Annotated in this window: 50 protein-coding genes (1 of these 50 cut by a window edge); 26 read left to right on the top strand and 24 right to left on the bottom strand. The window is 71.7% G+C overall.

From position 1 onward, the window contains the following. The first annotated feature begins 90 nt into the window (after positions 1–90). Positions 91–945: a DarT ssDNA thymidine ADP-ribosyltransferase family protein gene (locus tag ACFVHK_RS03995; RefSeq protein WP_376927708.1), complete on the top strand. Its 855-nt coding sequence runs from the start codon at positions 91–93 to the stop codon at positions 943–945. On the opposite strand, the gene ACFVHK_RS04000 is transcribed toward ACFVHK_RS03995, so the two are convergent. Further along, positions 912–1,523, bottom strand: coding sequence for a GtrA family protein (locus tag ACFVHK_RS04000; RefSeq protein WP_376927709.1), 612 nt, complete (start codon positions 1,521–1,523; stop codon positions 912–914). The genes ACFVHK_RS03995 and ACFVHK_RS04000 overlap by 34 nt on opposite strands. A 36-nt stretch (positions 1,524–1,559) precedes the next feature. Between ACFVHK_RS04000 and ACFVHK_RS04005 the strand changes: the two genes are divergently transcribed. The 3 genes from ACFVHK_RS04005 (at position 1,560) to ACFVHK_RS04015 (ending at position 4,687) form a co-directional block, all read left to right on the top strand. Further along, positions 1,560–2,732 carry a 5-(carboxyamino)imidazole ribonucleotide synthase gene (locus tag ACFVHK_RS04005; RefSeq protein ID WP_376927710.1) on the top strand — a complete coding sequence of 391 codons (1,173 nt, stop codon included), beginning with the start codon at positions 1,560–1,562 and terminating at the stop codon, positions 2,730–2,732. A gap of 114 nt (positions 2,733–2,846) precedes the next feature. Beyond that, positions 2,847–3,314: a 5-(carboxyamino)imidazole ribonucleotide mutase gene (gene purE / locus ACFVHK_RS04010; protein WP_376927993.1), complete on the top strand. Its 468-nt coding sequence runs from the start codon at positions 2,847–2,849 to the stop codon at positions 3,312–3,314. Then, on the top strand, positions 3,311–4,687 hold the full coding sequence (locus ACFVHK_RS04015; RefSeq protein ID WP_376927711.1) for an LCP family protein: 1,377 nt from the start codon (positions 3,311–3,313) through the stop codon (positions 4,685–4,687). Before purE ends, ACFVHK_RS04015 begins: the two co-directional genes overlap by 4 nt. 304 nt (positions 4,688–4,991) lie before the next feature. On the opposite strand, the gene ACFVHK_RS04020 is transcribed toward ACFVHK_RS04015, so the two are convergent. Beyond that, the gene (locus ACFVHK_RS04020) at positions 4,992–6,131 is read right to left on the bottom strand and encodes a glycosyltransferase (RefSeq protein WP_376927712.1); all 1,140 of its coding nucleotides are present in this window, start codon (positions 6,129–6,131) and stop codon (positions 4,992–4,994) included. Positions 6,132–6,272: 141 nt separating this feature from the next. Here ACFVHK_RS04020 and ACFVHK_RS04025 point away from each other — a divergent pair, with 141 nt between their 5' ends. Genes ACFVHK_RS04025 through galE (ACFVHK_RS04035) form a run of 3 tightly spaced genes read left to right on the top strand, consistent with a single transcriptional unit; the run spans position 6,273 to position 9,048 of the window. Then, positions 6,273–7,223: a glycosyltransferase gene (locus ACFVHK_RS04025; RefSeq protein WP_376927713.1), complete on the top strand. Its 951-nt coding sequence runs from the start codon at positions 6,273–6,275 to the stop codon at positions 7,221–7,223. Then, the gene (locus ACFVHK_RS04030) at positions 7,220–8,068 is read left to right on the top strand and encodes a glycosyltransferase (protein ID WP_376927714.1); all 849 of its coding nucleotides are present in this window, start codon (positions 7,220–7,222) and stop codon (positions 8,066–8,068) included. The genes ACFVHK_RS04025 and ACFVHK_RS04030 overlap by 4 nt, the downstream gene beginning before the upstream one ends. Further along, on the top strand, positions 8,065–9,048 hold the full coding sequence (gene galE, locus ACFVHK_RS04035; protein ID WP_376927715.1) for a UDP-glucose 4-epimerase GalE: 984 nt from the start codon (positions 8,065–8,067) through the stop codon (positions 9,046–9,048). Before ACFVHK_RS04030 ends, galE (ACFVHK_RS04035) begins: the two co-directional genes overlap by 4 nt. Positions 9,049–9,117: 69 nt before the next feature. On the opposite strand, the gene ACFVHK_RS04040 is transcribed toward galE (ACFVHK_RS04035), so the two are convergent. The 5 genes from ACFVHK_RS04040 to glf form a co-directional block, all read right to left on the bottom strand. Then, positions 9,118–11,046 carry a glycosyltransferase gene (locus tag ACFVHK_RS04040; protein ID WP_376927716.1) on the bottom strand — a complete coding sequence of 643 codons (1,929 nt, stop codon included), beginning with the start codon at positions 11,044–11,046 and terminating at the stop codon, positions 9,118–9,120. 62 nt (positions 11,047–11,108) lie between these two features. Then, positions 11,109–12,227: a glycosyltransferase gene (locus tag ACFVHK_RS04045; protein ID WP_376927717.1), complete on the bottom strand. Its 1,119-nt coding sequence runs from the start codon at positions 12,225–12,227 to the stop codon at positions 11,109–11,111. Position 12,228: 1 nt separating this feature from the next. Next, complete coding sequence (locus ACFVHK_RS04050) at positions 12,229–13,518, bottom strand: nucleotide sugar dehydrogenase (protein ID WP_376927718.1); 1,290 nt, start codon at positions 13,516–13,518, stop codon at positions 12,229–12,231. A 31-nt stretch (positions 13,519–13,549) separates the two neighbouring features. Continuing rightward, on the bottom strand, positions 13,550–15,520 hold the full coding sequence (locus ACFVHK_RS04055) for a DUF6541 family protein (RefSeq protein WP_376927719.1): 1,971 nt from the start codon (positions 15,518–15,520) through the stop codon (positions 13,550–13,552). A 43-nt stretch (positions 15,521–15,563) separates the two neighbouring features. Further along, a complete protein-coding gene (gene glf / locus ACFVHK_RS04060; protein WP_376927720.1) occupies positions 15,564–16,751 on the bottom strand; it encodes a UDP-galactopyranose mutase in 1,188 nt (395 codons plus the stop codon). A gap of 131 nt (positions 16,752–16,882) precedes the next feature. On the opposite strand from glf, the gene ACFVHK_RS04065 reads away from it, so the two are divergent. Further along, positions 16,883–18,046 carry a glycosyltransferase family 4 protein gene (locus tag ACFVHK_RS04065; protein ID WP_376927721.1) on the top strand — a complete coding sequence of 388 codons (1,164 nt, stop codon included), beginning with the start codon at positions 16,883–16,885 and terminating at the stop codon, positions 18,044–18,046. A 49-nt stretch (positions 18,047–18,095) separates the two neighbouring features. Here ACFVHK_RS04065 and ACFVHK_RS04070 read toward each other — a convergent pair whose 3' ends face one another. The 5 genes from ACFVHK_RS04070 to ACFVHK_RS04090 are packed head-to-tail and all read right to left on the bottom strand — an operon-like array spanning position 18,096 to position 23,414. Continuing rightward, entirely contained in the window at positions 18,096–19,250 is a 1,155-nt protein-coding gene (locus ACFVHK_RS04070) for a glycosyltransferase (RefSeq protein ID WP_376927722.1), read from the bottom strand. Further along, the gene (locus ACFVHK_RS04075; protein WP_376927994.1) at positions 19,247–20,242 is read right to left on the bottom strand and encodes a Gfo/Idh/MocA family oxidoreductase; all 996 of its coding nucleotides are present in this window, start codon (positions 20,240–20,242) and stop codon (positions 19,247–19,249) included. The genes ACFVHK_RS04070 and ACFVHK_RS04075 overlap by 4 nt, the downstream gene beginning before the upstream one ends. Next, complete coding sequence (locus ACFVHK_RS04080; protein WP_376927723.1) at positions 20,242–21,333, bottom strand: DegT/DnrJ/EryC1/StrS family aminotransferase; 1,092 nt, start codon at positions 21,331–21,333, stop codon at positions 20,242–20,244. Before ACFVHK_RS04080 ends, ACFVHK_RS04075 begins: the two co-directional genes overlap by 1 nt. Beyond that, complete coding sequence (locus ACFVHK_RS04085) at positions 21,330–21,917, bottom strand: acyltransferase (RefSeq protein WP_376927995.1); 588 nt, start codon at positions 21,915–21,917, stop codon at positions 21,330–21,332. The genes ACFVHK_RS04080 and ACFVHK_RS04085 overlap by 4 nt, the downstream gene beginning before the upstream one ends. Before the next feature lie 15 nt (positions 21,918–21,932). After that, positions 21,933–23,414 carry a lipopolysaccharide biosynthesis protein gene (locus ACFVHK_RS04090; protein ID WP_376927724.1) on the bottom strand — a complete coding sequence of 494 codons (1,482 nt, stop codon included), beginning with the start codon at positions 23,412–23,414 and terminating at the stop codon, positions 21,933–21,935. A gap of 72 nt (positions 23,415–23,486) precedes the next feature. On the opposite strand from ACFVHK_RS04090, the gene ACFVHK_RS04095 reads away from it, so the two are divergent. The 3 genes from ACFVHK_RS04095 to ACFVHK_RS04105 all read left to right on the top strand — a co-directional run bounded on the left by ACFVHK_RS04095 (position 23,487) and on the right by ACFVHK_RS04105 (position 26,587). Next, entirely contained in the window at positions 23,487–24,152 is a 666-nt protein-coding gene (locus tag ACFVHK_RS04095) for a glycosyltransferase family 2 protein (protein ID WP_376927725.1), read from the top strand. 10 nt (positions 24,153–24,162) lie between these two features. Next, on the top strand, positions 24,163–24,525 hold the full coding sequence (locus ACFVHK_RS04100) for a DUF2304 domain-containing protein (RefSeq protein ID WP_376927726.1): 363 nt from the start codon (positions 24,163–24,165) through the stop codon (positions 24,523–24,525). An 85-nt stretch (positions 24,526–24,610) separates the two neighbouring features. Next, complete coding sequence (locus ACFVHK_RS04105) at positions 24,611–26,587, top strand: cell wall-binding repeat-containing protein (RefSeq protein WP_376927727.1); 1,977 nt, start codon at positions 24,611–24,613, stop codon at positions 26,585–26,587. Between the two features lie 15 nt (positions 26,588–26,602). On the opposite strand, the gene ACFVHK_RS04110 is transcribed toward ACFVHK_RS04105, so the two are convergent. Genes ACFVHK_RS04110 through rfbA form a run of 3 tightly spaced genes read right to left on the bottom strand, consistent with a single transcriptional unit; the run spans position 26,603 to position 29,882 of the window. After that, complete coding sequence (locus ACFVHK_RS04110) at positions 26,603–28,003, bottom strand: sugar nucleotide-binding protein (RefSeq protein WP_376927728.1); 1,401 nt, start codon at positions 28,001–28,003, stop codon at positions 26,603–26,605. After that, on the bottom strand, positions 28,000–29,010 hold the full coding sequence (gene rfbB / locus ACFVHK_RS04115) for a dTDP-glucose 4,6-dehydratase (RefSeq protein WP_376927729.1): 1,011 nt from the start codon (positions 29,008–29,010) through the stop codon (positions 28,000–28,002). The genes ACFVHK_RS04110 and rfbB overlap by 4 nt, the downstream gene beginning before the upstream one ends. Next, entirely contained in the window at positions 29,007–29,882 is an 876-nt protein-coding gene (gene rfbA, locus ACFVHK_RS04120; protein ID WP_376927730.1) for a glucose-1-phosphate thymidylyltransferase RfbA, read from the bottom strand. Before rfbA ends, rfbB begins: the two co-directional genes overlap by 4 nt. Before the next feature lie 125 nt (positions 29,883–30,007). Here rfbA and ACFVHK_RS04125 point away from each other — a divergent pair, with 125 nt between their 5' ends. From ACFVHK_RS04125 to ACFVHK_RS04140, 4 genes are read left to right on the top strand one after another with little or no spacing between them, the layout of a single operon-like run. Then, positions 30,008–30,877: an ABC transporter permease gene (locus ACFVHK_RS04125; protein WP_376927731.1), complete on the top strand. Its 870-nt coding sequence runs from the start codon at positions 30,008–30,010 to the stop codon at positions 30,875–30,877. Continuing rightward, positions 30,874–31,620: an ABC transporter ATP-binding protein gene (locus ACFVHK_RS04130; protein ID WP_376927732.1), complete on the top strand. Its 747-nt coding sequence runs from the start codon at positions 30,874–30,876 to the stop codon at positions 31,618–31,620. Before ACFVHK_RS04125 ends, ACFVHK_RS04130 begins: the two co-directional genes overlap by 4 nt. After that, positions 31,617–33,161, top strand: coding sequence for a class I SAM-dependent methyltransferase (locus tag ACFVHK_RS04135; RefSeq protein ID WP_376927733.1), 1,545 nt, complete (start codon positions 31,617–31,619; stop codon positions 33,159–33,161). Before ACFVHK_RS04130 ends, ACFVHK_RS04135 begins: the two co-directional genes overlap by 4 nt. Continuing rightward, entirely contained in the window at positions 33,158–33,436 is a 279-nt protein-coding gene (locus tag ACFVHK_RS04140) for a hypothetical protein (RefSeq protein WP_376927734.1), read from the top strand. The genes ACFVHK_RS04135 and ACFVHK_RS04140 overlap by 4 nt, the downstream gene beginning before the upstream one ends. 21 nt (positions 33,437–33,457) lie before the next feature. On the opposite strand, the gene ACFVHK_RS04145 is transcribed toward ACFVHK_RS04140, so the two are convergent. From ACFVHK_RS04145 to ACFVHK_RS04170, 6 genes are all read right to left on the bottom strand, one after another. Then, positions 33,458–34,939, bottom strand: a complete 1,482-nt coding sequence (locus ACFVHK_RS04145) for a glycosyltransferase family 2 protein (RefSeq protein ID WP_376927735.1) — start codon at positions 34,937–34,939, stop codon at positions 33,458–33,460. 28 nt (positions 34,940–34,967) lie between these two features. Further along, positions 34,968–36,875, bottom strand: coding sequence for a glycosyltransferase family 2 protein (locus tag ACFVHK_RS04150; RefSeq protein ID WP_376927736.1), 1,908 nt, complete (start codon positions 36,873–36,875; stop codon positions 34,968–34,970). Beyond that, entirely contained in the window at positions 36,872–37,564 is a 693-nt protein-coding gene (locus tag ACFVHK_RS04155) for an IspD/TarI family cytidylyltransferase (RefSeq protein ID WP_376927737.1), read from the bottom strand. Before ACFVHK_RS04155 ends, ACFVHK_RS04150 begins: the two co-directional genes overlap by 4 nt. After that, on the bottom strand, positions 37,564–38,316 hold the full coding sequence (locus ACFVHK_RS04160; protein WP_376927738.1) for an NAD-dependent epimerase/dehydratase family protein: 753 nt from the start codon (positions 38,314–38,316) through the stop codon (positions 37,564–37,566). The genes ACFVHK_RS04155 and ACFVHK_RS04160 overlap by 1 nt, the downstream gene beginning before the upstream one ends. Positions 38,317–38,412: 96 nt before the next feature. After that, on the bottom strand, positions 38,413–39,669 hold the full coding sequence (locus ACFVHK_RS04165; RefSeq protein WP_376927739.1) for an O-antigen ligase family protein: 1,257 nt from the start codon (positions 39,667–39,669) through the stop codon (positions 38,413–38,415). Then, the gene (locus ACFVHK_RS04170) at positions 39,666–41,024 is read right to left on the bottom strand and encodes an O-antigen ligase family protein (RefSeq protein ID WP_376927740.1); all 1,359 of its coding nucleotides are present in this window, start codon (positions 41,022–41,024) and stop codon (positions 39,666–39,668) included. The genes ACFVHK_RS04165 and ACFVHK_RS04170 overlap by 4 nt, the downstream gene beginning before the upstream one ends. 98 nt (positions 41,025–41,122) lie before the next feature. On the opposite strand from ACFVHK_RS04170, the gene ACFVHK_RS04175 reads away from it, so the two are divergent. Beyond that, positions 41,123–42,424: a UDP-glucose dehydrogenase family protein gene (locus ACFVHK_RS04175; RefSeq protein WP_376927741.1), complete on the top strand. Its 1,302-nt coding sequence runs from the start codon at positions 41,123–41,125 to the stop codon at positions 42,422–42,424. Between the two features lie 11 nt (positions 42,425–42,435). On the opposite strand, the gene ACFVHK_RS04180 is transcribed toward ACFVHK_RS04175, so the two are convergent. Beyond that, entirely contained in the window at positions 42,436–43,614 is a 1,179-nt protein-coding gene (locus tag ACFVHK_RS04180) for an acyl-CoA dehydrogenase family protein (protein WP_376927742.1), read from the bottom strand. 104 nt (positions 43,615–43,718) lie between these two features. Here ACFVHK_RS04180 and manA point away from each other — a divergent pair, with 104 nt between their 5' ends. Both manA and ACFVHK_RS04190 read left to right on the top strand, forming a co-directional pair. Next, a complete protein-coding gene (gene manA, locus ACFVHK_RS04185; protein ID WP_376927743.1) occupies positions 43,719–44,963 on the top strand; it encodes a mannose-6-phosphate isomerase, class I in 1,245 nt (414 codons plus the stop codon). A gap of 109 nt (positions 44,964–45,072) precedes the next feature. Then, the gene (locus ACFVHK_RS04190) at positions 45,073–46,041 is read left to right on the top strand and encodes an acyltransferase family protein (protein ID WP_376927744.1); all 969 of its coding nucleotides are present in this window, start codon (positions 45,073–45,075) and stop codon (positions 46,039–46,041) included. 65 nt (positions 46,042–46,106) lie between these two features. Here the strand turns inward: ACFVHK_RS04190 and ACFVHK_RS04195 are convergent, their stop codons facing one another. After that, positions 46,107–47,063 (bottom strand): GlxA family transcriptional regulator, encoded by a 957-nt coding sequence (locus ACFVHK_RS04195; RefSeq protein WP_129234299.1) that lies wholly within the window; start codon positions 47,061–47,063, stop codon positions 46,107–46,109. Between the two features lie 98 nt (positions 47,064–47,161). Here ACFVHK_RS04195 and ACFVHK_RS04200 point away from each other — a divergent pair, with 98 nt between their 5' ends. The 5 genes from ACFVHK_RS04200 to ACFVHK_RS04220 all read left to right on the top strand — a co-directional run bounded on the left by ACFVHK_RS04200 (position 47,162) and on the right by ACFVHK_RS04220 (position 53,264). Then, entirely contained in the window at positions 47,162–47,311 is a 150-nt protein-coding gene (locus ACFVHK_RS04200) for a hypothetical protein (protein WP_155051933.1), read from the top strand. A gap of 55 nt (positions 47,312–47,366) precedes the next feature. Further along, positions 47,367–48,335 (top strand): UDP-glucose 4-epimerase GalE, encoded by a 969-nt coding sequence (gene galE / locus ACFVHK_RS04205; RefSeq protein ID WP_376927745.1) that lies wholly within the window; start codon positions 47,367–47,369, stop codon positions 48,333–48,335. Positions 48,336–48,499: 164 nt separating this feature from the next. After that, positions 48,500–48,820, top strand: coding sequence for a WhiB family transcriptional regulator (locus ACFVHK_RS04210; RefSeq protein ID WP_129234301.1), 321 nt, complete (start codon positions 48,500–48,502; stop codon positions 48,818–48,820). Between the two features lie 87 nt (positions 48,821–48,907). Further along, on the top strand, positions 48,908–51,841 hold the full coding sequence (locus ACFVHK_RS04215) for a glycosyltransferase family 2 protein (protein ID WP_376927746.1): 2,934 nt from the start codon (positions 48,908–48,910) through the stop codon (positions 51,839–51,841). Between the two features lies 1 nt (position 51,842). Beyond that, entirely contained in the window at positions 51,843–53,264 is a 1,422-nt protein-coding gene (locus ACFVHK_RS04220; protein WP_376927747.1) for a DUF5719 family protein, read from the top strand. A 50-nt stretch (positions 53,265–53,314) separates the two neighbouring features. Here ACFVHK_RS04220 and ACFVHK_RS04225 read toward each other — a convergent pair whose 3' ends face one another. Then, positions 53,315–53,758, bottom strand: coding sequence for a hypothetical protein (locus tag ACFVHK_RS04225; RefSeq protein WP_129234590.1), 444 nt, complete (start codon positions 53,756–53,758; stop codon positions 53,315–53,317). 45 nt (positions 53,759–53,803) lie between these two features. On the opposite strand from ACFVHK_RS04225, the gene ACFVHK_RS04230 reads away from it, so the two are divergent. The 3 genes in view from ACFVHK_RS04230 to ahcY are tightly spaced (at most 51 nt apart) and all read left to right on the top strand, a layout consistent with a single transcriptional unit that may run on beyond the window. Further along, on the top strand, positions 53,804–54,019 hold the full coding sequence (locus ACFVHK_RS04230; protein ID WP_129234589.1) for a DUF3499 family protein: 216 nt from the start codon (positions 53,804–53,806) through the stop codon (positions 54,017–54,019). Then, positions 54,016–55,449, top strand: coding sequence for a phosphomannomutase/phosphoglucomutase (locus ACFVHK_RS04235; protein ID WP_376927748.1), 1,434 nt, complete (start codon positions 54,016–54,018; stop codon positions 55,447–55,449). Before ACFVHK_RS04230 ends, ACFVHK_RS04235 begins: the two co-directional genes overlap by 4 nt. A gap of 51 nt (positions 55,450–55,500) precedes the next feature. Next, a protein-coding gene (gene ahcY, locus ACFVHK_RS04240) for an adenosylhomocysteinase (protein ID WP_449224248.1) crosses the window boundary here: on the top strand, positions 55,501–56,504 show its 5' portion. 484 nt of this gene lie beyond the right edge of the window; only the first 1,004 of its 1,488 coding nucleotides appear in the window; its start codon is at positions 55,501–55,503; its stop codon lies beyond the right edge, outside the window.

Below are 56,504 nucleotides of genomic sequence, written 5' to 3' on the forward strand. Positions count from 1 at the left end.
TCCCGTGCAGCCCGCGCCGAGTCGGAGCGCGTACTGTAGTCCGCGGCCCGAGCACGGTGACGGGCCGATCGGAACGAAGGGCGACACCACTTGGGCGAGGAATGCATCCACGGATTCGACGAGGGCCTCTGCGCGATCTGCTCGCCCCCGCCCGAGCCCGCGGCCGCGCCGAAGCCCGCACGTGCGACGCGGCCGACGACGCGGCGCAGCGCTCCGCGTGAGCGCGCCGCCGTCCGGGGTGCGGGGCCCGCGGCATCCGCCCGCCCCGCCCGTGCGGCGAGCAGCGCGGCGGCCGCACCCGTCGACGCCGGCGCCACGCGCATCTACCACGTGACGCACGTCGACAACCTGGGACGCATCCTCGGCGCCGGCTCCCTCCTCGCCGACGCGGGGGACCCGGCGGCGACGCCCGCGGTCGACCTCGCCGCGCCCGCCGCGCGCGCGTACCGCCGGACCGCGAGCGTCCCCGGCGCGGACGCGACCGTCGCCGAGTACGTTCCGTTCCTGCTCAGCACCGACGCGCACCTGTGGGACGCGATCCGGACCGGCACGCCCGACCCGCGGCTCACGGCCGAGGCCGTCGAGCGTGCCGCGGCCGACCACGTCATCCTCGTCTCGTCCGTCGCGGCCGCAGCCGGGGCGCGTCGTGAGATCGACGGCGAGGTCGTCGTGAGCGCGACGGATGCCGCGGTCGGCGGGGCCGAGCTCGCCGCCGACTGGACGGCGGTCTCGCGCGCGATCGTGCGGCTGACGCTCGCCGACGAGGGGGAGGGCCTGCGGACGGGCGAGCTGCTCGTCCGCGGCAGCGTGCCGCTCGAGCGGATCGCGCTCATCGCGGTGTCCAACGATCGCGTGCGCGATCGGGTGCGTGCCGCGCTGAAGGCGGTCGGCGCGAAGACGCGCGTGGCGGTCTACCCGCCCTGGTTCCTCGGCTCCGGCGACTGAGCCGGTTCGGCGCCGGCCCGGTCGCGGTCGATCTCGGGCCCGGTCCGCTCCAGCGGCGGCTGCTCGAAGAGCGCTCGCTGCGCCTCCTCGACGCGGGCGAGGTTCGACAGCCCGTCGCCGCGGTGGTGACCGTAGACCCAGTACCGGTAGAGCACGAACCGGAACGCCGTCCCCAGGCCGAGGCCGATCACGTTGGACGAGATGTTGTCGGCGAGCAGGCTCGTGAAGCCGAGCAGGTGGTGGCTCACCCAGAGGCAGATCAACGAGATGGCCATGCCGCCGAGCGAGACGACGAGGTACTCGACGAACTCCCGCAGCACGTGCCGGCGTCGATGCCGCCGGAAGGTCCAGTAGCGGTTGCCGAGCCAGTTGAAGACGATCGCGACGCTCGTCGAGATCGTCTTCGCCCCGATCGCCGACTGGGCCCATGTGTCCGTGCCGAACACGCCGACCCGCAGCGCGTTGAAGAGCAGTACGTCGATCACCAGTCCGATGAGACCGACGACGCCGAACTTCAGCAGGTAGGCGAGGAATCCGTGCCACGCCCGTGACGCAAGCGATCGGAGGGTCTCGGGCACCCCCCGATCCTAGAGGAGCGGTCGCCCTAGACTTGGATGTCGCGGCGATCGGCGTCGCGGGAACGGATGGTGCGTCACGTGCGAGTCGGAGTGATCGGCGCAGGGCAGCTCGCCCGCATGATGATCCCCGCGGCGATCGAGCTCGGGGTCGAGCTCAAGGTGCTCGCGGAGGCCGACGGCATGGCGGCCGGACTCGCGGCCGACCGCGTCGGCGACTACACCGACATCGAGACCGTGCTGCCGTTCGCGCGCGAGGTCGACGTCGTCACGTTCGACCATGAGCACGTCCCGCAGGACGTGCTGCGCGCGCTCGTCGACGCCGGCATCCGGGTGCACCCCGGTCCCGACGCCCTGCGCTACGCGCAGGACAAGCTCCTCATGCGGGAGCGGCTGTCCGACCTCGGCCTCCCCGTCCCCGCGTGGGCGCGCGTGTCGACCCCCGAGGAGCTCGACGCCTTCATCGCCGAGCACGGCGGCTCGGCCGTCGTGAAGACGCCTCGCGGCGGCTACGACGGCAAGGGCGTGCGCGTGGTGCGCACGGCGGCCGAGGTCGCGGAGTGGTTCGCCGCGATCGCCGAGGACGGCCGCGACGGGGCCCTGCTCGTCGAGGAACTCGTCGACTTCCGCCGCGAGCTGGCGCAGCTCGTCGCCCGCCGCCCGTCGGGCGAGGTCGTCGCGTGGCCGCTCGTCGAGACCGTGCAGGTCGGCGGAGTCTGCAGCGAGGTCATCGCCCCCGCTCCGCACTCGGCGGGCCGGCTCGCCGACGTCGCCGCCGACGTCGCCGTCGCCATCGCCGAGGGGCTCGGCGTGACCGGCGTGCTCGCGGTCGAGATGTTCGAGACGACCGATGACCGCGTGCTCGTGAACGAACTGGCCATGCGACCCCACAACTCCGGGCACTGGAGCATGGACGGCGCGACCACCGGGCAGTTCGAGCAGCACCTGCGCGCCGTGCTCGACCTGCCCCTGGGCGGCACCGGATGCCACGCCGAATGGGCGGTCATGGTGAACCTCCTCGGCGGCCCCGCCGAGGGCACGCTCGCCGAACGGTACGCAGACGCGTTGGCGTCGCATCCGACCGTGAAGATCCACAACTACGGCAAGGACCCGCGCCCGGGCCGGAAGGTCGGCCACGTGACCGCGATCGGCGACGACCTCGACGATGCCGTCTACGAGGCGCGCGCGGCGGCCGCCGCGTTGCAGGACTGAAACCCGGCGACGAGCGTCCCGGCGGAGCGCCGCTGCGGGGAACACGCAGCAGACGGCCCTAATATCGTTCGAGTGATCGCAGGCAACCCCACCACCCCCCTCGTCGGCGTCGTCATGGGCTCGGACTCCGACTGGTCCGTGATGAAGGATGCGTCGGACCTCCTCGAGGAGTTCGGCGTCGCGCACGAGGTCGAGGTGGTCTCGGCGCACCGCACCCCCGAGAAGATGATCGCCTACGGCAAGGAGGCCGCCGGCCGCGGCATCCGCGTCATCATCGCCGGCGCCGGCGGCGCGGCCCACCTGCCGGGCATGCTCGCATCCGTGACCACGCTCCCCGTGGTCGGCGTCCCCGTGCCGCTCTCTCGGCTCGACGGACTCGACTCGCTGCTGTCGATCGTGCAGATGCCGGCGGGCGTCCCGGTCGCGACCGTGTCGATCGGCGGCGCGAAGAACGCCGGCCTCATCGCGGTGAAGATCCTGGCCACCGCCGACGACGCGTTGCGCGATGCGCTCGCCGAGTACGCCGACTCGCTCGCGGCGCTCGTCGAGGAGAAGAACGAACGGCTGAAGTCGAACCGATGAACCTCGCCGACAGCCCGATCCGCTACCCGGACACCGGGTCGCGCCAGGTCATGACGCGGCGCGGTTGGTGGCTCGTCGGCCTCAACATCCTGGTCCCGGGGTCCGCGCAGTCGCTCGCCGGCAACCACCGGCTCGGACGGCTCGGCCTCGGCGCGACGCTCGCGCTGTGGGCGCTCGCGATCGTGGCGATCGTGCTCCGCTTCGTCGCACCGACGGTGCTCTTCACGCTCGTCTCCAACAGCGTGTTCCTCTGGGTCATCGCGCTCGCCCTCGTGTTCTACGGCGTGCTCTGGGTGGTCCTGACGCTCGACACCCTGCGGCTCGTGCGCCTCGTGAAGACCGAACCGTCCGCGCGGGCATGGATCGCCCTGTTCGCGGCGGCCGTCATGGTCCTCGTCTCCGGGGGCGCAGCCTACGGCGCCTACGTGGCGACCACCGCGAGCGGGTTCCTGTCGTCGGTCTTCGTCGCGGGTCCGAGCGAACCCCCGGTCGACGGCCGATACAACATCCTGCTGCTCGGCGGGGACTCCGGGCCCGACCGAGAGGGCATGCGGCCCGATTCGATGACCGTCGCCTCGATCGACGCGACGACCGGACAGGCCGTGCTCATCGGACTGCCTCGCGACCTCGAGGACATCCCCTTCCCGTCCGACTCACCGCTCGCCGCCGTCTACCCGGAGGGGTACGGCTCGATCGACGGGTGCGAGGTGGATGTCTGCCTCCTGAACTCGATCTACACCGAGGTCGAGCTGAAGAGCCCCGAGATGTACCCCGACGCGGCCGCGCAGGGTAGCCAACCCGGCATCGAGGGGATGCGCGACGCCGCGGAGGGCGTCACCGGACTCACGATCCAGTACTACGTGCTGATCGACATGCAGGGCTTCGAGGCGCTGATCGACGCGCTCGGCGGCGTCGACATCACGGTCGAGGAGCGGCTCCCGATCGGCGGCGATGAGAACCTCGAGAACGTCGACGGCTGGGTCGAAGCCGGCCCGCAGCACATGAACGGCTACACGGCGCTCTGGTACGCCCGTGCCCGCCACGGTACGAGTGACTACGACCGGATGGAACGCCAGCGTGTGCTGCAGGAGGCGATCCTCGTGCAGTTCACCCCCGCGAACGTGCTGACGAAGTTCCAGGCGGTGGCAGAAGCCGGTGCCGAAACCGTGAAGACCGACATCCCCCAGTCGATGCTCGGCTACTTCGCCGATCTCGCCGGCAAGACCCGGGAGCTTCCCGTGCAGACGCTCGAGTTGACGCCGGTGAGCGGCATCGACCCGGCCGAGCCGGACTGGGACATGATCCATGCGATGGTGCAGGAGGCCCTGGTGTCCGCGACCGCGGAGCCGACGGAGGCGTCGACAGGGGGGTGATCCACGCGCGTCCCGAGCGAGTCATGCGACCGGCATACCCCGACTCGTCCGTTCGGACCCGACACTCCCTCGAAGGACGTCGATACACCCCGGCGTGCACCTGGTCGAACTCGGCGCCGCGATCTGCCCCGACGGCCGTTGCCCGGCGGCGGTGGGCGACGTCGCGGCCCGCCTCGACGACGACCATCTGACCCCCTCGTACGCGCGATACTCGGCACCGGTCCTCGAGCCGCAGCTCAGGGCGTTCGCGGGCGCCATCGACCGACGCCGCAGCTCGGCAGAGTCGGCCGGTCGGTCGTGCCGCCTACAGGTCTGCGTGCAACTGCCACACCAGCTCGGCCGAGTCGCGCCAGTCGAACGCATTGGCGCGGTCGCCGCCGGAGACCGACAGGCGCTCGGCGAGGTGGCGCTGCTCGATCACGGCCGTCACCGCGGCCGCGAGGCGCTCGCCGTAGCCGCGGCCCCCGCCGACCGGGACGGCGAGTCCGGCGTCGGCGGCGACCTCGATGTAGGCGGGCGCGTCGGAGTGGATGACCGGAACGCCGAGGCTGAAGGCCTCGATGAGCTCGGTGCCGTCGCCCTCATCGTGGCTCGGCGCGACAAACGCGGTGGCGCCGGCGAGGACGACCGCGAGTTGTTCGGCGCCCGCCGGCACGACGGCGTGGACGCGCGCCGCCGCGACGCCCGCCTCCTCGGCGACCGCCGCGAGGTGCTGCTCGCCGTAGGACTCGGGACCGACGACGACGAGTGGGATCTCGGGCACGCCCGGCCGACCCAGCGCCTGCAGCAGGTCGACCACGCCCTTGCGCGGCTCGAGCGAACCCTCGACGACGAGGTACTCGGCGGGCAGGCCGAGCTCGAGCGCGATCGCGTCGCCGTCGGCGGGGACGACGAGCCCCGGCCGAGGCGCGGTGCCGATGACCCGGACGCGGTCGCCGAGGTCGACGATCGACGCGAGTCGCTCCGCGAGCGCGTGCGTGGGCACCACGACCGCGTCGGCGTGGCGTCGCGCGCGCTTGAGCATCGCCTTCTGCCATGCGACGGACGTCGTCGTGAGGGACCCGGGGTGGGTCCACGCGAGGACGTCGTGCACCGTGACGACGACCTGCTCTCCCGGGACCGTGCGGTCGTGGCGGCGGAGCGGGGCGAAGAGGCTGGGCGCGTGGATCATGCCTCCGCCGGGAGAGGTGGTCACGCCGAACTGCCAGGCCGCGGCGAGCTCTCGGCGGGCCAGGCTCGACTTGTAGAGGCCGGCGAGGCCGGGCAACGCCGCCAGCACGCGATCGTAGTCGGCGGGCAGCGAGCTGGAGACGATGCCCTCCACGGCGCAGCCCGCGGGCGCGGTCTCGATCAGCGCTCGCGTGAGCGCCTGGCCGTAGCGGCCGATCGCCCCGGGGACGGGGGCGATGAGCTGGTCGACGATCACGCGCAGCGTGGTGGGCATGCGCCTCCTTCGAGGGGTCGGTCGCGTCAACTGTACCCGCGTCCGCCTGCCGGGAAGCCGGGCGCGGAGCGGCTGTGGACAGCCGAGTGCGCTCGGACAGGGCAAGATGGATGGACCCCCTCCGATCGAATCCGAGAGCCGATGCCTTCCAGTCCTGCCCCCCCGCGCGTCGTCGCCGTGGTCGTCGCATACAACCGCCGCGACCTGCTCGCCGAAGTGCTCGAGGCGCTCGCCGCGCAGACCGAGCGCGTCGCCCGCGTCGTCGTCGTCGACAACGCCTCCACCGACGACTCCGCGGAGGTCGCCCGCGCCGCGGGCGAACTGGTCGACCTCATCCGGCTGCCGCGCAACACCGGGGGCGCCGGCGGGTTCGCGGCGGGCATGGCCGTGGCCCTCGCGGACCACGCGCCCGACTGGCTCTGGCTCATGGACGACGACACGGTCCCCACCCCGACCGCGCTCGCGGAACTCGTCGGCGCGGTCGCCGGCACCGAGGTCGTGGTGGCCGGGTCGCGCGTGGAGTGGTTCGACGGCACCGAGCATCCGATGAACACGCCCCGGCCGAAGCCGTTCGCCGGCTCCTCCGAGCGGGCGGCCGCCCAGGCGCGGGGCGGGATGCCGATCCGCAGCACGTCGTTCGTGTCGATGCTCGTCCGGGCCGACGTGGTTCGCGCGATCGGCCTGCCCATCGCGGACTACTTCATCTGGAACGACGACTTCGAGTACTCGGCGCGCGCGCTGCGCGGCCGCCGCGGGCTGCATGTGCCGTCCTCGGTCGTCCTGCACAAGACGCGCGTGCTGGGCTCGACCGACGCCGACCCCGGCCACCGCTTCTACTACGAGGTGCGCAACAAGCTCTGGATGTTCCGTCGCTCGGCGAGTCTCGCCCCCTGGGAGAAGCTGCTGTACGGCGGCTCGAGCGTCCTGCGATGGCTCCGCACCGGCATCCGCTCGCAGGACCGCGCCACGCTCGCCGACGGCTGGCGGCGCGGCTGGCGGGACGGCACCCGGTACCGGCCCCGACCGAACGCCGACGCGCTCGCGGGCCTCGGGCGAGCCAGTGACGCCGTCGCGGCGGTGGAGGGCTCGTGACGGAGCCGTTCAGCCTGCTCATGGCCGTCTACGGGGGCGACCACCCGGTGCACTTCGCGAAGGCCTTCGCGTCGAGCGTCGGCGGCCAGTCGCGTCGGCCGGGGCAGGTGGTCCTCGTGCAGGATGGACCGGTCTCGCCGGGACTCGAGGGCGCGATCGAGTCGGCGATCGCGGACTCGCCCGTGCCGGTGGTGCATCGCCGGATCGACGAGAACGTCGGGCTCGCGGGGGCGCTCGACGAGGGCCTCGCCCTCAGCGAGTACGACGTCGTCGCCCGCATGGACGCCGACGACATCTCGCTTCCCGAGCGCTTCGCTGCCCAGCTGCCCCTGATCGAGGACGGCCTCGACCTCGTCGGGACCGGCATGCTCGAGTTCCTCGACGACGACGGGTCGATCGTCGGCCGGCGCGTGCCTCGTACGGGCGAGGACGAGATCCGGAACTACGCGCGGTTCCACGACCCGTTCAGCCACCCGACCGTGGTCTACCGCCGCTCAGCGGTCGAACGGGCGGGCGGCTACCAGCCGCTCGGCCTCATGGAGGACTACTGGCTGTTCGCGCGGATGATCCACGCGGGCGCGCGCGTCGGGAACCTGGCCGATCCCCTCGTCATGTACCGGGTCGGTGCGGGTGCATACGCGCGTCGCGGCGGCACGGCCCAGTGGCGCAGCGAGATGGCGCTCCAGCGGGCGTTCCGGCGCATCGGCTTCACGACACGGGGCGAGTACCTGCGCAACGTGGTCGTCCGCGGCGGATACCGCTTCGTGCCCGAGCCCGTGCGCCGGCTCGCGTACCGACGCTTCATCGCGCGGGGCGGAGCCGCAGAGGGGAGGGACCTCGCGTGAGCGTACTCGTCACCGGTGGCGCCGGATACATCGGCGCGCATATCGTGCACGTGCTCGTCGAGGCGGGCCGTGATGTGGTCGTCGCCGACGACCTCTCGACCGGCTCGCCGGACCGGATCGGCGACGTCCCGCTCATGCACGTCGACCTGAGCACGGATGCCGCGACCGACCAGCTCGAGGGCGCCATCCGCTCGCACGGGGTCGACGCGGTCGTCCACGTCGCGGCGAAGAAGCAGGTCGGCGAGTCGATGCAGCGGCCCGCCTGGTACTACCGCCAGAACGTCGGCGGCATGGCCAACCTGCTGGAGGCGATCGCCCGCACGGGCGTCGAGCGCGTCGTGTTCTCCTCTTCGGCTGCCGTGTACGGCGTGCCGGAGCGCACGATCGTCGACGAGACCGTCGAGCCGCGGCCGATCAACCCGTACGGCGCCACGAAGCTCGTGGGGGAGTGGATGCTCGCCGACGCCGCCCGCGCGACCGGGCTCAGTCACGCGAGCCTGCGCTACTTCAACGTCGCCGGCGCCGGCCGGCCGGACCTCGGCGACCCTGAGGCGCTGAACCTCGTCACGATCGTCCTCGACCGCATGGCACGCGGCCTGCGTCCTCTGGTCTACGGCGATCACCACCCGACCCCGGACGGCACGGGCGTGCGCGACTACGTGCACGTGCTCGACCTGGCCGAGGCTCACCTCGCTGCACTCGAGCACCTCGATGCGCCCGACCGGATGCACGACGTCTTCAATGTCGGCACGGGGTCAGGGGCGAGCGTGCTCGAGGTCATCGCCCGGATCTCCGCCGAGAGAGGGACCGAGCTGGAGCCCGAGATCGTGCCGGCGCGTGCGGGCGACCCCGCGCAGCTCGTCGCAGACCCGGGCCGGATCGAGACCGACCTCGGCTGGCGGGCGACCCGCGGCCTCGACGAGATCATCGCCTCGGCGTGCGAGGCGGACCTGGCCCGACGGACGCGGTCGAGGGACTAGGCGGCACGCGAACGCCGCCGCGCGCCGGCCGCGACGTGCCGGCGCGGCGCGTGCGTGCGCCCTGCCGCGTCAGTCGGCGGTGTCGAACGTGCGGCGCCACGCCTCGGGTGACGTGATCTCGTCGGCGCTCGCCCGATACTGCGCCTGCAGGCGGTCCCACTCCTGCTCGATCCGGCGGTGCAGGCGCAGGCTCTCGCGCCAGAGCCGCAGGAACGTACGGCGATCGCGCCGGTACCAGTTGGCGCCCGCGCCATCCGCGGTCGAGATGAGCGCGCTGTCGAACCCGGGCACGCGGTACCAGGTCGCGTCGTGCTTGGAGAGCTCGACCTGCGGATGGTCGACGTTGCGCTCGGCCGGGTCCTTCACCGCGTGGCGGAGCGCCGACCTGGCCGTCCAGGCCAGCAGGACCGGACCGCTCGGCGCTTCGCCCGTCTGGTCGATCGGGTAGATGCGCTTGCCCTCGGTGGTCGACGGGAGGTCGTCGTCGAACGGGTGCACGACCGTCTCGGGGAACTCCGCTGCCGCGGCGCGCACCTCGGCGAGCTTCGTGGGCATCGCCGGGTGGAGCGCGTCCGGTCCGGCCAGGACGTCGGCGAGGGCCCGGTGGCGCAGGGTCACCGCGTAGTACTGCATCGACAGCAGGTGCTTGAGGTCGATGCGCCGGCTGGAGCGCAGCAGCCGCCCGCCCTTGGGCACCCGCGAGTGGATGAGCGCGGCCACCATGCGGTTTCGGGCGTGGAAGTAGGCCTGCCAGTCGATACTGTCGTCCTTGTCGATCCACGAGATGTGCCACAGGGCCGCACCCGGCAGCGAGACCGTCGGGATCCCCGCCGCCTTCGCGCGCAGGCCGTACTCGGCGTCGTCCCACTTGATGAAGACGGGCAGCGCCAGGCCGATCCGGCGCACGACCTCGAGCGGGATGAGACACATCCACCAGCCGTTGTAGTCGGCGTCCATGCGCGCGTGCATCCACGGCGACTGTCGGAGGTTCGCCTGCGCGAAGTCGTGGCGCTCCTGCTCGGGCGTCGACGGGCCCCAGAAGAACGCGCCCTGATCGACCTTCTCGGCGAAGCCGTGCAGCACGGTGCGGGAGTTCAGGTCGAACATGTGGCCGCCGACGATCGTCGGCCGGGTCGTGGCGCGCGCGAAGCGTAGCGCCCGCAGGATGCTCTCGGACTCGACCGAGACGTCGTCGTCGAGCAGCATCACGTACCCGGCGCCCTCCACGTCGAGGCTCTCGGCCATCGAACGGCTGAAGCCGCCGGAGCCGCCGAGGTTGGGCTGTCGGATGACGGCCAGCTTGTCGCCCAGGCGCTCGGCCACCGCGCGGAAGCCGGGCTGGTCTTCGACGAGCCTCGTGCCCTGGTCGATCAGGAAGATCCGGGAGAGCTCCGCGAGCAGCTCGGGGTCGGCCGCGAGCGTCTCGAGCGTGCGGACGCAGTAGTCCGGCTTGTTGAACGTCGTGATGCCGAGCGTCAGGCCCCGCGGGTCGTCGCTCGACGGCACGTCCGCCAGCCAGGCACCGCGCTCGAGCACGGCCCCCTCATCACCGGCGACGAGGTCGAACCAGTACCACCCGCCGTCCGCGAAGCGCTCGAGAGGGAGGTCGAACGCGAGCAGGGACGTGTCGGTGCCCTCCGAGCGCTTCCAGGCCACGCGCTGCGCGATGCCACGCGGGTTCGAGCGGTAGACGAGCACCGTCGCCTCGCCGCGCACCTCGAGCTCGAGCCGGATCGTGGTCAGCGACGTGCTGTGCTGCCAGTACGAGGCGGGGAACGCGTTGAAGTAGCTCGCGAACGACACGCGCCGACCGGCGCGGACGCGCAGCGAGTGCCGGCTCTCGACGTCGTCGATGTGGCCGTCGGCCGTGACCCGCACGGGCTCCCCGTCGAGGGTGGTCCAGGTCTCCGGGTCGGCGTACAGCGCCAGCACGTCCGGGTCGCGGTCCGCGGGGAAGACGACGTTCTGGACCGTGGTCGACGTGGTCGGTTGGGACACGGAGCTCCTTCATTCGATTCGAGGCCGTGGGAAAGGATACCCGGCCGCCCCGAACGGGCCGTTCAGACGAACAGGTCGCGGTAGTGCGCGTCGAGTTCGCGGGCGCTCACCGCGAGACTGCGCTCCTCGACGGCGAAGCGTCGCGCGGCCGCCGACATCCGGGCGCGGTCCGCGGCGGGCAGGCCCAGCAGATCGGCGAGCGCGGCGCCGAGGGCCGGACGGTCGCCCTCGGGGACGAGCAGGCCGGTCTCGCCCTCCCGGAGCATCTCGGGCGTGCCCCCCGACCGGTAGGCGATCACCGGGACGCCGCAGGCCTGCGCTTCCACCAGCACGAGGCCGGCCGCCTCTTGGCCGCCCTGGAGGGTCTTCGTCGGGAGGACGAGCGCGGCGGCGGACTGCAGCTCGGTGCGCAGCGCGTCGCGGTCGAGCCGTCCGACCAACGTGACGTGGGCATCGGCGGCCGTCTCGTGCGCGAGCCGCTCCGCGAGCGGGCCGGCGCCGACCAGGCGCAGCTCGTGGGGGGCCGACGTGACGGCCGCGCGCGAGGCCGCGAGCAGGTCGAGCACGCCCTTCCGCTCGACGAGCGCACCGGCGAACACGACCCGCGGCGGGCCGTCCGGTCGCCCGTCGCCGGGTCGGAAGACCTCCGTGTCGACGCCCTGGTAGTGCACCTCGATCCGCTCGGCGGGCAGGCCCGCGAGCACCGCCCGCCCGGCGAGGTGGCTGCTCACCGCGAGGATGCGCGCGCTCGCATCGCCGGCGGCCCGGACGTTGCGGTGGTGCCAGCGCTGCATCGCGCCGCGAGCGGGACGCACCGCGACCTCGACGTCGCCGCCGTGGATCGTCGTGAGCAGCGGCGCCCCCGTGCGCCGCGCCGCGCGGACGGCCGGCAGCGACCACGTCGCGGCATGCTGGTGGACGAGGTCGGGCCTCCACGACGAGACCTGCCGCGACCACCGGGGCAGCGCGACGGACAGGAGCAGCTCGCGGCGTCGGAACCCGAGTGCGGGGAAGGGCACGGCCTCGACGATCTCGACCGCCACGGCGACGGCCGGGTCGTCGACCTCGGCGACGCCCGCGAAGAAGCGGAACTCGTGCGCTGCGGCGAGTCGCATCGCGTGCTGCACCGCGAAGTACGTGGGCGGCACCCGCAGCGTGCTCTTCGTCAGCGCGACCCGCACGTCAGGACTTCCCGATCACCCGGTATCCGACGCCGGGCCACCGCTCCGCCGAGCTCACCCGGCGGCCGTCGACGAACGAGCGCACCCCGGGCAGGTCCGCCGGCGACAGCTCGCGGTACTCGGCGTGGTCGGCCTGCACCACGGCCGCGTCGACCGGTTCGCCCAGGTGGTACGGCGTGAAGCCCAGTGCGGTGAGCTCGTCGTCCGAGTACAGCGGATCCTGGACCGAGACCTCGGCGCCGCGCGCCGCGAGCGAGCGAACGGTGTCGAACACGCCGGAGAACGCGGTCTCCTTGACGCCGCCGCGATAGGCGGCGCCGAGCACCGCGACCCGCTGGCCCGCGAGGTCGCCGTGCACGCCCTCGAGCAGCGCGACGGCGTACTCGGGCATCGCCGCGTTCGCCTCGCGGGCGACGCGGACCACGCTCGCGGCCGGGTCGTTCCAGAGGTACAGGCGCGGGTACACGGGGATGCAGTGGCCGCCGACGGCGATGCCGGGCTGGTGGATGTGGCTGTACGGCTGCGAGTTCGAGGCCTCGATCACCTGGTAGACGTCGATGCCGTGCTCGCCGGCGAAGCGGGCGAACTGGTTGGCAAGGCCGATGTTGACGTCGCGGTAGGTCGTCTCGGCGAGCTTCGCCAGCTCCGACGCCTCCGCGGACCCGAGGTCCCACACGCCGTTCGGACGCGCGAGGTCGGGGCGCTCGTCGAAGTCGAGCACCGACTCGTAGAACTCGACCGCGCGGCGCGCGCCCTCCTCGCTGAGCCCGCCCACGAGCTTCGGGTACTTGCGAAGGTCGGCGAAGACGCGGCCGGTCAGCACGCGCTCGGGCGAGAAGACGAGGTGGAAGTCGCGGCCCTCGACGAGTCCCGACACCTCCTCGAGCATCGGCTTCCAGCGGCCGCGCGTCGTGCCGACCGGGAGCGTCGTCTCGTAGGCGACGAGCGTGCCCGCGGTGAGGTGCAGGCCGAGCGAGCGCGTCGCGGCATCCATCCAGCCGAAGTCGGGTCGTGCCTCGTCGTCGACGAAGAGCGGGACGACGAGCACGACCGCGTCGGCGCCGGGCACCGCGTCTGCGTAGTCGGTCGTCGCGCGCAGGCGCCCGGCCGGCACCAGCTCGGAGAGCTGATCCTGCAGGTGCGCCTCGCCCGGGAAGGGCTCGACGCCCGCGTTGACGAGCTCGACCGTGCGCGGGTTCACGTCGACGCCGACCACCTCGTGGCCCTTCGAGGCGAACTGGACGGCGAGCGGCAGGCCGATCTTGCCGAGGGCGATGACGGCGATCTTCACGGGAGTGTCCCTTCTCTGGAGTGCGGGCGGATCACTGCCCGCACCCGGTGATCTCGTAGAGGACGGCGTCGCCCTCGAGGGCGATCGGGGTCAGGATGTCGGAGTCGGCGGGCTCGTCGAAGCCGGGGAAGCGCTCCGCGCGCGGATCCCCGTCGAAGACGTAGTCGTCGCCGAAGTCGATGAGGTGGGTCACGCCGAGGTCGGCTGCAGCGCGGCACGCCGCGGGGGTGCCGTCGTCGAGCGCGTCCGCGATCGTCCAGCGCTCGTCGCCGTATGCGCCGCCGACGTGCGCGAACAGCGCCTGCCGACCCGTGAACGCGTAGACGAGCGAGCTGCCGTTCCACGGGTTGCCGGCGATGACCGCATCCTCGGGCACGAGCTCGCGCACGTCCTCGAACAGGGCGACTTCGTCCTCGCTGAGCACCCGGTCGGTGCGCTCCGGCTGGTACGCGCGCGCCAGGCGGTCGCGTTCGAACGCGATCGTGCGGTCTTGCGTGATCGGCACGAGCGCGACGAGCACCACGGCCGCGACGACGGCGGCCGCGATCGCGGGGCGATCGGCGACCGGTCGCCACCGCGAGATCCGGTCGCTGCGCAGCATCCGCTGGAGCCATCGCACGAGCACCAGCACCCCCAGCACGGCGATCGGGAGCACCACGAGCGGCATCAGCGCCGCGATGCGGAACGTGTCGTTGTACCAGAGCCCGGTGACGAGGTCTCGCAGTCGACCCGGCTCCCAGCCGGTCGCGAACACGTAGAGCACGGTCGCCACGCCGAACGAGCCGATGAGCCAGCGGTAGCGCGCGACCCCCACGGCCGCGACGAAGCCGACGATCGCGATCACCGAGACCGCGATCGCCGCCTGCCGCCCGCGGGGCGCGTTCAGCAGCACCTCGCCGAACGCCTGCGGGAAGCGCTGGTAGGGCAGCCACAGGTTGTCCTGGGGGAGCAGGCGAGTCCAGACGAGGGCGAGCGCACCCGCGACGACCACGGTCCCGAGGATGGCGGCGGTCAGACGGATGCCGCGGCGCGGCTCGTGGCGCGTGCGCAGGTCGTAGGCGACGATGGCCCACACCACGAGTGGCGCGGCGAGTACCGCGAGCGTGAACACCGCGTTGGGGTGCGCGAGGCCGATGCCGGGCAGCAGCCAGGCCGCGAGCACCCAGCGGCCCGACACCTCGAGCTGCGGCGCCGCGGAGACGCCGAGCGCGAGCACGAGGGCGCCGAGCCCGATCGGCACGAGCGCGGTCCCGAGCAGGTTCGGGTAGAGCACGCCGTACTCGACGAGCATGAGCGGGAAGGCGACGAAGGCGGCGCTCAGCACGCCGGCCGCGGCGAGCGCGACCTTCTGCGCGCCGAAGACCTGCTCGACGAGGAACACGACAGCGATCGGCCAGACGACGGCCGCGGTGACCACGGCCGCGGCGTTCGCGCCGATGACCACGTCGCCGCCGTTCGCCTGCGCCGCGGCCGCGGCGATCGCGTGCCATGCGGTCGGGTAGAACGTGCCGCCGCGGTCCGGGGTGCTCACGGCCATGTCGAACGGCGAGGCGTTCCCGGTGTCGAGGATGGACCGCAGGGCGTTGAGGTGGAAGATGCCGTCGTAGGTCTGCGAGGCGTTGCCTGGCGAGCCGATGCCTTGCATCGCGGTCATCGCGATGAGCCCGCCGCCGACGAGGATGCCGATGACACCGACGGCGAACGGGAGTCCCCAGGCAGCGCCGACGCGGACGGCGGGCGTGTGCCGGGTCCACCAGGCGCGGAGGGCGAAGCCGGCGGCCGCGAGCGGGAGCGTCACGACGAACGGCGTCGCGGCCGTCCAAGGCAGCCCCACCATGGGTGCGACGACGGCGGCGACGGCGATGCCGCTGATCGACGCACCGACGCCCAGGCCGAGCAGCGCGAGGCCTCGGGCCCCGAGTGCCCAACCGATGGGCAGGCCGGGCACGATCACCAGGAACGCCGAGACGAGCAGGGCCGGCACGGCCTCGAGCCAGGTCATCGGCCCTCCGTCATCCGCTCACCGATGCGCGTCGTCGCGACGTTCACTCGTCGACGCCACCGCTCTCGAGGGCCGTTCCGGCGCGGAGCGCGGGGACGAGCTTGTTGTCGACGATGCTCAGTGCCGCACCGATGGCCATGTGCATGTCCAGGTACTTGTAGGTGCCCAGGCGACCTCCGAAGACCACGTCGCGCTCGCCCTTGGCGAGGTCGCGGTACTTCAGGAGGCGCTCGCGGTCGTGCGCCGTGTTCACCGGGTAGTACGGCTCGTCGCCCGACTCGGCGAACCGCGAGAATTCCCGCATGATGACGGTCCTGTCGGTCGGGTAGTCGCGCTCGGGGTGGAAGTGCCGGAACTCGTGGATCCGCGTATAGGCGACGTCGTCGTCGGCGTAGTTCATGACCGACGTGCCCTGGAAGTCGCCGACCGGGAGCACCTCCTGCTCGAAGTCGAGCGTGCGCCATCCGAGCTCGCCCTCCGCGAAGTCGAAGTAGCGGTCCACCGGCCCCGTGTAGACCACGGGCAGTTGGCCGAGGACCTTGCTGCGCGAGAACGCGTGGTCGTCGTCGAAGAAGTCGGTGGCGAGGGCGACGTCGATGCGCGGGTGGTCGGCCATGCGCTCGAGCCACGCAGTGTAGCCGTCGACCGGAAGCCCCTCGTGGGTGTCGTTGAAGTAGCGGTTGTCGTACGTGTACCGCACGGGCAGGCGCGAGACGACGGCGGCCGGCAGGTCCTTCGGATCGGTCTGCCACTGCTTGGCGGTGTAGTGCTTGATGAACGCCTCGTACAGCGGGCGGCCGATCAGCTGGATGCCCTTGTCGTTGAGGTTGTGCGGATCGGTGCCGGCCAGCTCGCCCGCTTGCTCGCGGATGAGCGCCCTGGCCTCCTCTGGCCCGTAGGCCGACCGGAAGAACTGGTTGATGGTGCCGAGGTTGATCGGCATCGGGAAGACCTCGCCGTCGTGGCGCGTGTACACGCGGTGGACGTAGTCGGTGAACGCCGTGAAGCGGTTCGCGTACTCCCACACCCGTTCGTTCGACGTGTGGAAGAGGTGCGCGCCGTAGCGGTGGACCTCGATGCCGGTCGTCGGCTCCGCTTCGCTGTATGCGTTGCCCCCGATGTGCGGACGCCGGTCGATGACCTGGACGCGGAGACCGAGCTCCTCGGCGAGTCGTTCGGCGACCGTGAGCCCGAAGAATCCGGAGCCCACGACAAGAAGATCGGCGTTCACGTACGTCTCCTGAGGTGGTGGGGGCGGCAGGCGCGCGGAAGCGCTCGCGCGGGCGACACCTCAGGATAGCCGAGTCGCGGAACCCTCCCCTGAACGGAGGCCGAACCCTTGGCGCACGTACGATTGGGGGCATGCCCGGACGCCCCCGCATCCTCTCGATCTCCTTTTCGCACTTCCCCGGCGACGCTCGCGTGCTGCGGCAGCTGCGCCTCCTGCAGGAGTTCGGCGAGGTCACGACGGTCGGCTACGGCGACGGCCCGGACGGTGTCGCCGAGCACCTCGAGATCGACCCGTCCCTGCCCTCGCTCGCCCAGACCCCGAGCGGCGTGCTCGCCTTGGCGCTTCGCAGATACCGGGCGGTCGAGCTGTCCGCACCCGCGGTCGCGGCGGCCCTGCGCGCGATCGGCGGCCGGCGCTTCGACCTCGTGGTCGCGAACGAGGCGCGCGCGCTCCCGCTCGCGCACGCAGTAGCGCACGGTGCGCCCGTGTGGGGGGACCTGCACGAGTGGGCGCCCGAGGAGCGCACGCACGTGCTGAGCTGGCGGCTGCTGGTCGCCCCGTACATGCGTTGGGTGTGCGCCGAGTACCTTCCGCCCACCGCGGGGGTCACGACGGTCAACGGCTCGATCGCGGCGCTCTACCACGACGCCTTCGGCGTGGACGTCGAGGTCGTCCGGAACGCGATCCCGCTCCAGCCCCTCGCCCCGAGCACGACGCCGGATGACCGCATCCGGCTGGTGCACAGCGGCGCCGCGGTCCCGGGCCGCAGCATCGAGGTCCTGATCGAGGCCACCCTGCGACTCGACGAGCGGTTCACGCTCGACCTGTATCTGGTCCAGGGCCGGGACGGAGGCGCGTACTGGCGGCAGCTGCGTGAGCTCGCACGGGGCTCGGAGCGCATCGTGTTCCACGACGCCGTGCTCCCCGCCGAGCTGCCCGCGACGCTCAACGCGTACGACGTCGGCGTGTTCGTGCTCCCGCCCCGCACGGCGAACCACCGGTACATGCTCCCGAACAAGTTCTTCGACTTCGTCCAGGCCCGGCTCGCGATCGTGTTCTCGACCGCGACGGAGACGGATTCGCTGATCCGGCGCTACGGGCTCGGCCGGATCAGTCCCGGCTTCACCGCCGACGACCTCGCCGAGGCGCTGCGCACGCTCGACCGCGGGGCGATCGACCGGTACAAGGCGGCGACGGATGCGGCGGCACCGACGCTCAGCTCGGCCGAGGACGAGCGCGTGGAGCGCGACCTGATCGCACGGCTCCTCCGTCCGTCCGGTCCCGTCGGGGCGTGACCGTGGTGCGGGCCGGCGGCACCCGTCCGGGGCTCGGCCAGAGACCGGATTAGCGCAGCACCTCGCGGACGGCGCGGGCGCCCTCCGCGGAGACGGCACGCGACGAATGGTGGCTGTCGACCCACTCGGCGATGCGCCGTCGCTCGGCGACGTCGGGTTCCGAACGCAGCACGCGTCGCATGGCGTCGGCCACGGCGTCGACCTCCCAGTCGACCCGGTCGCCGAGGCTCGCCTGCGCGACGCGGTCGCCCGCCGGACCCACGCCCGCGTAGATCACGGGTGCGCCGCACGCCCCAGCGACGAACGTCTTCGTCGCGAACGCGAAGTCGTAGCCGCGGCCGGGTCGCACCGAGGCGAGTCCTGCCGCTGCGCGGCCGAGCTCGGCGGCCACGGTCGCACCTGGGACGGTGCCGGGGAACTCGATCCGGTCGCCGCCCGCCGTCGATCGGGCGCGCGCCACCAGCGCGTCCCGCTCGGTGCCCGCGCCGAGCATTCGCAGACGTGCCCGGGGGAACTCCTCCGCGATCCGGAGGAACGCGTCGACGAAGACGCCGGCGCCTTGGATCTCGGACATCGTGCCCGCGTAGACGAGGACCGGCTCGACCCTCGCCGCCGTGGACGCGTCGAAGCGGAAGAGCGAGGTGTCCACGCCCGTGCCGACGATCCGGATGCGTTCCGGACGGACTCCGAGTTCGCCGACCTCGCGTGCGACGCCGTCCGACACCGCCAGCACGCGTGCGGCGCCCCGAAGCACCCATGATTCCACGGCGCGGAGCACGCGCACGACGACCGGGTTCACGCCGATGCCGCGTGCGGCGCTCGAGCTCACGTCGGCGGCGAAGTAGACGTACGGGACGCGCCGCAGGCGCGCCGCGATCCGGACCATGGCGCCCGTGGTCGGCGGCGGCTCGACCACGATCGCGTCGACGCGCCTCGGTCCCCACAAGCGGAACAGCAGGGGGACGTCGAAGCTGAGGTACTGCACGTAGCCGCGCACGGCGCCGCTCCGGTCGCGCAGCACCGGCCAACGGCGCACGCTCCTCGTCGACGGCACGCCGCCGCCGGGCGGTCGCGAGGTGAGCACGGTGACCTGGGCGCCGTCGGCCTCGAGCGCGTCGCGCAGGGCGGCGAGCCGGTAGGCGGCCGCACCGCCCTCGGGCGTGAAGATGCGCGAGGCGATGACGACGTGGCGTCCGGGATTCACTGCACCGGGACCGAGACCACTCGGTTCTCGCGCGCCGACTCGAGGACGGCCTCGGCGACGTGCAGCGTGGCGAGACCCTGCTCGAGCGTGACCACGTGCGATTCGCGACCGAGGATCGCGTCGCGGAAGGCCTCGTGCTCGACCCGGAGGGGTTCGCGCTTGGCGATCGCGAAGCGGATGACGGAGCCTTCGGAGACGCCGCGGAAGGCGGCGACCGAGTCCCACTCGGTGTCGATCGTGCCGTTCTCGTGGAAGGTCAGGTCGGCCGAGAGGGTATCCGCGACGAAGGCGCCGCGCTCGCCCGTGACGACCGTCACCCGCTCCTTCATCGGCGAGAGCCAGTTGACGAGGTGGTTCGTGATGACCCCGTTGGACAGCTGCCCGGTCACGGCGACCATGTCCTCGTGGGTCCGCCCGCTGCGCGCCGTCGTGCGGGCGTAGACCGAGGCGTAGGGGCTCTGCGCAAGCCACGCGGTCAGATCGATGTCGTGGGTCGCGAGGTCCTTCACGACGCCGACGTCGGCGATGCGGGCCGGGAACGGACCCTGTCGGCGCGTCGCGATCTGGTACACCTCGCCCAGCTCGCCCGCGGCGATGCGCGCGCGCAGGCTCAGCAGGGCCGGGTTGAACCGCTCGATGTGCCCGACGGCGCCGACGAGCTCGCGGCTGCGGAACGCGTGCACGACCCGCTCGCCCGCGGCCGAGTCGCTCGTGATGGGCTTCTCGATGAGGGCGTGCACGCCGGCTTCGGCCAGGCGCAGCGCGATCTCCTCGTGGAGGTAGGTCGGGACCGCCACCACCGCTGCGTCGATGCCGGCGTCGATGAGCGCCTCGACGTCGCCGTAGAGCGGCAGGTCGCCGGCCACGCCGTGGGGATCCCCCATGGCGTCGGCCACGGCGACGAGCTCGAAGCCGTCCACCTCACGGATGACGCGCGCGTGATGGCGGCCCATCATCCCGAGCCCGATGAGTCCGATCCGCAGGTCCGCCATCATGCACCCGCCTTCGCGAGGGCGTTGACCGCGGCAACGACGCGTTCGAGGTCGGCCTCGGAGAGCGACGGGTGGACGGGCAGGGAGAGCGCCTCGCGCGCCGCCCGCTCGGTCTCGGGCAGGTCGAGCTCGAGGTCGAACGACGGCAGCCGGTGGTTCGGGATGGGATAGTAGACGCCCGACCCGATCGCGTACTGCTCTCGCAGCGCGGCGGCGAAGCCTTCGCGGTCCTCGGGCACCCGGATCGTGTACTGGTGGTAGACGTGCTCAGCGCCGTCGGCGACCGGCGGGGTGACGACTGCCTCGAGGTTCGCGTCCAGGAAGGCCGCGTTCTGCCGACGGCGTTCGGTCCAGCCCCAGACCTTGGTGAGCTGCACCCGCCCGATCGCCGCGTGGATGTTCGTCATACGTGCGTTGAAGCCGACGACCTCGTTCTCGTACTGCTTCTCCATACCCTGGTTGCGCAGCAGCCGGAGCATGCGCTCGACGTCCGCGTCGTCGGTCGAGACCATTCCGCCCTCGCCGCTGGTCATGTTCTTCGTCGGGTAGAGGCTGAACATCGCGAACCGGCCGAAGGTGCCCGCGCGCCGGCCGTGCAGCGCGGCGCCGTGGGCCTGGGCGGCGTCCTCGAACAGTGCGAGCCCGTGCTCGTCGGCGAGGGCCTCGAAAGCGGGCATGTCGGCGGGGTGCCCGTACAGGTGCACCGGCATGATGCCCACGGTGCGCTCGGTGATCTTGGACGCGACATCTGCGGGGTCGAGGCAGAAGTGCGCCGACTCGATGTCGGCGAAGACCGGCGTCGCGCCCGTGAGTGCGACCGAGTTCGCCGTGGCGGCGAACGTGAAGGATGGGACGATGACCTCGTCGCCGGGCCCAACCCCTGCCGCGAGCAGGCCCAAGTGCTGCCCGGCGGTGCCGGAGTTCACGGCGACCACCGCGCGGCCGTCGAGCAGCGTGTCCGAGAACTCCTGCTCGAAGCTGGCGACCTCGGCGCCCTGCGCCAGCATGCCCGAGGCGAGCACCGCGTCGACCGCGGCACGCTCCTCGTCGCCCACGATGGGCTTCGCCGCCGGGATGAATTCGTTCGTCATGCGTCCAGTTCCCTCAGGGTCTCGCCGTCCTGTTCGAATCGTCGCCCGGTCGCCGGGCACGTCCACGCGCCGTCCGCCTCGACGAGCGGCACCCCCGCCGGGCCAACCCAGCCGATGCGGCGCGCGGGCACGCCGACGACGAGCGCGTAGTCGGGCACGTCCTTCGTCACGACGGCGCCGGCGGCGACGGTCGCCCAACGGCCGATCCGCACCGGGGCGACGCACACCGCGCGGGCCCCGATCGAGGCGCCGTCCTCGACGGTGACGCCCACGGGCTCCCAGTCCGACGCACTCTTGAGCGATCCGTCCGGGTTCACCGCACGCGGGTAGGTGTCGTTGGTGAACACCACCGCGGGGCCGACGAAGACGCCGTGGCCGAGGCGCGCCGGCTCATAGACCAGCGCCGCGTTCTGCACCTTGCAGTGGTCGCCCATGACGACGCCGGTGCCGATGTACGCCCCGCGTCCGATGATGCAGTCGGAGCCGATCCGCGCTTCCTCCCGCACCTGTGCCAGGTGCCAGACCTTGGTGCCCTCTCCGACGGATGCCGCGGGGGACACGTCCGCTCCGGGCGCGACAAACACCACTCCGGGTTCCTTTCAGGGTGATTCCGCTCCCGCAGACCCGCGGGGACGCCGGAGCGAATCTACCATGCGGACCTCGGGCAGCATCAGGAGCACCCAGACGACGAGGAACGCGGCCGCGGCCGCGAGCGCCCACCACCAGCCGGGGTCGAGGACGCCGAGGGCGATGATGAGCGCCGCCGCCCAGGTCACGCCGAGCGCGGCGCGCAGCGCCGTCCCGCCCCAGTGCATGCGCTCCGTCGCCCACACCCACGAGATCGGTCCGAGGCCGATGACCACGGCGCCGACGAGGTAGCCGAGCGCGACGCCGAGCACTCCGAGGCCCGGCACCAGCAGCCACGTCGCGGCGAGCCCGAGCACCATGCCCACGGCGCTGAGCAGTGCCGGGATCCGCACGCCCCGCCGGGTGCCCGCGCTCAGCGCGTTGACGGTGGCGACGTTGATGGTGACGAGGAACGTCGCCGCGAGCAGGATCACGAGGGGCCCGCGGGCGTCGGCGTAGCGCGCGCCGAAGAACAGCAGGACGATGGGCTCGGCCGCGACCGCGATCGCGCCGAAGATCGCTCCCATGACGGCCACGAGGCCGCGGCTCACGAGGTCCGTCTGCCGTCGTACCGAGGCCGCGTCCGCCCGACCGGTCGCCTGGGCCATCGTCGGGAACAGCACGAGCGAGAGCGACCGGGCGACCATCGACGCCGGGGTGGCGAGGGTGAGCGCGGCGGCGTACGCGCCGGCGGCGTCGGGCGTGCCCACCGAGCCCGCGATGACCATGCTCAGCTGCAGCAGGCCGGTGCTCGCGAGCGTGCCGAGCGTCGACCAGCCCGTGAAGCCGAGCATCTCGCGGCGGAGGTCCGCGGGCAGGGGGCTGCGGGCACCCGGGTGCCGTCGCGGGATGCCCGCGATCGCGTAGAGGGCGTACCCGACGGTGAGGGGGAGCAGCAGCAGCGCCGTCGCGCCGGCCAGGATCACCGCGAGCAGCAGCACGACGGCCGTGGTGGCGGCGATCGCGTCCCAGAGCGTCGCGCGACCGACCTGGTGCACGGCGAAGTGGAGCCCGCGGACGAAGCTGTACATGGCCCATGCGATCACGAGCGCGCCCACGAGCCCGGCCTGCAGTGCGTCGCCGGGCGCCAGCGACCACCACGAGAACGCCGCCGCCCCGAGCGCGAGCGGAACCGCGGCCGCCAACGAGACGATCGAGAGATGCCGGGCGATGGCGTGCACCGCCGTCTCGTCCCCGGCGCCGCGGGCGCGGGCGACGAACTTGGTCGCCGCCGCGGCCGTGCCGGTCGGCCACAGCAGGCTCGTGAACAGCGCGAGCGAGATGGCGCTGTTCGTCGCCGCGAGCAGCGCGGGAGTGAGCAGCCGGCCGATGAGGACGGAGTAGACGAACCGCACGAGCCCCTGGATCGCGACGCCGACGACCGAGAGCGCGCCGCGTCCGGCGAAGCCGCGCTCCTCGGGCCGATCGAGGTCGAAGCGGAACTGTCGGCTCATCGGTCCGTCGCGGGGTGCGCGTGCATGCCCCCAACGCTAATCGTTCACCTTCGGTGTGTCAGACTCGTAGTCATGCCGCGCACCTGGGTGGTCATCCCCATGTTCAACGAGGGCAGCGTCGTCGCATCCGTCATCGAAGAGGTCCGGAGGACCTTCCCCCACGTGGTCTGCGTGGACGACGGCAGTCGCGACGACTCCGCTGCCCGAGCCGAGGCCGCCGGCGCCGTAGTCGTGCGCCATCCCGTCAACCTCGGGCAGGGCGCGAGTCTCCAGACGGGGTTCTCGTACGCGCTGCGCGACCCCCGGACGACCGAGGTCGTGACGTTCGACGCCGACGGCCAGCACCAGGTCGCGGATGCGGTCGGCATGGTCCGGATGCTCCGCGAGGGCGACTACGACGTCGTGATCGGGTCGCGGTTCCTCGACGGGCGCACGACGGTCGGCGCGATCAAGCGCCTCGTGCTGAAGACCGCGGCGTGGTGGACCCGCGTCACGACCGGCATGGCCCTGACCGACGCGCACAACGGGCTGCGCGTCATCGACCGCGGGCTCCTCGAGCGCATCCGCATCCGCCAGAACCGGATGGCGCATGCCTCCGAGCTGGTCGACCAGATCGGCGAGCTCGACGCGAATTGGACCGAGTACCCGACCCACATCGTCTACACCGACTACTCGAAGTCGAAGGGGCAGTCACTGCTGAACTCGGTGAACATCCTCGTCGACCTGCTCTTCAAGTGAGGACCGTCCCGTGCTGATCGTCTTCCAGATCGCCGTCGCGATCGCCGTGCTCGTCGCCATCGCCTTCATGCTGCGCGGAGGCGGTGCGCGACACCAGGCCATCCGGCGCATCATCTTCCTCGCGTTCATCCTGATCGTCGCGTCGTCGGTGTTCTTCCCGCAGTTCTGGACCTGGCTGGCGAACCTCGTCGGGATCGGTCGCGGCGCCGACCTGATCACGTACCTGCTCGTCCTCACCTTCCTCGGCTACGTCGCCACGACGCACCGACGGTTCCGCTCCATCGAGAACGACGTGACCGAGCTCGCCCGGCAGATGGCGCTCGACCGGGCGCCCGCGCCGGACGAGTCCGACGCCCCGACGCGCCGCGACTGACGGCAGGCCCCACGCCTCGCGGGGTCTAGGGTGTGGGAGTCGGCGCGTCCCCGGCGGGGCGCGCCGACGGGGAACGAGGTGAGTCATGCGGGCCGGACGAGTGCTGACCGGATTGGTCGTGGGAGCAGTGATCGCCACCACGGCGACGGTCGCCGCGAACGCGGAGGACACCGTGGCGGGCTCGCCCCGCGCGTCGGGGACGTCGATCGACGTGCCCGGGTGGCGCGACACCCCGGGGGAGGCGCCCACCGACGAGTCCGACCTGACCGAGGAGCAGCGGCAGTACGAAGCGCACCTGCGGCTGCAGGCGGCCGAGGCGGATGTCGCGGAGCCGGGGACCGGCGATGCCGCGCGCTCGCTGCAGGGGTTCGACGAGACCGTGGCCGCCGCGGTCGGTGACGCGGTCGCCACCGCGAGCGCCGCCGCGGCGGCATCGGCCGGCGCGACCGTTGCGGCCTCGACAGCCGCCTCCGGCTTCACCGCGGGCAACCTCATCGTCGACGCCAACTTCTACAACGGCTCCGCGATGAGCGAGAGCCAGATCCAGTCGTTCCTGCAGTCCAAGGTCGGCACGTGCAAGAACTCGTACTGCCTCGCCAACTACAGGGTCGACACGCCCACGCGCACGTGGAGCTGGGGTACGTGCTCCACCTACACGGGCGGCGCCGCTGAGTCGGCCGCACGGATCATCTACAAGGTCCAGCGCGCGTGCAACATCAGCGCACGCGTCATCCTCGTCACGCTCGAGAAGGAGCAGTCGCTCGTCTCGGATCCCGATCCGGGCCTCGGGCAGATGCAGAAGGCCATGGGCTACGGCTGCCCGGACACGTCGGCCTGCGACAGCACGTACTACGGCTTCTTCAACCAGGTCTACGCGGCCGGCCGGCAGCTCACCTGGTACGGCGACCCGGACGGCTCGTTCACGTGGATCCGGGTCGGGTCGTCGAACCGCGTTCTCTACCACCCGGACGCTTCGCGTTGCGGCGGCTCCGACATCGTGGTCCAGAACCGGGCCACCGCGGCGCTCTACTACTACACGCCGTACCAGCCGAACACCGCGGCGCTCGCGAACCTCTACGGCACGGGCGACTCGTGCTCGAGCTACGGCAACCGGAACTTCTGGCGACTGCACCGCGACTGGTTCGGCGATCCGCGGGTCAAGCTCGACCTCCCTTGGACCCGGTTGGCGGGCGCCGACCGGTACGCCACGGCCGCCGCGGTCTCGAAAGCCACCTACCCGACGGCTGGCGTCCCCGTCGCCTACGTCGCGTCGGGCCTGGACTACCCCGACGCGCTGTCGGCCGCGCCCGCGGCGGCGGCGCAGGGCGGACCGCTTCTGCTGACGGGCCGGACCTCCCTGTCGTCGGCGACGGCCGCCGAACTCACGCGCCTGAAGCCCGCGAAGATCGTGGTGGTCGGCGGATCCGGGGTCGTCGGCAGCACGGTGCAGTCGGCGCTCGGGAAGATCGCTCCGACGACGAGGCTCGGGGGTGCCGACCGGTACGCGACGAGCCGGCTGATCGCCGACTACGCCTTCGGCAGCGCGTCGATCGCCTACGTGGCGACGGGCACCGGGTACGCCGACGCACTGTCGGCCGGCGCCGCTGCCGGCAAGGTCAAGGGGCCGATCGTGCTCGTTCCCGGACGCGCGAGCGGCGTGGACTCCGCCACGCGGAACCTCCTCACGTCGCTCAAGGTGGGCGAGGTCCGGATCGCGGGCGGTACGGCGGTGGTGTCCTCGGGGATCGAGTCGACGCTGAAGGCGTCATTCACGGTCAAGCGCTACGCGGGATCGGACCGCTACGCGACGAGCGCGGCCGTCGTGCGCGGCGCCTTCGGGAGCGGAGGCCCGGCGTACCTCGCCGCGGGCACCGCGTTCGCGGACGCGCTCGCGGGCGCCGCCGCGGCCGGCAGGACGGGTGCGCCGCTGCTGCTCACGCGTCCGACGTGCGTGCCGTCCCCGATCGCCTCCGCCATCCAGGACAAGGGCATCACGCAGCTCCGTCTGCTCGGCGGCGCCGCGGTCCTCTCCGATCGCGTGGCCCGGCTCACGCCCTGCTGAGCCACGGGGCCCTGCTCAGCGGCCGTCGAGCGCGGCGACGTAGGCCGCGAGCTGCTCGTCCTGATCGCGGGGATCGAACCCGACGGAGCGGATGCGATCGAGGTCGAAGTCGCTGTGTCGAGGCCGCGGGGCCATCGATCGCCCGGCACCGTACTCGATCGTGCTCGTCGACGAAACGCGATCGGGGTCCGCTCCGGACAGCTCGAAGACGCGCCGCGCGATATCGTGCCAGGAACGCACCGGCCCGCTGTTCGAGACGTGGTAGAGCCCACTGGGCGGACGGGTCTCGAGGAGGAAGCGGAGGGCGCGTGCGAGCTCGTCGGCGAACGTGAGTCGGCCGAACTGGTCGTCGACGACGGCGGGATCCACCCCGGTCCCGGCGAGGCGATGCATCGTGCGCACGAAGTTCGACCCCTCGCCCACGACCCAGCTCGTGCGCACCACGTAGTGCTCGGGGGCTGTGGCCGTGACGAGCTCTCCGGCAGCTTTGGTCTGCCCGTAGACGCCGAGCGGCGCGACCGGCTCGTCCTCGCGGTGGTCGGCCCGTTCCCCGTCGAAGACGTAGTCGGTGGAGACGCCGACGAGGAGGAGCCTGTGGGCGCGGGCCGCTTCGGCCAGGAGGCCGGGCGCCGTCGCGTTGACGCGCCAGGCGGTGGCCCGGCCGGCGTCCGTCTCCGCCCCGTCGACGTCGGTGAAGGCCGCGGCGTTGACGATCGCCGAGTACCGGGACCAGTCGTGCGCGGCCACGGCCGCGGCGTCGGCCAGGTCGAGGTCGACGCGCGTGAGGAAGACCGCCTCCGGCAGGACGGATCGGAGTGCGCGCCCGAGTTGACCGTCGCCGCCCACCACGACGGGCGGCCGAGGCGGCACGGGCGCCACCTGCTCGAGCCGCGGGTGCCGGCGATCCTTGTCCGAGATCTCCGCGCGATCGAGCGGAATCGGCCACGGCACCGCTGAGCGTTCATCTGCCAGGTTCAGGAACGTGTACTCCGCCTCGGGGCTCCAGTGCTCGTTCACGAGGTACGAGTACGCCGTGTCGGGGTCGAGGGTCTGGTAGGCGTTTCCGACGCCCCGGGGGACGAAGACCGCCCGATCAACGCCGATCTCGGCGGTGAAGACCGTGCCGAAGCCCTCGCCCTCGCGCAGGTCGACCCACGCGCCGAACACCCGCCCGGTCGCGACCGAGACCAGCTTGTCCCACGGTTCGGCGTGGATCCCGCGCGTCGTGCCGACGGCGTCGTTGAACGAGACGTTGTTCTGCACCGGCCCGAAGTCCGGCAGTCCGAGCGCGACCATCTTGCGTCGCTGCCAGTTCTCCTTGAACCAGCCGCGCGCGTCGCCGTGGACGGGGAGGTCGACGATGAGCAACCCGGCGATCGGCGTCTCCTCGATCCGGAGGTCGTGGGCTCCGCTCATCGACCGAGCTCCGCGTACCGCGCCTCCGCCGAGTCCTTCTGCGGCGCCCACCAGCTCTCGTTGGCGCGGTACCAGTCCACGGTCGCGCGGAGGCCGCTCTCGAAGTCTCGGAATCGAGGGGTCCAGCCGAGTTCGTCACGGAGCTTGGTCGAGTCGATCGCGTATCGCAGGTCGTGACCCGGCCGATCCGGCACGAGGTCGTAGTCGTCGCGCGGGTGTCCCATCGCCTCGAGGATCAGTTCGACGACCTCGCGGTTCGAGCGCTCGCCGTCGGCGCCGATGAGGTACGTCTCGCCGATCCGCCCGCGCTCGAGGATCGCGAGCACCGCGGAGGAATGATCGTCCGCGTGGATCCAGTCGCGCACGTTCTCACCCCGGCCGTAGAGCTTCGGGCGGACGCCGCGCAACACGTTCGTGATCTGACGCGGGATGAACTTCTCGACGTGCTGGTACGGCCCGTAGTTGTTCGAGCAGTTGCTGATCGTCGCGCGAAGCCCGAAGCTGCGCACCCACGCACGGACGAGCAGGTCCGACGCGGCCTTGGTCGACGAGTAGGGGCTCGACGGGTTGTACGGAGTGGATTCCGTGAAGCGGGCGGGATCGCCCAACTCGAGGTCGCCGTACACCTCGTCGGTCGAGATGTGGTGGAAGCGCGTGCCACGACGGCGCGCCGCTTCGATCAGCGTGTACGTCCCGATCACGTTGGTGTCGAGGAACGGTCGCGGGTCCGAGAGCGAGTTGTCGTTGTGCGATTCGGCGGCGTAGTGCACGATCGCGTCGTGCTCGCCGTCGAGCTCCCCGACGAGCCCGTCGACGAGTCCTGCGTCAGCGATGTCCCCCCGGACGAAGCGCACGCGCTCGGCCGGCAGGTCCTCGATGGATGCCAGGTTCCCGGCGTAGGTGAGCTTGTCCAGCACGATGACCGAGTGATCGGTCCGCTCGACGAGGTAGCGGACGAAGTTCGATCCGATGAATCCGGCGCCGCCGGTGACGAGCAGTCGGCTCACGAATGCATCCCCCGTTCCAGTAGTTCGAGCAGATACCGACCGTAGCCGGACTTGGCCAGTCCCTCTCCGCGCGTTCGGAGCTCGTCGTCGCTCAGCCAGCCCTGGCGCCAGCTCACCTCTTCCGGTGCGCCGACCTTCAGCCCCTGACGCCGTTCGAGCGTGCGCACGAAGTCGGCTGCGTCGGCCATCGAATCGAACGTGCCCGTGTCGAGCCACGCTGTTCCACGGGGGAGCACCTCGACCTGGAGGCGTCCCTGCCGGAGGTACGCGGTGTTCACGTCGGTGATCTCGAGTTCGCCGCGCGCCGAGGGCGTGAGGCCGCGGGCGATCTCGATGACGTCATTGTCGTAGAAGTACAGGCCGGGCACGGCGTAATTGCTCCGGGGCTCCGCGGGCTTCTCCTCGAGCGACAGCGCGCGCCCGTCATCGTCGAACTCGACGACGCCGTAGGCGGTCGGGTCGCTCACCCAGTAGGCGAACACCGCACCGCCGTCGAGGTCGGCGAACCTCGAGAGCCGGGAGCCCATCCCGGGGCCGTAGAAGATGTTGTCGCCGAGGACGAGCGCGACGGCGTCGTCCCCGATGAAGTCCGCGCCGATCACGAAGGCCTGGGCGAGCCCGTCCGGTCGATCCTGGACCGCATACGACAGTTCCACCCCGAACTGGGATCCGTCGCCCAGCAGGCGATGGAACTGCTCGGCGTCATGCGGCGTGGTGATCACCAGGATGTCCCGGATCCCCGCGAGCATCAGGGTCGACAAGGGGTAGTAGACCATCGGCTTGTCGTAGACCGGGATCAGCTGCTTGGAGATGCCGAGCGTGATCGGGTGCAGCCTGGTCCCGGAGCCTCCGGCGAGGATGATGCCTTTCACCCGACCATCTTGCCCTATGGACGTCACACGATGTCGGCTCGCTCGCAGGCTGCGCCCGCTAGGATGCCAGATGGCCCAGAGGCCGCCCCCTCACCTGCACGCACCCCCTTGGAGTACGCGGACCGATGACCGTAACCGACCTGACCGGGTTCCAGACCCCGGGCCGCGGTCGAGGCATCCTCGATGTCTTCACCCGCAGGTACCTGCTTCGACTGCTCGTCCGGAAGGGCACCTCGACGCGGTACCGCAACTCGGTGCTCGGCTGGACGTGGTCCTACGTCAAGCCGGCCGCGCAGTTCTTCATCTACTACTTCGTGATGGGGGTGGTGCTGCAGTTCCACCGCGACGTGGAGAACTTCGCGATCTACCTCTTCGCCGGCGTCGTCGCCATCAACCTGTTCAACGAGGGCTTCGGCAACGCGACCCACTCGATCGTGGACAACCGTGCACTGGTCAGGAAGATCTACCTGCCGAGGGAGCTCTTCCCGATCGCGTCGATCATCGTCGCGCTCATTCACTTCCTCCCGCAGGTCGCCATCCTCCTCTTCGCGGGGATCCTCCTGGGCTGGCTGCCCTCGTTCATGGCCCTGGGCGCCTTCCTGCTCGGCCTGCTCATCGTCCTGCTCTTCAGCCTCGGCCTCGGGCTCCTGTTCGGCGCCGTCAACGTCCGGTTCCGCGACGCGCAGAACTTCGTCGAGATCATCCGCATGCTCTCGACCTGGGCGTCGCCCGTGCTGTACACGATCGCGATGGTGCAGACGGCCCTGCCCGAATGGGCGTTCCGGATCTACATGCTCAACCCGCTGACCACGGCCGTCGAGCTGTTCCACCTCGCGTTCTGGTCGCCGACGACGAGCGCCGAGAACCCGGCGGACGTGGTCTCGTCGTCGATCGTCGGCGACATCGGCGTGTCGCTGGGGATCTGCGTCGTCGTCCTCGTCCTCGGCCAGATCGTCTTCCGCCGGTTCGAACGGAGCTTCGCACAAGACCTATGAGCCAGACCACCACGAGCGCCCGGCCGAGCATCATCGTCGACGGCGTCAGCAAGAAGTTCAGCATCCGGCACACGCATTCCCTCAAGGAGGCGTTCGTCTCCTGGGTGAAGCGCAAGAAGGTGGGTTCGACCACCTTCGACGCGCTGCACGACATCAGCTTCACCGTCGGCGAGGGCGAGAGCGTGGCCATCATGGGCCTGAACGGCTCCGGCAAGTCGACGCTCCTGAAGCTCATCTCCGGCGTCCTCGAGCCCGACGACGGTCGCGTCCTCACGCGGGGCCGCGTCGCCGGCCTGATCGAGGTCGGTGCCGGGTTCCATCCCGATCTCTCCGGACGCGAGAACGTCTACCTCAACGCGGCGATCCTCGGCATGGGCAAGTCGGAGATCGATGCCCGATTCGATCAGATCGTCGAGTTCTCCGAGATCGGCGAGTTCATCGACCAGGAGGTCAAGCACTACTCCTCCGGCATGTTCCTGCGGCTCGCCTTCTCCGTGGCGATCCATGTCGAGCTCGACGTCCTCCTCGTCGACGAGATCCTGTCCGTGGGCGACGCCCCGTTCCGCAAGAAGTGCTCGGACAAGATCCACGAACTGGCCCTCGCGGGGAAGACCATGCTCATCGTCAGCCACAACACGAACATGGTGACGGAGCTCTGCGAGCGCGGCATCGTGATCCGCAAGGGGCACAAGATCTTCGACGGACCGGTCCAGGAGGCCGTCGAGGTGCTGACCGCGAAATGAGGATCGACCGGAGGAGCATCCACGTCGACCTCGGCGATCACGAGGGGCCGCGGACGATCGACGTCCTCTTCGACGGCCGGCGAGTGTGGTCCGCACGGGTCGCCCCCGACGCCGGAGGTCGCATCGCCTGGCCGAACGCGCTCAAGCCGTACCTCCGGGGACGGACGATGATCACGCTCCGCGACGCCGCCGACGACGAGGTCATCGCCTCCCGCGAGGTGACGTTCCCCGGAAGCACGGATCGGATCCGGCTGGCGGACTCGATGGGCCGCCCGCTCGCGATGAACAAGTGGGACCGCCTCGGGCCGGTGTTCGACGGTGGCGAGGCGTCGCTTCGGGATCGTCTCCTCAAGCACTCCGCCGAGATCGTCCGGGTCGTCCAGGACGCAGGGTTCTCCGTCTACATCGTCGGGGGGAGCCTGCTCGGCTACATGCGCTCGGGAGGACTCCTGCCGCACGACGACGACGTCGACCTCGCGTTCCTCAGCGAGCACTCGGACCCGTCCGACATCGCGCTCGACAGCTATCGCATGGAGCGCGTGCTCCGCGTGGCCGGGTACACCGTGGTGCGCCACAGCCTCGCGCACCTCGAGATCGACTTCTTCGACGACCGCGGGCACGTCGAGCACTACGTCGACGTCTTCACGGGATACTTTCGCGACGGGCTCTACCACCAGCCGTTCGCCCTCCGCGGACCGGAGGTCGTCCGCGAGGACCTGCTGCCGGTCGTCGATGTCGACGTCGACGGCGTCGCGTTGCCGGCCCCGGCACGTCCGGAGGCCTGGCTCGAGTACGCCTACGGCCCGAACTGGCGGATCCCGGATCCCTCGTTCAAGTTCGAGACCTCGCAGTGGACGCGCCGGAGGTTCGAGAACAGCTTCGGCGTCTTCAACCGTGCTCGCGTGTACTGGGAGAAGCGCTACCTCGCGCTCGACTCGATCCGGCAGGCCGAACCGGCGGGCGGCGGACTCGATCGGTTCCTCGACGCCCTGCCCGCCGGAGCGAACGTGCTCGACCTCGGATGCGGGACAGGCGAGGCGACGAACCGCATCGCGGCGGCCGGTCATTCGGTGCTCGGGATCGACTTCAGCCACGAGGCGCTGTCCATCGCCTCGGCGAATGCGGTCGCCGGGGCGCGCTTCGCATACGCGAACCTCAACGACCGACACGATCTGTTCGGCCTCGGTGCGCAGCTCCTCGCGACCGGCGAGGTCTGGCACGTGCGCATCGCGGACCTGGTCCACGGGCTCACGCAGGTCAACCGCGAGAACGTCTTCCTCTTCCTGCAGCTCGTGCTCCGAGGCGAGGGGTTCGCCTCGGGATCGGTTCCCACGAACCTGCCGAAGGGTTACCAGCGGGGCAACCCCACGAGTTGGCACTATCCGCGTGACTGGATCGAGCAGGAGATCGGGCCGTTCCCGCTCCGCGTGGAGTTCGGCCACGAGCACGTCATCCGTACGGATCTCGGAAATCGGACGATCCAGGAGTTCATCATCGTGGCCGACGCGTCGGCCCGCGTCGTCGAAGGAGAGCAGCAATGAAGCGTCTGATCGGAAAGGTGCTCAGCCGGATCGCTCCGCGGACGTACCAGAACCTCAGGTTGCTCTCCGAGGCGAATCACTCGGGCGACGACCTGTTCGCGCTGCTCGCCGACTACGAGACCGAGGTCCGCGAGCTCAGGGCCGAGCTGAACGAGGTACGGCGCGACAATCGCCGAGTCGTGGAACTGTATGATCTCGTGTTCGAGCGACTTCAGGACGACATGCCGCTGACCGCGCGGCCAGTCGCCTCCGACGACGGCCGGCACGCGAGCTGACCTGGAGTCCCGGACCCGGGCCTAGCCGAGTCGCAGGCTGAGGTTGCCATGAACGTTGGCGTAGACGCGCAGGCCCCTTCGCGCTGAGGTCGACGGCGTGCCGACGGCGCGCACGGCACGCTGGTTGACCACGCCGAAGAGGTCGGTCCGGGCGTTCAGGTCCCAGTACCCCGGTTCCATGGGCTCGCCGAGCCGCACCTGGTCCGGCCGGAATCGCGCGACGGACCTCGCCGTGACATCCGGGTAACCGGGCGTGGCCGAGACTTCGAGCTCCGACTCGGTCGGCACGAGCCAGGTCATCTTCGTCGATCGCGACCGGAGCCCGATCGTCACGGAGGCACGCGCCAGATCGTCGTCCAGCACGAGCAGTTCCGGCTCCAGCACGCGTTCGAGGTCGGGGGAGAGCCGGCGCCGCACGGAGCCGTCCCGCGTCACGACGAGGTCGAGGAACCCGCCGTGCCGCGACATCCATCTCGCCGTCACATGCAGCTCGACCTCGTCGCCGATCGAGGCCTTCCGTGCGAAGGCGATCCCGGCGATGTCCCGGTCGTAACCGGCGAGCTCCTCGAGGAGTTCGAGCCGACCGGCCTGCGCGAGCCGAACGCGTGCGAGCAGGTGGACCGGGAGTCCGGGCTCCAGTCGCTCGTCCCAGTGATCGCGCACCAGTTCCGCCCCTCGCTCGAGGATGGCGCGGCGCATCTCGGGTTCACGTGCGAGCAGACCGGGCCCGATCGCCGGGAGCACGCGCTCTCGGAACTGGATCTCGAGCATGAGGAGCCGTTGGGGATCGGCCCCTCGGTCCGGTGAGGGGCGCGTGACGTGGTCGATGACGCGCGCCAGGGCCTCCCACCACTCGAGGTCGTCGCGAGCGAACGAGCTCGAGGTCGTGACGCCGTCTCGGACCCAGTGGTAGAACGGTTCCTGCGAGCCGACGGACACGCCGCGGGCCACGCGCGCGACGTCGGCGTTGAAGATCACGTCCTCCCACAGCTGCCGCCCGCCTTCCGGGAAGCGGATCCGGTGGTCCCGGAGCATCGAGGTCCGGTAGAGCTTGTGCGGGTTGGTCGGGGCGAGGGCGTGCACGTCCTCACGCGTCGTGGCGTCGTCGACGTTGCGGTCGAACGCCGTCAGCGCCCACTTGGGCTGGTCCGTGCGGGCCTCCTTGCCCGCGTACACGTCCGCCTGCGTGCGATCCAGGGTCTCCAGTGCGACGCGCAATGAATCCGGGTAGAGCTCGTCGTCGTGGTCGGCGAACAGGATGAAGTCGCCCGTCGCCTCGTCGATGCCGACGTTGCGCGGCCGGCTCGGCCACCCCGAGTGCTCGATCCGGAGCAGGTGCGTGTTGAGGTGCCGATCGGCGACGTCCTGGATGCGGGCGAAGTCCTCGGGCGGCGACCCGTCGTCGACCAGGAGAACGTCCCATCGTGCGGGGTCCAGGGATTGGGCGTCGATCGAGCCCAGGAGTCGATCAAGGCCGGATCCGGATCGCCATGTCGGGACCACGACCGTTACCGTCGAGTGTCCGGACGGGTCACCCATCCGTTCGTCCGCTGACGTCCAGGCTCGCGCCGCCGCGGCGCGCCGCGAGCCGCCACGCGGGTGCACCGGGTGACCGCTGCGTGGCCACCCAGCGGTAGGTTCCCCTCGGGTCCGGGAGCGCGAGCCGCGCGACCGCGTCGCCCGACGGGCCGGGGACGAGCCGCGCCGGCACCCGAACGGGCGGATGGCTCCGGCCGAGGAGACTGCGCACCCAGGCGTTGACGGCTGATCGGACTCCGGGTCGACGGTAGCCGAGCTCGACCCAGGCGTCGGCCGAACCGTTCGCCCATACCGGGACGTCGGGCAGCCCGAGCTCGATCCGTCCGTCCTGACCGGTGGTCGCGCCGGAGGGCGTGGTCGCATCGAATGGAGAGGCCACCCGGCCGCCCACATCGACGCTGAGGTACCCGTCGCGATTGCGGTAGGCGACGCAGACGCGGTCGCCGACGACCGCCGCCGAAGCCGCCGTCGGATCGGCCGCGACACGCGGGCACTGGATGCGTCCATCGCGGTCGGTCCGGAGGAAGACGTCCCAGACGTCGGTCCCCAGGGGTTCGCCGAGCGCCGCCGACGCGGGATCGAGCCGCGACTCGACCGTCACGCCCGCGGTGATGCGTCCGTCGGTCTCCGTGAGCTCGACGTGGGTCTCGGTGGACGCCAGTTCCCAGCCGATCCGATCCCCGCGGGCGCGGACGACCAACGACGGGATGGTGCGTTCGAGTTCGTCGCGCACGTCGAAGTCGCCCGGATCCCCGAGTCCGTCGAGCAGGTCGGGTGGGAACGGCAGCACCCGTCCGTCGATCGCCGCGAACGTGCCTCCACCGTCGCGGTCCACCGTGGTCGCGGACGCCCGGACGACCAGCGCACCGTCTTCCCATCGAAGCTGGAGGAGCTTCGGCGGGCCGAAGCGATCCGTGCCCGCAACCGCGCACAGCCGTCGAAGTCGCTCGTCGTCGCCGAGTCGCAGCGCACGCGCGATCGCCAGGGCCGACCGGTCGAGCGACGCGTCGAGCGCGACCGGGAAGTACCGTTGCTGCATGGCGCGCGCGCGATCGAGGATCATCTCCTGCTCGCTCGCCGGCCGCCTGAGGAAGCTCGGCTGGAACGCGGGGAGCACCCGGGTGGCGTACTGGTGCCGGAGCAGCTGCCGTCGCTGGAGCTCGTCCTTCGCCAGATGGTGCTCGATGGACTCGACGACCCGCTCGAGGTGGCTCCACCACTCCGGGTCGGCGCGGCGGAACGTCGTCGAGCCGCTGCCCTTCGTCTGGACCCAGTGGTAGAACGGCGTCGTCGCCAGGGTCGAGATCGTCGTGGCGTGCTCGGCGACCTGGAGGTTGAAGAAGATGTCCTCCCAGAGCACGCGGCGACCCTCAGGGAACCTGATGCCGTGCTGCTCGAGGAACTCCCGCCGATAGAGCTTGTGCGGATTCATGGGGACGAGCGGATGTGCGTCCCGACGACCGCGGTCCTGCGGCCGATCCGCACGGTAGGTGGCGAGGGCCCACCCCGGGTCGTGCGTTCGCGCCTCCTTCCCGTTCACGACGTCGGCCCCGTTCCGCGCGCCCCAGTGGCTCGCCGCCCGCAGCGCGTCGGGGTAGAGCTCGTCGTCATGGTCCATGAAGAGGACCCACTCGCCCCGGGCCATGCCGAGGCCGACGTTCCGCGGGCGCGACGGCCAGCCGGAGTTCTCGATCCGTTCGACGCGGACGTTCGGCCGAACGGCGGCGATCGCCCGCACACGCTCCAGCGTGCCGTCAGGCGACCCGTCGTCCACGAAGATCACCTCGAATCGATCGGATGCGAGGGTCTGCGCGTCGAGGGATGCCACGAGTCGGTCGAGTCCGGGCCCCGAGGCATAGGTGGCGACGACGACGCTCACGAGCGGGACGGCCGGAGTCATTCCTCGTCCACGAGGTGCTCGGCGATGAGGCGCGCGGTACCCAGGTCCTGGGGGGTCGTGATCTTGATGTTGTTCACGTTCCCTTCGACGATCCTGACCGGAACGCCGGCGAACTCGGCGACGAGGTCGGCATCGTCGCTCACGCGTGCGTAGTTCGTCTCGACCGCGCGCTGGTAGGCGGTCTCGAGCAGGCCGCGACGGAAGACCTGCGGCGTCTGCCCCAACCACGAGTGGGAGCGGTCGAGGGAGCCCTCGATGTACCCTTCGTCGTTGACCAGCTTCACCTGGACGGTGCTGGGCATCCCGAGCATGGCGGCGCCGTTGCTGACCCCCGCGGCGATGGCTCGCTCGATGAGGTCCGGGGTCGCGAACGGCCGCACCCCGTCGTGCGTGATGATGATGTCGCCGGTCGTGGCCTCGAGGCCCCTCATCGCCGAGAGGTGCCGCTCGGCCCCGCCGTGGACGTACGTCACGTGCATGCCGGCGCCCTCGAGGATCTCACGGTAGACCGACTCGTTCTCCGGACTGACGGTCACCACGATCTCATCGACGATCGGGATCGCGAAGCAGCGGACGGTGCGTTCGATCACGGTCGAGCCGTCGATGGTGACGAGGAGCTTGTTGGACCCGAAGCGGGTCCCCTTCCCGGCGCAGGTGATGATCGCCGAGACGCGATGGCCCTGATACATCAGCTGTCCTCCCGGAGCGAGCGTGCGAACGCGACGATCTCGGCGAGCTCGCGTTCCTCGTCCATGAGGTACCCGTCTGCACCGCCGAACGCCGCGGCGTGGATCGTGCGCATGTCGCGCGTGTACATGTCCGCGAACGGGTCGGCCGGCCCCGGGTCGTTGCCGCTGACGTCGATGCCGAACGCCTCGCGCGCGATCACATCGTTCCGGATCGCGGGGGTGGCGAGGTTGAGCGAGCTGAGGCGGGCGTCGAGTGCCGCTCGGAGATCGTCGGCGAGCCGGCGCACGTCGTAGTACTGGAAGCGCGCGTCGGGGCGGATGAACTCGACGCGGTAGTCGTGGGCGAGGTCGTAGATGATGCCCTTCTTCAGGCCGTCGCCGTAGAGCTGGGGAAGACGGAGCACGAGCGTGTCGTGCGCAGCCGCGAGCCGCTGCTCCTGGTGCAGGCGGTTCGCCCCGTACGGCGTGAGGTCCGCCATGTCGAGCGGCGCCGTCTCGTCGGGCGACGAAGCGCCAGGGTAGACGCACACGGTGGAGACGAGGACGAGCTGGGTGATCTCGACCTGGTCCAGGCGGTCGGCGAGGGAATCGACCTCGCGGAGGTCGTCGTCGCCGTTCCTGTTGATCCGGAAGGAGTCCGCGCGATTCCCCGCACTCACCACGAGGTCGTAGCGCTTGCCGACGATGTCGTCGATGTTCGACGTGTTGTACACATCATCGAAGGGGAACCTGCTGGCGAGATTCGATCCCACGAACCCCGTGTATCCGATCAGAGCCGTCCTCACGTGTGCCTTTCGTCGACGAGCTGGGGTGATCTGACGAGTGTAGTCGGACGCCGGTCCGCGCAGTCACCGCGCCGAGGCGAGGGCGTCCCGCCAGCTCATGTCGCGCGCCGCCTTGACCGCGCACACGACGAGCAGCATCCATCCGCCCTCGACGAGTGCGAAGCTCTCGGCGACGCTCGTGACCGCGATCGCGACGAGCACGAGCGCCGGCCAGAGGTAGACGACGCTGCGGCGGTTCGAGGCCAGGAGCCACGAGCGCACGAGCGCCACGCCGAGCAGGGCCGCGAAGAGCAGCACCCCGATGACGCCGACCTGGAAGTACGCGTCGATGAACGCGCTGAGCGCCGACCCGAGGTCGCGCCCGACCGCGCGCTCGACCCAGAGGTATGGGGTGCCCGACGGCCAGCGACCGGACCATCCCCAACCCTGCAGCGGGTTGGCGGACAGGTAGCGCGACACCTCGCGCCAGACGTCGAGCCGCACGTCGAACTCGGCGCGGGCGTCCAGGAGCTCGATGATGCGGAGACGGAGCAGCCATCCGGCCACGAGCGTCGCGACCGCGCCAGCCAGGAGGGCGACCTGCACGCGCCAGCGACGCTCGGCTGGAACGCGCCGCAGGCCGTAGAGCGCGACGAGCGCGACGAGGGACGCGCCGAGCGCGATCCAGGTGGTGGGGGAGCCCGCGAGCACGAGCGCGACAGATGCCAGCACGATGGACCCGATGGCGCGGCCCCGGACGACGCTGCGGGTGCGCCATTCGATGATGAACGTGATGAGGGCGACGAGCGCCACGAAGCCGAGGAGGTTCCTCGACCCGAACAGGCCCTGGATCGGCCCCAGCGAGGCGATGTCGCCACGGATGCCGAGGAAGGCGATCGGCAGGTCGAGCAGGATGCCGGAGAGCACCTCGAGCGCGAGGGACACGGCCAGCAGGATCCGGAACACGTCTCCGAACGCCCGCACGATCTGGATGGTGTCGCGCATGAGGGCGACGTACACGCCGAGCACGCCGAACGCCACGAGGTAGCCGACGCCGAGGACCGTGGCGGTGGGGCGCGTCGACCAGATCACCGACGCGCCGCACCAGCCGACGAAGACGAGGATCGTGAGCGGGAGGATGCCGTACCACTCGACCGCGCGCCATCGCGCCACCAGGGACAGGCCTGCGAGCACGAGGAGCGCAGCGATCGCGGCGATCAGGCCCGGCCAGCCGACGAGCGACCGCACCGCGTGCGTCGAGAATGCCAGGCCGACGGCCATGAGCGTCACGGCCTGGGCGAGGCGCGCTGATCCGGCGAACTCGCGCAGCGCGTCCCTCACGGATGCGCCTCCGGGCGCGCGAATCGGCGCGGCGACCGTGCGGGGGCCATCGGCGGCAGGGGCTCGGACGACCACTGGCGCTGCTTCGTGCCCCACGCGATCGCGATGAGCAGCAGCCATCCGGACTCGACGAGCAGCCGGCTCTCGGCGAGCGACTGCCCGATGAGCGCGACCATGGCCAGGAGCGGGACGAGCGCGATCGCCGAGTACGGCGCGGGGCGACCCCGTTCGTCCTTCGGCCGGTCGACGGCGAGGAACCAGGATCGCCACAGGGCACCCGCCACGATCGACGCGAACGCGACGAGGCCGACGATCCCGAGCTGCAGCCAGACGTCGAGCCAGGCGTTGTGCGCCTGCAGGTACTCGACGCCCTTGCGCACCGCGAGGCCGTCGAACGGCTCCGCCCACGGTGCCCAGTAGCCCACCCATCCCCAGCCGAGCACGGGTCGCTGACCGCCGAGGTCGATCACCGCCGCCCAGATGTCGAGCCGTCCGGTGAGGTCCTCGCCCTTGCCGAACATGGACAGGAGCGCGTTCCAGGCGACCGCGAGGAGGGCGACGGATGCCGCGAACGTCGCGGCCGCCGTCAGGTACACGCGCCGCCGCCCGTCCGGGCCCGCACGGCGGGCCCAGAGCGCGAAGCCGAGGGCAGCGAGCACGACCACCGAGACCAGGACGACGGTGGCCGACCGGGTCAGGGCGAACACGATCCCGGCCGTGACGAGCCATCCGATGCCCTGCGCCCGGCGCATGCCGCCGCTGGCGAGCAGGCAGCCGAAGAGGATGATCGCGAGCAGCGCGGCCATCGCGAGCAGGTTGCGGCTCGCGACGATGCCCTCGATCGGCCCGCCGTGGAACAGCAGCGACCGCGACCAATAGAAGGCCATGGGGAGCTTCCCGTCCCCGTAGTCCACGAAGTTCGGCAGCAACGGCTCGCGCACGAACACCGCCACCCACAGCTCGAAGAGCAGGGAGAGCGCGAGCACCCACTTGAGCGCCGACGACAGGGCGCGGAGGAACCCGTGCCAGCCGAGCGAGAGGGCCAGGGAGACGCCCGTGGTCGTGGTCGCGAGCGTGATCAGCAGACCGAGCGCGCTCGTGCCGGGGTAGTTCGACCATGCGATCGACAGGGACGCGACGAGCAGGAAGGCGAGGGTCGATTTCGGCACGCGGCGCCACGAGAGGGCGGGTCGGCGCGAGGTCCACAGCCAGACGGCGCCGACGACCACGAGCGCCGCGATCACCCCGAAGCCCCACCAGCCGAGGAGGTTCCGCCAGAACTGGCCCGCGAGGACGGTGAACAGCGCGAACGTCGCATACGCGGCCTCGAGCGCGCGGCGTCGTCCGATGCTCATGCCGACAAGGGTATCGGTCGGCCGAACGGTCGAGCACGGCACGTCGTCGTCGTCGTACGCCCGATCGTGGAGAATGTGCGGGGAGCGAGAGGAGCGACGTGAAGATCTCCGTCATCGGCTGCGGCTACCTGGGAGCGGTGCACGCGGCCGCGATGGCGCGGTTGGGCCACGATGTGGTCGGCATCGACACGGATGCCGCGAAGGTCGACAAGCTCGCCGCCGGCGTCGCGCCGTTCTTCGAGCCGGGGCTGCCGGAGCTGCTCACCGAGGGGATCGACTCGGGACGGCTGCGCTTCTCGACCGACCTCGCCGACGCCGCCGACGCGCGCGTGCACTTCCTGGCGGTCGGTACCCCACAGCTGCCCAACTCGGACGGTGCCGACCTCCGCTTCGTGCACGGCGCCGTCGACGCGCTCGCCCGGATCGCGGCGCCCGGATCGATCATCGTCGGCAAGAGCACGGTCCCCGTGGGCACGGCCGACGGGCTGGTCGACCGGCTGCGAACGGCCGGGTCCCGTGCGGCCCTCGCGTGGAACCCCGAGTTCCTCCGCGAGGGCTTCGCGGTCGCCGACACGCTTACCCCGGACCGCCTCGTCTACGGCGTGGCCGACCCCGCGGACGCGGCCCTGCTCGACGAGGTGTACGCGCAGGTGCTCGACACGGGGACGCCGCGCATCGTCACGGACTACGCCACCGCGGAGCTCGTGAAGACCGCGGCGAATGCGTTCCTCGCCACGAAGATCAGCTTCATCAACGCGATGGCCGAGATCGCCGAGGCCACCGGGGCGGATGTCACGACCCTCGCGGACGCGATCGGCCACGATGCGCGCATCGGACGTCGGTTCCTCAACGCCGGCATCGGCTTCGGCGGCGGGTGCCTCCCGAAGGACATCCGTGCGTTCACCGCCCGCGCCGAGGAGCTCGGACGCGCCGAGTCGGTCGCGTTCCTGCGGCAGGTCGACGCCATCAACCTGCGTCGCCGAGAGCGGGCCGTGGACCTCGCCGTCGAGATGCTCGGCGGGGCGGTCTTCGAGCGCCGCATCGCAGTGCTGGGCCTGACGTTCAAACCCGACTCCGACGACACGCGGGACTCGCCCGCACTGGACGTCGCGGCCCGTCTGCACGGCCTGGGCGCGCGCGTGAGGGCGACGGACCCCGAGGGCATCGCGAACGCGCGGTTGCGGCATCCGCAGCTGGAGTACACGCCGACCGCCGAGGACGCGCTCCGCGACGCCGAGCTGGCGGTGCTGGTCACCGAGTGGCGCGAGTACCGTGAGCTCGATCCGGGGCATGTCGCCGCGCTCATGGCGACGCCGCGCGTGATCGACGCGCGGAACGTGCTCGATCCCGGCTCATGGCGCGATGCCGGCTTCGTCTATCGCGGCCTCGGGCGCAGCTGACGTCGCGCCGATCAGACGAACGCGGCCTGGCCCGTGATCGCGCGGCCCACGATGAGCGTGTTCATCTCGCGCGTTCCCTCGTAGGAGTACAGGGCCTCGGCGTCGGCGAAGAACCGGCCGACCTCGTACTCGAGCACGATGCCGTTGCCTCCGCACGCCTCCCGGGCCCATGCGACGGCCTCGCGCATCGCGGACGTCGCGTATGCCTTGGCGAGGGCCGAGTGCTCGTCGCGCTGCAGCCCGGCGTCGAGCATCTGCGACACGCGAACGACCATGCCGAGCGAGGCCGTGATGTTGCCGAGGCACTTCACGAGGAGGTCCTGGATCAGCTGGTGCGAGGCGATCGGCTTGCCGAACTGGTCGCGCTCCTTCGCATAGCGGACCGCGGCCTCGTACGCGCCGATCGCCGTGCCGACGGCCGACCAGGCGACCTCGGCACGCGTCTGGCGCAGCACCGCGGCGGTTTCGCGGAACGACGTCGCGTTCTGGAGGCGGAGCGACTCGGGCACGCGCACGTCGGTGAGCGTGATGTCGGCGTTCTGGACCATCCGCAGGCTGATCTTGCCCTCGATCTTCTTCGCCTCGTACCCGGGCGTCGAGGTGGGCACGATGAACCCCTTGACCTGGCCGTCGGCCTCGTCCTTGGCCCAGATGATCGTGATGTCCGACCACGTGGCGTTGCCGATCCAGCGCTTCTGCCCGTTCAGCACCCATCCGTCACCCTCGCGGCGGGCCGTGGTGCGAAGGCCGCGCGCGGAGTCGGAGCCGGAGAGCGGCTCGGTGAGCCCGAACGCGCCGACGACCTCGCCCGAGGCGAGCTTGGGGATCCACTCCCGGCGCTGCTCCTCGGAACCGGCGACCGCGACCGACCCGGTCGCGAGGCCGTTCTGCACGCCGACGAATGTGCAGACCGACGCGTCGACGCGCGCGAGCTCGAGCGCGACGAAGCCGCGGAAGACGGCCGAGTTCTCGAAGGGCGCCGTCTCGTCCCACGCGAACGAGAGCACGCCGAGGTCGGCGAGCGGCTTCACGACCTGCGTGGGGAACTCCGCGCGCTCCCAGTACGCGTTGACGATGGGGCGCACATCGCGCTCGAGCCACGAGCGGATCTCGGCGAGGGCCTCCTTCTCGCGGGGGGTCAGCAGGGACTCGTACGAGTAGAAGTCGCTCGCGAGCGGCTCGAAGGACATGAGTGCTCCTCTTCGTCGGCGGATGCCCGAGCCTAGGTCGGCGCATCGAGGCGGCCGCAGCCGTTGGTAGTCTGCCGCCAAACCTCGAAAGGACTCCCTGCCCCATGTTTGTCGCGATCCGCAACGCTGCTCGAGACTATGCGTGGGGATCCCACACCGCGATCGCGGAGTTCCTGGGCGCGGAACCGAGCGGCGGACCCGAGGCGGAGCTGTGGCTCGGTGCGCACGCCGGGTCGCCGGCCGAGATCGTCGACGCCGAGGCGGTGGGCGCCGAAGATCTGGCTCAGCTCATCGCGGGCAACCCCGGACTCGCGCTCGGCCCGGAGCACGCGCGCGAGGGCGCGCGCCTGCCGTTCCTGCTGAAGGTCCTCGCCGCCGCGCGACCGCTGTCGCTCCAGGCCCACCCCACGCCGGAACAGGCGCGTCTCGGCTTCGCCCGCGAGGAGGCGGAGGGGGTTCCGATCGACGCCTTCGATCGCAACTACCGAGACCCGTACGCCAAGCCCGAGCTGATCGTCGCGGTGAGCGGGACGTTCGAGGCCCTGTCCGGCTTCCGGCCGCTGGAGGAGGTCCGCGCGGTGCTCACGGTGCTGCGCGAGGCCGACGCCGCGTCCGACGATCCGCAGCCGGGGGCGCTCGACCTGCTCGCCTCGCGGCTGGACGGCCCGGAGCCGCTGCGCGAGGCCGTCGCCTGGCTGCTGCAGGACGGTCGCGGCGGCGACTCCGGCGAGGCGGCGTGGCTGATCGAGCGGACGATCGCGCTCGCAGGGACGGCGAGGGCGCTGGAGTCGTCGTACGCTGCCTCGTTCCGGACGGTGCTCGACCTCGCCGACGAGTACCCGGGCGATCCGGGGATCGTGATCTCGCTCCTGCTGAACCGGGTGACCCTCCGACGAGGCGACGCCCTGTTCCTGGACGCCGGCAACATCCACGCCTACCTCTCGGGCCTCGGTATCGAGCTCATGGCCGCGAGCGACAACGTCCTGCGCGGCGGTCTGACGCCCAAGCACGTCGACATCCCCGAGCTGCTCGAGGTCCTGGACTTCGCGCCTATGGAGCCGCCGCTGCTCCCGGCCGCTGAGATCGCGCCGGGCGTGCTCGAGTACCGGCCGCCGGTCCCCGAGTTCACGCTGCTCCGGATCGAGGGCGCGTCGGACGACCTCCGCCTGCCCCTGTCGGGGCCGGCCGTGATCCTGGCGGAGGGCGGTCGGGTCGAGGTCTCGGGGCGGCACGGCTCGATCGAGCTCGGGCGCGGCGGCGCCGCGTTCGCGTCGCCCGACGAGACGGAGCTCTCGGTGACGGGCGAGGGCACCGCGTGGGTCGCGACGGTGCCACCTGCCGTGGCCTGACCTCCGCGACCCGAGGGGTCGTCCGCGGCGCGGTCGGCCCGGTCGCGTCCGCCGGGTCCGACGCAGGGCATTCGGGTGGCGTCCGGGTGCGGCGTGCGACAATACCGCGATGCAGCCCGCCCTCACCCGCTCCGTCGCGCCGGTCGCGACCCGATCCGCCGGGATCGACGCACTCCGGGTCGTCGGCGTGGTCGCGGTCGTCTTCGCCCATATCTGGGCCGGCGGGCTGACCCATCAGGCGATCTACAGCTGGCACGTGCCGGTGTTCTTCGTGCTGAGCGGGTACCTCTGGCGCGAGGGACGCTCGATCGGCGAAGAGGTGCGCCGTCGGGCGCGGTCGCTCCTCCTGCCGTACGCGCTCTGGCTCGTCGTCGTCACAGTCGCGTGGGCGGGGTTCACGGCGGTGGTCGGCACGATGCAGATGCCCGACCCCGTGGCGCTCGTGCTCGGCGGCGCGCGCATCGGCGGGCAGTACGCCGCGTTCTGGTTCGTCACGGCTCTGTTCGTGGCGGCCGTGGCGATGCGGGCCCTCTCGGCGGTCGCCACGTGGCTGCCGCTCGCCGTCGGAGCTGTGGTGCTCGGGGTCGCCTACGTGCAGCCGGAGTGGGTGAGGTGGGTGCCGTGGTCCGCGGGCGTCGGGCTCGCCGCCCTGGTGTTCGTCAGCGCGGGCGACGGACTGCGGCGGTACCGCGACCGGGTCGGCGCGCCGCTGCCGATCGGGCTCGCGCTCGTCGGGGTCGGACTGGCGCTCACGGTCTCGGGGGTCGTGCCGCCCGTGGACATGAAGGCGGCCGACTTCGGGGCGCCGATCGTCAGCGTCGTCGTGAGCGCCGCGATCTCGTGCGGCCTGATCCTCGTGTTCGAGGGCGTCCAGGAGCGGTTCCCGTCCTGGGTCTCGCGCGGGGCGATCGCGCTCGCCGCGGTCGCGATGCCGGTGATCCTCGGACACGCCTTCTTCATCGCCGCGGGCAACGTGGTGGGCGCACGATCGATCGCGGTCTTCGCGTTCGCACTCACCGTCCCCGTCGTCGCGGGCCTGCTGCTGCGCCGATCCCGCTGGGGGCGCCTGCTCGTCTGATCCGCGCCGCGCGGCGGCCGTCGCGCGGGTGCGAGTCGAGCGGATGCCGCGGCATCCGCTCGCCGTCAGCCGACCTGTCGCGGCCCGAACACCCGCCGATACTGCGTCGGCGTGGTCTGCAGCGTCTTCACGAAGTGGTGGCGCATGACGGCCGCGGCCCCGAAGCCCGTCTCGCGGGCGATCTCCTCCAGCGTCAGGTCGGTCTCCTCGAGCAGTTGCTGCGCGCGGAGGAGCCGCTGGCGGTTGAGCCAGGCGTTCGGCGTCGTGCCGGTCTCGGCGCGGAACTTGCGGGCGAAGGTTCGGGGTGACATGAGCGCCTTGCGGGCGAGGCGGTCGACCGTGAGGTCCTCGTCGAGGTGCTCGAGCATCCACTCGGTGACGAGGGCGAACGAGTCGCTCCTGGCGTCGACGACCGGGGTCTGGATGAACTGGGACTGCCCGCCGTCGCGCTGCGGCGGGACGACCATGCGCCGGGCCACGATGTTCGCGGCGCTCGCGCCGAGTTCGGTCCGGACGATGTGCAGCGCCGCGTCGATGCCGGCGGCGGTGCCCGCGCCGGTGACGACCTTGCCGTCCTGGACGAAGAGCACGTCGGGATCGACGACGGTGTCGGGGAACATCTCGGCCATGCGGTCGGTGTACATCCAGTGCGTGGTCGCCCGGCGGCCGTCGAGGACGCCGGCGCGGCCGAGCGTGAAGGCGCCGGAGCAGACGCTCAGCACCCAGGCGCCTCGGTCGACGGCCTCGCGGATGACCCGCAGCACCTCGGGGTGGGCGGGCTCGTCGATGAGCGAGGCGGGGACGGCGACGAGGTCGGCCGTCTCGGCGGCCTCGAGTCCCTCGTGCACGACCACGTCGAAGCCGAGCTTCGTGGAGATGGGCCCGGGTTCCGCGGCGACGACGTGGAAGTCGAACGTGGGGCCGCCCTGTTCGGACCGGTCGATGCCGAACACCTCGCAGATCACGCCGAACTCGAACGGCGCCATCTGCGGGACGGCGATGCACGCGATGGTGTGGAGCACGGATCCTCCTGGATGCCGCCACAGTGTGGCAGGAATGTGTCGATCAGTGGCGAGTCTGCCACTGTCGGCAGGATCCTGCAAGGCGCAGAATTCCTGCCATGGACATCATCGTGCTGCTGATCTTCGCCGGTCTCGCGGTGTGGGGCGTCGTCGCGACGCTCCTCCGGCTCGACTCGGACGGCTACGGCCGCCCCGAGATCCGGGACCGCGTGCGTCACGTCGACCGGGCCCCGCTGCGACGCGCCTGACGCCGGCCGCTAGCATCGTCACGACGCCGGAAGCTCCGGCGGCGGAAGGCGGGACATGAGCTGGCTGGTCACCGGGGGAGCGGGCTACATCGGCGCGCACGTCGTGCGCGCGTTCCGGGCACGGGGCATCGACACGGTCGTCGTCGACGACCTGTCCTCCGGCCGGCGGACCTTCGTCCCCGAGGGCTCGCCGTTCGTCCACGGCTCGATCCTCGACGGCGCGCTCCTCGAGGACACGATGCAGGCGCACGACGTCCGCGGCGTCGTCCATCTCGCCGGGTTCAAGTACGCAGGGGTCTCGGTCCAACGCCCCCTCCACACGTACGAGCAGAACGTCACGGGCACCGCGCGGCTCCTCGGCGCCATGGCCGCGAGCGGCGTGGATCGCATCGTCTTCTCCTCGAGCGCCGCCGTCTACGGCACCCCCGACGTCGACCTCGTGAGAGAGGACACGCCGAAGCGCCCCGAGTCGCCGTACGGGGAGTCCAAGCTGATCGGGGAGTGGCTGCTCGCCGACCAGGCGCGCGCGACCGGGCTCCGCCACACCTCGCTCCGCTATTTCAACGTCGTCGGCTCGGGCACCGACGAGGTGTTCGACCCGAGCCCGCACAACCTCTTCCCGCTCGTCTTCGACGCCCTGCTCGATGGGCGCACCCCGCGCATCAACGGCGACGACTACCAGACGCCCGACGGCACGTGCGTGCGCGACTACATCCACGTCGCCGACCTCGCCGACGCGCACGTGGCCGCGGCACGCCGCCTCGACGCCGGCGAGCCGATCGAGTCGGTCTACAACCTCGGATCCGGTGACGGCGTGTCGGTGGGCGAGATCATGCGCGAGATCGCACGGGTCACCGGCGACGACTTCACTCCCGAGGTCGGACCCCGCCGCGAGGGCGACCCGGCGCGCATCGTCGCGTCGGGCGAGCTCGCCGCCCGCGACCTCGACTGGCGGATGCGCCACACGCTGGGCGAAATGGTCGCCAGCGCGTGGTCGGCCCGCCGCGCGGCATCCGTCGAGTGAGCCCGATCACGACTCGGACACGCCTCCAGCGTGTCGAGGTCGGTGTCAAGCCTCGACGCGGTATTGAGGGTTCTCCATCCACGACTTGACTCCACCGAATTACACCGGTGTAATTGGTGAGACACACCCCTCGGGGATGTCGGTACAACTGGGTGGGAGACGATATGGGCAAGCCTGAATATCGTTCTGGGGTACCTGAGGATTGGTTCGTCGACCCCGTGCGGCTCGGCGTACCGGGGGTTCGCGGGGTCGCAGACGACGACAACCAACTGGCGTGGCAGACCGATGCGCTGTGCGCACAGACCGATCCGGAGGCGTTCTTCCCCGAGAAGGGCGGTTCCACGCGCGACGCCAAACGCATCTGCACGGGCTGCGAGGTCCGTTCGGAGTGCCTCGAGTACGCGCTCGCCAACGACGAGCGGTTCGGCATCTGGGGCGGGCTCTCGGAGCGCGAGCGCCGCAAGCTCCGTCGACAGGCCGGCTGAACGTCGGATCGGGCGAGTCCGTGCGCGCTCACGGCACGCCCGCAGTGGTGACGGATGCCGCGGGGGCGGCCGCCTAGGCTGTCCCCGATGTTCCCCAGAGTCACCGCCGTCCTCGTCGTGCAGCACGGCGGCGACCGTCTTCGCGACACGCTCGGCGCGCTGCGATCGCAGACGCGCCAGCCCGACGACCTCGCCGTCGTCCTCATGGACGCCGATGACGCCACGCGCCGGCTGGTCGAGGGCCTGCGGCCCTCGCACGTCGTCTCGCTCGGGGCGCCGCAGCCGTTCGGCGCAGCGGTCGCGGCCGTGGAGCGAACCCTCGCCGAGCCCGACGACGACCGGTCCGCGCTGTGGCTCCTGACCGAGGACGCCGCGCCCGCACCCACCGCGCTCGAAGCGCTCGTCGCGGCGCTCGAGAACGCCCGCACCGCGGCGATCGCCGCACCGAAGCTCGTCGAGTGGGACGACCCGAAGCGCATCGTCCGCTTCGGTCGATCGGTCACGCGCGGCGGCCGGAGCCTGCCGATCGTCGACGGCGAGCTCGACCAGGGGCAGCACGACGACCTCTCCGACATCCTCGGGGCCGACCCGGTCGGCATGCTCGTCCGGCACGCGGTATGGCGCCGCCTCGACGGGTTCGACCCGGCGCTGCCCGTCGTGGACGACGGCCTCGACCTGGGCATGCGCGCCCGGCTCGCCGGGCACCGGGTGATCGCCGTGCCGTCCGCGTCGATGCGGTTCGCCGACACCGGCGTCGCGGGCCCCGGGTCCGAGCCGGGTGGTCGAGCCGCCCGTCACCGGGCGCGGGTCGCTCGGACCGCATGGCTGCATCGACGACTCTCCGACGCCCCCGCGGCGCTCGTTCCCCTCCACTGGCTCGCGCTGCTCCCCATCGCGCTGCTGCGATCGCTGCGGCACCTGCTCGTGAAGACCCCCGGCTCGATCCCCGGCGAGTTCGCCGCCGCGATCGAGGTCATGGTCACGCCGCAACGCGTCCTGCGCTCGCGACGCGCGATCGCCGACGTGAAGGCCGTGAAGTGGTCCGCGCTGGCGCCGCTCCGGATCCGACCCGACGAGGTGCGGGTGCGCCGGCAGCAGGCCGCCGAGGCGCGCCGCCAGCGCGCACGCGGCCGCGTCGACGACCTGCAGTTCCTGCAGACCGGCGGCGGATGGGTGCTGCTCGCCGCCGTGGCCCTCTCGGTGATCCTCTTCGCGCCGCTGCTCGCGTCGGGCGGGATCTCAGGCGGCGGCCTGCTGCCGCTCTCCGACGATCTCGCCTCGCTCTGGCGCAATGCGGCCGCGGGGTGGCGAGACATCGGCGGCGGCTTCGTCGGCGCGGCCGATCCGTTCGCGGGCGTGCTCGCGGTCCTCGGCAGCGCGTCCTTCTGGGACCCCACCGCGGCGCTCCTCGGGCTCTGGCTCCTCGCCATCCCCCTGTCGGGCCTCGGCGGGTGGTTCGCCGCGTCGCGCCTCACCGAGCGCGCGTCGCTGCGCGTGCTCGGCGGCCTCGCCTGGGCGGTCGCGCCACCGCTGCTCGATGCCCTCGCGGCAGGACGCCCGGCCGCGGTGCTCGTGCACGTCCTGCTGCCGTGGCTCGCCGTCCTGATGTTCGCCGCCGGCACCTCCTGGGCGGCCGCGGCGGCCGCCTCGCTCGCCTTCGCCGCGATCGTCGCGTGCGCTCCGATCCTCGCGCCCGCCCTCGTGCTGGCCTGGCTCGTGGCCCTCCCGCTCAGCGGTCGCGCCGCAGTCCGGCTCGTCGGCATCCCGCTCCCGGCGCTCGCGCTCGGCCTGCCGCTGATCGTGCAGCAGGTCGGACGGGGTGCGTCGTTCTCGCTCCTCGCCGACCCGGGCCTTCCGCACGGCGGCGGGGAACCGGACGTGGCGCAGATCGCGCTCGGACAGGCGAACGGCACGTGGGGCCGCTGGGAGGACGCACTCGGCGGCCTGGTCGCGGAGATCGTGCCGCCGCCGATCGTCCTCGCGGTCCTCCTCGCCCCGCTGGCGCTCGCCGCGATCGCGGTCGTCGCCTCGCGCCGCCTGCGCGGGGGCCTGCTCGCGCTCGCCCTCGCCGCGGCGGGCTTCGCCACCGCGGTCGGCGCGACCCTGGTCCACGTCGCGTTCTCCGGCGAGCGGGCCGTGCCCGTGTGGGCGGGTGCCGGCATCAGCGTCATGTGGCTCGGCCTCCTCGCGGCGGCGATCCTCGCGCTCAGCACCCTGCGCCGAGGGGCGGCGGTGGCGGCGACGGTCGTGGTGGTCCTCGGCATCGTGGCCGTGGCACCGACCATCGCGGCGATCGCGCTCGGTCGCACGGCCGTGGGACCGGCACCGGAGCGGACCCTGCCGGCCTTCGTCGAGGCAGAGGCGGCCTCGGACCCGCGCGTCGGGACGCTGCGCATGGAGCCCACGGCGGACGGGGGCATCCGCGCCACCATCGAGCGCGGCAGCGGTGCCACGCTCGACGAGCAGTCGACGCTCGCGTCCACGCAGCGCGACCTCACCGGGACCACCGAGTCGATCGCGACGCTCGCCGGGAACCTCGCCTCTCGCAGCGGCTACGACGCGACCGCGGCGGTCGAGGAGTTCGGGCTCTCGTTCGTGCTGGTCGGTGCGGCGGACGCGGACGACACCGCTGCCGTCGCCGTCGAGCAGCGCGCGCGTGCGGCGCTCGACGGGAACCCGCAGGTCATCCCGATCGGCGAGACGGACTTCGGCCCGATCTGGCGATTCGTGGACGCCGATCCCGCGGCGCCCGGCGCGCGCATCCCGGACGCCGGACCCGTCGCCGGGTGGATCGTGACGGGCCAGCTGGTGGTGATCGGGGCAGCGCTCCTGCTCTCGATCCCGACGGGCGGGGGCCGGGAGCCCGACCGCAGGCCGCCGTCGGTGCGTCGTCGTCGTCGTCAGCGGGCCGCGAGCCCGCCGGCGGCGGACGACGCGACGAAGCCCTCGGCGGACGGATCCGACGAACCCGCCCGACCCGATGACGAGGACGGAGGTGAGCGCCGTGCCGACGAGGCGTGACGTGATCCGGGGGGCCGTCAGGCTGGCCGCCGTGCTGGCCGCAGGCGGCCTCGCCGCGGGTGCGCTGATCGCGGCATCCACTGCGCCCCTGCCCGAGGTCGCTGCCCGACCGCCCTCGACCGTCGTCCAGCCCGCGGAGAGCCGTCAGCTCCGGGTCTGTCCGGGGCCCCTGCTGTCGCTCGCGGACGACGCCGCGTCCGCGGCCACCGCGCGGTCGGTCGGAGCGCCCGCGCTCTCCATCGTGGCCGAACCGGAGAGCGCCTCGATCGAACAGGCGCCGCTCGATGCGCCGGACAACGCGGACGCGGCCACGGACGGGGGGCCGGTCGCGATCTCGGCCGAACCCGGCGCGGTGCTCGCCGGGATGCTCGCGGGCGCCCAGTCGCAGTCGGCGGCGACCGAGTCCCTCCGCGGGTTCGCGGCGGCGGCGTGCGTCGAACCGGCATCCGATTCGTGGCTCCTCGCCGGTGCCACCGAGGTCGGGCGGTCCGGTCTCGTGCTGCTCGCCAACCCGGGCGAGGTCGCCTCCACGGTCGACGTCCGCGTGATCGGGGAGACCGGCGCGGTCGAGGCGCCGTCGGGGCTCGGAATCGTCGTGCCCCCGCGGAGCCAGCGCGTCGTCTCGCTCGCCGGGCTCGCGCCGAGCGTGCGCACCCCGGTCATCCACGTCACCAGCGCGGGCGCGCCGATCGCCGCGGCGCTGCAGCACTCGATCGTGCTCGGCCTCGAGCCGGCGGGCGTCGAGCTGTCGACCCCGGTCGCCCCGCCGGCGACCCGCCAGGTCGTGCCCGGGCTCGTCATCACCGACGTGCGGGGCGTGGCGCCCGACGACGACCACGCCGAGGGCGACGACTTCCCGGCCGTCCGACTGTTCGCCCCGGACGACGCCGATGCCTCCGCGACCGTCGAGGTCCGAGACGAGGTCGGCGCCGTCGTCTCGCAGGTCGACGTCACGCTCGCCCCGGGCCAGACCACCGACCTCCCGCTCGGCACGCTCGAGGCCGGCTCGTACACCGTGGTCGTGGACGCGGACGCCCCGGTGGTCGCGGCGGCCCGGTCGACGGTCCTCGGCGAGGGAGACGACCCGATCCTGGCCGACCTCGCCTGGGCGGTCGCGACCGGCGCGCTCCTCGAGCGCGCCGCGGTCGCGATCCCGGACGGACCCGACGCAGCCCTCCGTCTCGCGAACCCCGGCGACGACGGGGCCACCGCGACGGTCACGATCGGCGGGAGCGAGCGCTCGGTCGCGATTCCGCCGGGCGGTGCGGCCTCCGTCGACGTGCGGGGCGGCGATCGCGTCATCCTCGACGGCGTCGAGGGGATGCACGCGGCGGTCACCTTCGGCGGCGGCGACGTGCTGGCCTCGATGCCGGTCTCCCCACCGGGTCCCCTCGACTCCCCGGTGCGCGTGTTCCCGCAGTAATGGGGCCGACGCCGGAGACGCCGGAGCGGCTCAGGCGCCGACCGCGCGCGTCACAGGTGGCGGTACCGACCAGGGGCGAGCTCCCACGGATCACGTCCGAGGAACTCGGCGACGGCCCGGAAGACGCAGCTCTCGACGAGGAGCCGCTCGTCCTTCTCCTCGCCCTCCTGCGTGCGGAGGAAGCGCACGATCGGCAGCCGGTAGAAGACGATCCGGCGCTCGTCGTGGTGCACCCGCCAGCGGTCGACGTGGTCGTCGTGGATCGCCTCGGCCGGTGCATCGGCGACCTGGAACGAGACGCCCTCGAGATCGGGCCAGAGCCCGCGGAGGTACGCCGCCGTGGAGGCGAGCGTCACGTCGAACTCGTCGATGCGGGTCCGGAGGGGTGGGAGATGCGGGCCGGTCACGGCCGAGCGCATCCCACGGCCGTGACGGTCGCGCGAGAGGCGCCTCGGCGAGGCCGACGTCGCGGCGACACGACGGGAACGGGGCATGACCTCCATCGTAGTGGCCGGTCGGATCGCTACGCTGGGGTCGCCATGAGACGTTGTTCGCGCACCGCATGCACCGCTGAGGCGGTCGCGACACTGACGTACGACTACGCCGATTCGCTCGCCGTGCTGGGGCCCCTGTCGTACACCCGCGAGCCGCACTCGTACGACCTGTGCGCACGCCACGCGGAGCGCACGTCCGCTCCGCGCGGCTGGCAGATCATCCGGCACGTCACCCTCGGTGAGGTAGGGTTCACCGCATGAATCCCCCCGCGAAGACGAGCGCTCGCGCGCGCCTCGAAACGATCGTGAAGGCCTACGACGTCCGAGGCATCGTCGGCGAGGCGCTCACCGCCGAGGTCGTCGAGGCACTCGGCGCGGCGTTCGTCGACGAGGTCGGAGCCGCCGGCGACCGCGTCGTCGTCGGGCACGACATGCGGGACTCCTCGCCGGGATTCGCGGAGGCGTTCGCCCGGGGCGCTGCGGCGCGCGGTGCGGGCGTCGTCGAGATCGGACTCTGCTCGACCGACGAGACCTACTTCGCGTCGGGTTCGATGCACGCGCCCGCGGCGATGTTCACCGCAAGCCACAACCCCGCCGCGTACAACGGCATCAAGTTCTCCCGGGCGGGCGCCCAGGGCATCTCGCTCGACACGGGCCTCGCAGCCATCCGCGACCGCGCCGCGGAGTTCCTCGATGGCGGGATCCCCGCGGTCCCCGAGCCCGGCAGCATCACGGAGGCCGACGTCCTCGCCGACTACGCGCAGCACCTCCGCACGCTCGTCGACCTCGGCGGCATCCGCCCGCTGAAGGTCGTCGTCGACGCCGGCAACGGCATGGGCGGGCTCACCGTCCCCGCGGTCCTCGGTGAGGCGGCCGGCCTGCCCGCGCTCCCGCTCGAGATCATCCCGCTCTACTTCGAACTCGACGGCACGTTCCCGAACCACGAGGCCAACCCGCTCGACCCGGCCAACCTCGTCGACCTGCAGCGCGCGGTGCTCGAGCACGGCGCCGACCTCGGCCTGGCGTTCGACGGCGACGCCGATCGCTGCTTCGTCGTCGACGAGCGCGGCGAGGCCGTCGACCCCTCGGCGGTCGCCGCGATCGTCGCACTGCGCGAGATCGCCCGGGTGCGGGCCCTCGGCGAGCCCGAGCCCACCGTGATCCACAACCTCATCACCTCGCGCTTCGTGCCCGAGACGATCGAGGCCGTGGGCGCCGTCGCGGTGCGCACGCGCGTCGGCCATTCGCTCATCAAGGACCGCATGAACGAGACGCGCGCGGTCTTCGGCGGCGAGCACTCGGCGCACTACTACTTCCGCGACTTCTGGGGCGCCGACAACGGCATGCTCGCGGCCATGCACCTGCTCGCCGAGTTCGGCTCGCAGGACGCGCCGCTCTCCGAGATGTCCGCGCGGTTCACGCCGTACGCGATGTCCGGCGAGATCAACTCGACCGTCGCCGACGTGCCCGCCGCGTACACGCGCATCGTCGAGGCGTTCACCGGCCGCGTCGAGTTCGACGAGCTCGACGGGCTCACCGCGACGGGCATCACCGCCGAGGACGAGCCGTTCTGGTGGTTCAACGTCCGGCCGTCGAACACCGAGCCGCTGCTCCGGCTCAACGTCGAGGGGGAGGACGCCTCCACGATGGCGGCGATCCGCGACGAGGTGCTCGCGCTCATCCGCGCCTAGTCGCCGACGGGCCGGATGCCTCCGGCCCGCGCGGCTGCGAGAATGGACGCCATGACCCTCGTCACGCCCTCCGCGACATCCGCCCTGCCCTTCAAGGTCGCCGACCTCTCGCTCGCCGAGGCGGGCCGGCACCAGCTCCGCCTGGCGGAGAACGAGATGCCGGGCCTCATGGCGCTCCGCGCCGAGTACGGCGAGTCGAAGCCGCTCGCCGGTGCCCGCATCGCGGGGAGCCTGCACATGACCGTGCAGACCGCGGTGCTCATCGAGACGCTCGTGGCACTCGGCGCCGAGGTGCGGTGGGCGAGCTGCAACATCTTCTCCACGCAGGACGAGGCGGCGGCCGCGGTCGTCGTCGGCCCCGACGGCACCGTCGACGAGCCCGCCGGCGTGCCGGTGTTCGCCTGGAAGGGCGAGACGCTCGAGGAGTACTGGTGGTGCACCGACCGCATCTTCGACTGGTCGGCCGAGGCCGACGTCGCGGGCGAGGACTGGATCGGCCCCAACATGATCCTCGACGACGGTGGCGACGCGACGCTGCTCGTCCACCGCGGGCGCGAGTTCGAAGCCGCCGGGTCCGTGCCTGCTGCGCCGGATGACGCGAGCGGCGAGTACCGCGTCGTGCTCGACACGCTTCGCCGGTCGCTCGAGTCGAGTCCCGACCGTTGGACGCGCATCGCGGCCGGGCTGAAGGGCGTGACGGAGGAGACCACGACGGGCGTGCACCGGCTGTACGAGCTGCACGCCGACGGCGAGCTGCTCTTCCCCGCGATCAACGTCAACGACTCGGTGACGAAGTCGAAGTTCGACAACAAGTACGGCATCCGGCACTCGCTGCCCGACGGCCTGAACCGCGCGACCGACGTGCTCATGGGCGGCAAGGTCGCGTTCGTCGCGGGCTACGGCGACGTCGGGAAGGGCGCCGCCGAGGCGCTCCGCGGCCAGGGCGCCCGCGTCATCGTGTCCGAAATCGACCCGATCAACGCCCTGCAGGCGGCGATGGACGGGTACCAGGTGGCACGGCTCGAGTCCGTGATCGACCAGGTCGACATCCTCGT

Source organism: Agromyces binzhouensis (assembly GCF_042672355.1).
GTDB classification, from domain to species: domain Bacteria; phylum Actinomycetota; class Actinomycetes; order Actinomycetales; family Microbacteriaceae; genus Agromyces; species Agromyces binzhouensis.

Coding starts and splice junctions, on each gene's coding strand:
- ACFVHK_RS04005 (WP_376927710.1), top strand. CDS start 1,560: ATGTCGCGGCGATCGGCGTCGCGGGAACGGATGGTGCGTCACGTGCGA.
- purE (WP_376927993.1), top strand. CDS start 2,847: ATGGGCTCGGACTCCGACTGGTCCGTGATGAAGGATGCGTCGGACCTC.
- ACFVHK_RS04015 (WP_376927711.1), top strand. CDS start 3,311: ATGAACCTCGCCGACAGCCCGATCCGCTACCCGGACACCGGGTCGCGC.
- ACFVHK_RS04020 (WP_376927712.1), bottom strand. CDS start 6,131: ATGCCCACCACGCTGCGCGTGATCGTCGACCAGCTCATCGCCCCCGTC.
- ACFVHK_RS04025 (WP_376927713.1), top strand. CDS start 6,273: ATGCCTTCCAGTCCTGCCCCCCCGCGCGTCGTCGCCGTGGTCGTCGCA.
- ACFVHK_RS04055 (WP_376927719.1), bottom strand. CDS start 15,520: ATGACCTGGCTCGAGGCCGTGCCGGCCCTGCTCGTCTCGGCGTTCCTG.
- ACFVHK_RS04065 (WP_376927721.1), top strand. CDS start 16,883: ATGCCCGGACGCCCCCGCATCCTCTCGATCTCCTTTTCGCACTTCCCC.
- ACFVHK_RS04075 (WP_376927994.1), bottom strand. CDS start 20,242: ATGGCGGACCTGCGGATCGGACTCATCGGGCTCGGGATGATGGGCCGC.
- ACFVHK_RS04080 (WP_376927723.1), bottom strand. CDS start 21,333: ATGACGAACGAATTCATCCCGGCGGCGAAGCCCATCGTGGGCGACGAG.
- ACFVHK_RS04090 (WP_376927724.1), bottom strand. CDS start 23,414: ATGAGCCGACAGTTCCGCTTCGACCTCGATCGGCCCGAGGAGCGCGGC.
- ACFVHK_RS04095 (WP_376927725.1), top strand. CDS start 23,487: ATGCCGCGCACCTGGGTGGTCATCCCCATGTTCAACGAGGGCAGCGTC.
- ACFVHK_RS04105 (WP_376927727.1), top strand. CDS start 24,611: ATGCGGGCCGGACGAGTGCTGACCGGATTGGTCGTGGGAGCAGTGATC.
- ACFVHK_RS04110 (WP_376927728.1), bottom strand. CDS start 28,003: ATGAGCGGAGCCCACGACCTCCGGATCGAGGAGACGCCGATCGCCGGG.
- ACFVHK_RS04125 (WP_376927731.1), top strand. CDS start 30,008: ATGACCGTAACCGACCTGACCGGGTTCCAGACCCCGGGCCGCGGTCGA.
- ACFVHK_RS04130 (WP_376927732.1), top strand. CDS start 30,874: ATGAGCCAGACCACCACGAGCGCCCGGCCGAGCATCATCGTCGACGGC.
- ACFVHK_RS04135 (WP_376927733.1), top strand. CDS start 31,617: ATGAGGATCGACCGGAGGAGCATCCACGTCGACCTCGGCGATCACGAG.
- ACFVHK_RS04140 (WP_376927734.1), top strand. CDS start 33,158: ATGAAGCGTCTGATCGGAAAGGTGCTCAGCCGGATCGCTCCGCGGACG.
- ACFVHK_RS04150 (WP_376927736.1), bottom strand. CDS start 36,875: ATGACTCCGGCCGTCCCGCTCGTGAGCGTCGTCGTCGCCACCTATGCC.
- ACFVHK_RS04155 (WP_376927737.1), bottom strand. CDS start 37,564: ATGTATCAGGGCCATCGCGTCTCGGCGATCATCACCTGCGCCGGGAAG.
- ACFVHK_RS04170 (WP_376927740.1), bottom strand. CDS start 41,024: ATGAGCATCGGACGACGCCGCGCGCTCGAGGCCGCGTATGCGACGTTC.
- ACFVHK_RS04180 (WP_376927742.1), bottom strand. CDS start 43,614: ATGTCCTTCGAGCCGCTCGCGAGCGACTTCTACTCGTACGAGTCCCTG.
- manA (WP_376927743.1), top strand. CDS start 43,719: ATGTTTGTCGCGATCCGCAACGCTGCTCGAGACTATGCGTGGGGATCC.
- ACFVHK_RS04190 (WP_376927744.1), top strand. CDS start 45,073: ATGCAGCCCGCCCTCACCCGCTCCGTCGCGCCGGTCGCGACCCGATCC.
- ACFVHK_RS04200 (WP_155051933.1), top strand. CDS start 47,162: ATGGACATCATCGTGCTGCTGATCTTCGCCGGTCTCGCGGTGTGGGGC.
- galE (WP_376927745.1), top strand. CDS start 47,367: ATGAGCTGGCTGGTCACCGGGGGAGCGGGCTACATCGGCGCGCACGTC.
- ACFVHK_RS04210 (WP_129234301.1), top strand. CDS start 48,500: ATGGGCAAGCCTGAATATCGTTCTGGGGTACCTGAGGATTGGTTCGTC.
- ACFVHK_RS04215 (WP_376927746.1), top strand. CDS start 48,908: ATGTTCCCCAGAGTCACCGCCGTCCTCGTCGTGCAGCACGGCGGCGAC.
- ACFVHK_RS04225 (WP_129234590.1), bottom strand. CDS start 53,758: ATGCCCCGTTCCCGTCGTGTCGCCGCGACGTCGGCCTCGCCGAGGCGC.
- ACFVHK_RS04230 (WP_129234589.1), top strand. CDS start 53,804: ATGAGACGTTGTTCGCGCACCGCATGCACCGCTGAGGCGGTCGCGACA.
- ACFVHK_RS04235 (WP_376927748.1), top strand. CDS start 54,016: ATGAATCCCCCCGCGAAGACGAGCGCTCGCGCGCGCCTCGAAACGATC.